This window comes from Burkholderia sp. MBR-1 (genome assembly GCF_013822785.1).
Taxonomy (GTDB): Bacteria; Pseudomonadota; Gammaproteobacteria; order Burkholderiales; family Burkholderiaceae; genus Burkholderia; species Burkholderia vietnamiensis.
Window position 1 is genome coordinate 3121966 of record NZ_CP053609.1, and the last position, 56419, is coordinate 3178384.

Below are 56419 nucleotides of genomic sequence, written 5' to 3' on the forward strand. Positions count from 1 at the left end.
CAGGCGAGCAGCTGCCACTGGTTCACGAGGTCGACGTAGCGGCGCAGCGGCGACGTGCTCCACGCATACTGCGCGACGCCGAGCCCTTCGTGCGGCGCGGCCGTCGTCTGCATCCGCGTGCGCTTCGGGCCCGGCGCGCCGAAGCCGCGCTGCGAGCGGTAGATGCCCGGCACCGTGTGATCGTGCAGGAACGCGCCCCAGGTCGAGTTCGCGAGGATCGCCAGCTCCGACACGATGAGGTCGAGCGGCGAGCCGCGGCGGCGCGGCGTGATCGTCACGTGCTCGCCTTCGACGTAGAAGTTGTAGTCGGTATTGCGCTGCACCTCGCGCTTCAGGCCGTAGCCCGCGCGCGCGACCTGGCGCTTCTCGAACAGCGCCTGCGCGAGCGGCCACAGCACCGCGATGTCGTCCTTGTGCGGGTAATCGCCGGTGCCGGCCGCGAGCGTCTCCTCGTTGACCAGCTCGTCGAGCGTGTTGTGGCGCAGGTTGTTCTTCACGTACACGAGCTCGGCGCGCGTCTCGTTCGCGACGATCTCCTGCGTATCGCGATCGACGATGATGTACAACGACAGCGCCGGGCGGTAGTCGCCCTCCTTCAGCGTGAAGACGTCGACCACGTCGTCCGGCAGCATCGTGATCTTGTCGCCCGGCATGTAGACCGTCGACAGACGCGCGCGCGCGATCGCGTCGACCGCGTCGCCGCGCACGATGCCCAGCGCCGGCGCCGCGATGTGTACGCCGATCCGCACGCGGCCGTCTGCCAGATGCTCGACCGAGAACGCGTCGTCGATTTCGGTCGTCGTGATGTCGTCGATCGAGAACGCGTTGACGTCCGCGCGCGGCAGGTCGTCCGGCAGCGGGCCGACCGCGACGGGCGGAAAGCCCGTGCCGTGCGGGAAGAACTCGGCGAGAAAGCGCGCCTCGTGCAGCGCGCGGGCGGACTCGATGCCGCCGCAGTCGAGCATCAGCCGCGCGGGCGACACGCCGCGCGCCCCGGCCGCCGCCTCGAGCGCCTTGTATTCGATCGAATTCTTGTCCGGTCGCGTCAGCAGCGCGAGCACCTTGCCGGCGAACGCTTGCGGCAGCTTGCCTTCCTTCAGCTCCTCTTCGTACTGCGCCTGCACCAGCGCCTGCTGGCGCTTGCGCTCGAGCGACGCGAGCGCCATCTTCAGCTGCTCTTCCGGCGCGCGCTGATATTGGCCGCGGCCCTTGCGGCGGAAGTACACGGGCGAGCCGTGCAGCCGCAGCACCAGCGCCGCGCGCTCGACCGGGCCGTAGCCCGCGCCGAAGTATTCGGCGGCCAGCGTCGTATAGGCGAATTCCTCCGCCGGCGCGCATTCCCACAGGAAGTCGAGGTCGATCTGCTGCGCAGCCGTGTCGGCTTCCTGCATCAGCTCGCTCGCGGCCGGCTTCTCGAACTCGATCAGCACGTCCTTTGCGCGCACCTTCGCGCGCCGCCCGCCGGGCAACTCGACCTGAAACGCGTCGCCCTGGCGCGACAGCACGCTGCCCGCCTTGAAACTGCCCGATTCCTCGAAGAAAACGTTCACTCAGTACTCTCGTTCAGACTGCCGGGCGCCGCATCGGCGGCGCCGGATGATGATGGAAATTCGATCGGCATGACGCCGGATTCAAGACGTTTTTTGATCGCAAAAGGCGAGAACGTCGTCGACGTAGTCGGCAAATTCGCTGATCCCGTGATCGCTGCCTTCGATCACGCGGGTTTTTGCGCCCGGGTAATGGGCGAGCATTTCGCGGTAGTCGAGCACGTCGTCGCCGGTCGCCGCGAACAGATAGTAGCGTTCGGGCCGCGAAATCGCCGGCACGCGCAGCGCGTCGAGCTCCTGCAGATGGCGGCGCTCGACGACGATCGACCCGCCGCCGTGCCACAACGGCTGCTCGCCGAGATACTGTTCGAGATCGCGTTGCGGGACGATCGCCGGGTTCAGCAGCACCGCCTTCCAGCCGTGCCGTTCGGCGAGCCAGGTCGCGTAGTAGCCGCCGAGCGAGCTGCCGATCACCGTCACGTCCTGCGCGCCGGCCACCGCGGCCTCGGCGACGGCGATCGCCTCGAGCGGCGACACCGCCAGCGACGGACAGCGCCACTCCGCCGTGCGGCCCAGCGCCGCCATGCGCGCGGCCAGCAGCCGCGACTTCTGCGACTCCGGCGACGAGCGGAAGCCGTGCAGGTACAGGATCACGCGCGGCTCCCGAGCGCGTCGAGCAGCTGCTGGTGCACGCCGCCGAAGCCGCCGTTGCTCATCACCAGCACGTGGTCGCCCGGGCGGGCGGCGGCGGCGACGGCCTTCACCAACAGATGCAGGTCGTCGAACGCGTGCGCCTTCGCACCGAGCGGCGCCAGTGCGTCGCCGAGGTTCCAGCCGAGCGCGTCGCGCCCGCTCGGCGCGCCGTAGCCGAACACGAGGTCGGCATCGGCGAGGCTGGCCGGCAGCTGCGCCTTCATCACGCCGAGCTTCATCGTGTTCGAACGCGGCTCCAGCACCGCGAGGATGCGGGAATGTTCTCGGCCGATGCGCGCACGAAGGCCGGCGATCGTGGTTTCGATCGCGGTCGGATGGTGCGCGAAGTCGTCGTAGACGGTCACGCCGTCGACGCTGCCGCGCACTTCCATGCGCCGCTTCACGTTACGGAACGATGCGAGCGAGGCGGCCGCCTGCGCCGGCGGCACGCCGACATGGCGCGCGGCCGCGATCGCGGCCAGCGCGTTCATCCGGTTGTGGTCGCCCTGCACCTGCCACGCGACTTCGCCGACGCGCTGGGCCTGTGAATACACCGCGAAGCGCTCGTCCACCGGCACGCCGTCCTCGGCCGGCAGCGCCTGCCAGCCGCCGTCGACGCCGAAACGCTCGACTTCGCTCCAGCAGCCGCGCGCCAGCACGCGCTCCAGCGCGTCGGAACGGCCGTTCGTGACGATCCGGCCGACCCGCGGCACCGTGCGCACTAGGTGGTGGAATTGCGTTTCGATCGCGGCGAGATCCGGGAAGATGTCGGCGTGATCGTATTCGAGATTGTTCAGCACGGCCGTGCGCGGCCGGTAGTGGACGAACTTCGAGCGCTTGTCGAAGAACGCCGTATCGTATTCGTCGGCTTCGATCACGAAGAAGCTCGAATCGGTCAGCCGCGCCGACACGCCGAAGTTCAGCGGCACGCCGCCGATCAGGAAGCCCGGATTCAGGCCGGCGTCTTCCAGCAGCCACGCGAGCATCGACGAGGTGGTCGTCTTGCCGTGCGTGCCCGCGACCGCGAGCACCCATTTGCCGGCCAGCACGTGTTCGCCGAGCCATTGCGGGCCGGACACGTAAGGCAGGCCGCGATCGAGGATCGCCTCCATCAGCGGGTTGCCGCGCGTGACGACGTTGCCGATCACGAACAGGTCGGGTTTCAGGTCGATCTGCTCGGCGCCGTAGCCTTCGATCAGCGTGATGCCCTGCGCCTCGAGCTGCGTGCTCATCGGCGGATAGACGCCCGCGTCGCAACCCGTCACCGTGTGGCCCGCCTCGCGCGCGAGCACGGCGAGACCGCCCATGAAGGTGCCGCAGATGCCAAGAATGTGGATGTGCATAGATGAATGCTTTCGCGCCGCCGGGCGCCGTCGATTCGGAAAGGGACGTGTGCGGCATGCCGGACGCGCCGTCCGGGCCAGCGCTTTCGCCGCGCCACAAAGATCGTCATTGTAACTGACGGCCCGGGCCGAACGACGGCGCGCGAGGCCGTCCGGCGCGGCGGGCGGCACGCAGCCGCACCGCGGTCTGCCGCGGCGGCGATCGAGTATGATTGCCGGATCATGTCTCGCAAACCTCTTGTCGATCCGCGGCGTGCCCGCGAGGAAATCGCCCAGTCCGCCGCCCGCCTGATCGCGGAGGACGGCCTCGATTACGCCAGCGCGAAGCGCAAGGCCGCCCGCCAGCTGTTCGGCGATACGCGCGTTGCGGGCGAATGGCTGCCCGATAACGACCTGATCGAAGAAGAACTGCGCGAATACATCGCGTTGTTCCAGAGCGATACGCAGCCCGACGAGCTCCGCCGGCTGCGCGAAGCGGCGCTCGACTGGATGCGCCGGCTCGCCGAATTCAATCCGTACGTGACGGGCGCGGTGCTGAACGGCACCGCGAACGCGCATTCGGACATCCATTTGCAGATATTCACCGACAACCCGAAGGACGTCGCCATCTACCTGCTGAACCAGAACGTTCAGTACGACGTGTCCGAGACCCGGCATTTCGCCGGTCGCGCCGACGTCGAGACGCTCAGCTTCCTGTGGCGCCCGCGGCGCGACATGGACGCCATCGGCGTGCACGTCGCGCTCTATGCGAGCGACGACCTGCGCGGCGCGGTCAAGGCCGACGCACGCGGGCGCGTCGCGCGGGCCGACGCCGCCGCGTTGCGCGCGCTGCTCGAAGCCGGCGACGCGCCTTCCGAACCGGAATGATTCCACGATGATGATGAAACGCATGTTGGCGGTGGCGCTCGTCGCGGCCGCGGCGATCGGCGGCGGGCTCGCCGCCGGCCATTGGTTCCGCGGCGGCAGCGCCGACGACGGTGTGGCGGCCGCCACATCGGGCTCATCGGCCGCGCCGGCTCCGTCCGGCAGCCCGGTCGAGCAGCTGTGGGCCGCGGCGCTCACCGATGTGGACGGCAAGCCGGCGACGCTCGCGTCGTTCAAGGGCCAGAAGGTCGTGGTGAATTTCTGGGCATCGTGGTGCGGCCCGTGCGTCCAGGAGATGCCGGAACTCGTCGCGCTGTCGCATCAATATAAGGAGAAGGGCATCCGCTTCATCGGAATCGGCGTCGACTCCGACCAGAACGTGAAGAACTTCCTGCAGAAGGTGAAGGTCGACTATCCGGTATTCGTCAGCGGATATGCGGGTGCCGATCTGGCGCGTAATTTCGGCAATACGGCCGGTGCGCTGCCGTTCACGGTGGTCATCGACCAAACGGGCAAGATCCGCGAAACAAAATTGGGGCAAATCCAGCCCGCCGAGCTCAAAAAGACCCTCGACGCGTTGTGACATGCGCGAATGGGCGCCCGCACGTTCGCGGTGTTTTGCAGGTCGATCGCCGCAGTTTCACCGGAATTCGCGAATACTTCGCTTAGCTCCCGGTAATTCTTGCAGGCCCGGCGCCGTTGGCCGTTCGGCAAAACTAGACAAATTTCTCTAAATAGCGCTAAAGTTCGCGCAATTCCGCAGAAATAGAAGCGACCATGACACGATTGCTGGTGCTGCACGGCCCCAACCTGAACCTTCTCGGCACCCGGGAACCGGAGGTGTACGGCCGCGTCACGCTCGCGCAGATCGATCAGGCGCTTGCCGCGCGGGCGCAGGCTGCCGGCGCCGAACTGTCGTCGTTCCAGAGCAACCACGAAGGCGCGCTCGTCGACCGCATCCAGGCCGCGCGGGAGGAACAGACCGATTTCATCCTGATCAATCCGGCCGCGTACACGCATACGAGCGTCGCGATCCGGGACGCGATCGCCGGCGTTGGCATCCCGTTCGTCGAAATTCATTTGTCGAACGTGCACCGCCGCGAAGCGTTCAGGCACCACTCCTACTTTTCCGACCAGGCCGAAGGCGTGATCTGCGGGCTCGGCTGGAAAGGTTATCTGTACGCGCTCGAATACGCGCTCGACAAGCTGCAAGGCGCGTCGCGCGGCTGATTTCGCGATCTAGATTCAGCGCCGGTCTGACCGGCGCTTTCACGTATTGAAAGGGGAACTCCCGATGGATCTTCGTAAGCTGAAAACTCTGATCGACCTCGTCTCCGAATCCGGCATCTCCGAGCTGGAAGTGACGGAAGGCGAAGGCAAGGTGCGTATCGTCAAGAACGCGCCGCCGGTCTATGTCCAGCCGACGGGCGGATTTGCCCCGCAGGTCAGCGCCCCGGCCCCGTCGGTCGCGCTGCCGGCCGAAGGTGCGGCAGCCGCACCGGCCGCAGGCGCCGCGGCGCCCGCCGTGCCGCAAGGCCACGTCGTGACGTCGCCGATGGTCGGTACGTTCTATCGCGCGCCGTCGCCGGGCGCGGATCCGTTCGCGCAGGTCGGCGACACGGTCAAGGAAGGCCAGACGCTGTGCATCATCGAAGCGATGAAGCTGCTGAACGAGATCGAGTCGGACAAGGCCGGCGTGATCAAGGAAATCCTCGTCGAGAACGGCCAGGCCGTCGAATACGGCCAGCCGCTTTTCGTGATCGGCTAAGCCCGCCGCGCGGCCGTCCGGCCGCGCGCCGCCGATGCTCTCCAGGCGCCGCTCGCGCGCCCCTCGAAGAGACGAATACTCGCTATGTTTGAAAAAATCCTCATTGCCAACCGCGGTGAAATCGCGCTGCGCATTCAGCGCGCGTGCCGCGAACTCGGCGTCAAGACGGTGGTCGTCTACTCGGAAGCCGACAAGGAAGCCAAGTACGTGCGCCTCGCGGACGAAGCCGTCTGTATCGGCCCGGCCCCGTCGAACCTCAGCTACCTGAACATGCCGGCGCTGATCAGCGCCGCGGAAGTCACCGACGCCGAAGCGATCCACCCCGGCTACGGCTTCCTGTCGGAAAACGCCGATTTCGCCGAACGCGTCGAGCAGTCGGGCTTCACGTTCATCGGCCCGCGCCCGGACACGATCCGCCTGATGGGCGACAAGGTCACGGCAAAGCAGACGATGATCAAGACCGGCGTGCCGTGCGTGCCGGGCTCGGAAGGCGCGTTGCCGGACGATCCGAAGGAGATCGTGAAGATTGCGCGCGCAATCGGCTATCCGGTCATCATCAAGGCGGCCGGCGGCGGCGGCGGACGCGGCATGCGCGTCGTGCACACCGAGGCCGCGCTCGTGAACGCGGTCAACATGACCCGCGAGGAGGCCGGCCGTGCGTTCGGCAACCCGCAGGTGTACATGGAGAAGTTCCTCGAGAACCCGCGCCACATCGAGATCCAGGTGCTGTCGGATGCGCACAAGAACGCGATCTGGCTCGGCGAGCGCGATTGCTCGATGCAGCGCCGTCACCAGAAGGTGATCGAGGAAGCGCCGGCGCCGGGCATTCCGCGCCGCCTGATCGACCGCATCGGCGACCGCTGCGCGGACGCTTGCAAGAAGATGGGCTATCTCGGCGCCGGCACGTTCGAATTCCTGTACGAAAACAACGAGTTCTACTTCATCGAGATGAACACGCGCGTGCAGGTCGAGCATCCGGTATCGGAGCTGATCACCGGCGTCGACATCGTGCAGGAACAGATCCGCATCGCGGCCGGCGAGAAGATGGCGCTGCGCCAGCGCGACGTGCAGTTCCGCGGACATGCGATCGAATGCCGGATCAACGCTGAAGATCCGTTCAAGTTCACGCCGTCGCCGGGCCGCATCACGTCGTGGCATACGCCGGGCGGGCCGGGCGTGCGCGTCGACTCGCATGCGTACAACGGCTATTTCGTGCCGCCGAACTACGACTCGATGATCGGCAAGCTGATCACCTACGGCGCGACGCGCGACCAGGCGATCCGCCGGATGCGGATCGCGCTGTCGGAAATGGTCGTCGAAGGCATCCAGACCAACATCCCGCTGCACCGCGAGTTGATGATCGATTCGAAGTTCGTCGAAGGCGGCACCAGCATCCACTACCTCGAACACCGGCTCGCGCAGAAGCAGCAGGTCGCACCGGAAGAAGCGTAAGCATGAGCTATCGCGAACTCGTCGTCGAACTGGCCCGCGAGCATGCGGAGGCGCTGTCCGACGCACTGCTCGACCTCGGCGCGCTGTCGGTGTCCGTCGAGGACGCCGACGCCGACACGCCCGACGAGCAGCCGCTCTTCGGCGAGCCCGGCCTGGTTCCGGAGCGCACCGCGTGGCAGCACTCGCGCGTGGTCGCGCTGCTGTCGCCCGATCTCGAACCGGCCGTGCTGCTCGCGGCGGCCGCGAACGAGATCGGCATTGCCGATACGCCGAAGTTCGACGTGCGTGAAGTCGAGGAGCAGGACTGGGTGCGGCTCACGCAGTCGCAGTTCGAGCCGATCCCGATCGGCGAACGGATCTGGGTCGTGCCGTCGTGGCACGATGCGCCCGATCCCGATGCGCTGATCCTCGAGCTCGATCCGGGCCTCGCGTTCGGCACCGGCAGCCACCCGACTACGCGCCTGTGCATGGAATGGCTCGAGCAGACGGTGAAGCCCGGCCAGTCGGTGCTCGACTACGGTTGCGGCTCGGGCATCCTCGCGATCCTCGCACGCAAGTGCGGCGCGGACCCGGTGATCGGCATCGACATCGATCCGCAGGCGGTCGAATCGGCGCGGCAGAACAGCGAACGCAACCATGCGGACGTCACGTACGGGCTACCCGACGCGTGCCCGGACGGGGAATTCGACATCGTCGTCGCGAACATTCTGTCGAATCCGTTGAAGCTGATGGCGTCGATGCTGGCGTCGAAGGTGAAGCCGGGCGGCCGCATCGCGCTGTCGGGCGTGCTCGCGCGCCAGGCGGACGAAGTCGCGGCGGTGTACGCGCGCTACGTCGACATCTCGGTATGGCGCGAGCACGAAGGTTGGGTTTGCCTCGCCGGAACGCGGCGGGAAAGCCATTAGAATAGCGCTGTCCTTCACTCTGGCCAGCAGGCCGCCCGGCTCGACATGCTTCTTGCGACGCGCTGCCCTCATTGCGAAACCGTCTTCCGGCTGCAGCAGGACCAGCTGACGCTGCATGACGGGCTGGTGCGCTGCGGACACTGCCGGCAGGTGTTCGACGCGACGCGCTCGCTCGTTCCCGAGCCGACGGTGAGGGAAGCGGCGGGTGGAACGGCTTCGGTTGGAACGAGTCCGGTTGAAGCGGCTCCGGGTGAAGCAACACCGATCGAAGCAACGCCGGTTGAGGCAGCGCCGGCCGAATCAGCGCAGGTTGAAGCAACACCGGTCGAATCAGCTCCGATTGAAGCAGCGCCGGCCGAAGCAGCACCGGTCGAAGCGGCGCCGATTGAAGCAGCGCCAGTCGAATCAGCGCAGGTTGAAGCGGCACCGATTGAAGCGGTGCCCGTCGAATCAGCTCCGGTTGGAGCAACGCCGGTCGATACGGCCCCGCTCGAAGCACCGCAGTCCGCATCAACGCCAGCCGCGTCGGCACCGGTCGACTCAGCACCGCCCGAACCAACGCCCACCGCACCAGCGCTGGACGAAGCAACACCGGCCGACGCCGTCAGCGACACGCCCTCCCCGACCTCACCGGCGCGGCTCTTCACCGCCGACCTGCCGGCGCACGCGGCGACGGATGGCAACTTCAGGCCTGCGGGCTGGGACATGTGGGCGCCGTGGCTCGACGCCGGCGTCGATCCGTCGCTGCTGCACAACGCGCACACCATTCGCGCCGAACCGCTCGTGCCGGTGACGCGGCAAGAAACCACGGACGCCGGCACCGTTCGCCAGACCGGCACGCCCGCGCCGATTTCGACGGATGCTGCCGAACGCCGCGTCGTCGAAGCGGCCGCATGGCCGGCCGAACCGGCTGCGGCACCGCACGACACCGACGCGTCTACCCTGCCAGCCGCAGAAACCGACCCACGCGAACCGCGCTTCATCGCACCTGCGCAATTGATCGAGCAAGCGGGCGCCGATCCCGTCGACCCGACCGCGCCCGCAAACGCAAACGCGGACGCGCACACGCACACGCACTTTCCGGAACCCGACGACGTTCCCCGCGAACCGCGGTTCGCCTTTACGCCGGCGCCGCCCGACGCAGCGCCCGACGCCAGCCACGCTGCCGAGCGTGGCGTCGCGGCCGCGGGCGAACCTGCAAACGCGCCCGACGACGCCCAATCGGCGGCAAAGCCACCCGCCCAACCGGCCGTCCCGTTCCCCGCCGCACTCACCGAAGACGACCGCCCCCACTTCGAGGTGACGCGCGAGACCCGCGCGCCGCAACGACGCGGCATGCTCGCCGGTTTTTTCGGCGGCGTCGTCGCGGCCACGCTCGGCGTGCTGCTGTTCGCGCAGCTGGCGTGGTGGCAGCGCGAATCCGTGATGATCTACTGGCCGGTCACGCAGAGCTGGTACCGTCAGGCGTGCGCGCCGCTCGGCTGCAAGGTCACGCCGCCGCGCGCGATCGACGGGCTGCGGCTCAACGCGACCGACCTGCGCCAGCTCGACGGGCCGCGCGTGCTCGAGCTGAAGGCGCCGCTGACGAACCGCTATCGCGTCGCGCTCGCATACCCGTCGCTCGAGCTGACGCTGCTCGACGACACCAATCACGTCACCGTGCGCCGCGTGCTCGCGCCGCGCGACTACGTCCGCCCGGGCACGCCGATCGACGCAGGGCTGCCGCCCGGCACGACGCAGACGATGGTCGTGCGGCTCGACACGAACGGCGCAAGCGCATCGAATTTCCGCGTCCAGATTTTCTATCCGTGACGCATCGCGCGCGCGCATGCGCGCCGTCTCAACCCGCGCGCCGCACCGGCGCGCTATTTCGGAGCACGAACATGAGCAAAGTTACGCTGGGTGGCAACCCGATCGATATCGCCGGCACGTTCCCGGCCGTCGGCTCGCAAGCCCCCGACTTCAAGCTGGTCGGCAAGGACCTCGCCGATCTGACGCTCGCCAGCTTCGCCGGCAAGCGCAAGGTGCTGAACATCGTGCCGAGCCTCGACACGCCGACCTGCGCGACGTCGACGCGCAAGTTCAACGAAGCCGCGTCGTCGCTCGACAACACGGTCGTGATCGTCGTGTCCGGCGACCTGCCGTTCGCGGCCACGCGCTTCTGCACGACCGAAGGCCTCGCGAACGTCGTGACGGCGTCCACCTTCCGCGGCGGCCGCGCGTTCGCGAACGCGTACGGCGTCGACGTCACGAGCGGCCCGCTGAACGGCCTGACGGCCCGCGCGGTCGTCGTGCTCGACGCGCAGGACAAGGTGATCCACGCGCAACTCGTCGACGAAATCAAGGACGAGCCGAACTACGACGCAGCACTCGCCGCACTGAAGTAATCCGCAGCCGCCCGGCCGCTTTCCCTTTGTCCTCTACAGGAACCCACGCCTTGACTACGCTGATTTGCGGCTCGCTCGCCTACGACAACATCATGACCTTCGAAGGTCGGTTCCGCGAGCACATCCTGCCCGACCAGGTTCACCTGCTGAACGTGAGCTTCCTCGTGCCGACGATGCGTCGCGAATTCGGCGGTTGCGCGGGGAACATCGCGTACGCGCTGCACCTGCTCGGCGGCGACGCACGCATCATGGCGACGGTCGGCGCCAACGACGCGGACCGCTATCTCGAGCGTCTCGACAGCCTCGGCCTGTCCAAAGCCAACGTGCGGGTCGTGCCCGACGCGCACACCGCGCAGGCCATGATCACGACCGATCTCGAGAACAATCAGATCACCGCATTCCACCCCGGCGCGATGATGGAATCGCATCTGAACCGTGCGGACGACGTGCCCGGCGTGAAGCTCGGCATCGTCGCGCCCGACGGCTTCGACGGGATGGTCCAGCACGCCGAACAATTCGCCAAGGCCGACATCCCGTTCATCTTCGATCCGGGTCAGGGCCTGCCGCTGTTCGACGGTGCGACGCTGCGCCGCATCATTGAACTCGCGACCTTCGTCGCGGTCAACGACTACGAGGGCAAGCTCGTCAGTGACAAGACGGGGTGGTCCGAGAGGGAAATCGCCAGCCGGGTTCAAGCATTGATCGTCACGCGGGGCGAACACGGCGCTACCATTCTTCACAAGAACGGCGAAGAACAGATTCCGGTCGTGCAGGCAGAGCGGATCGTCGATCCGACCGGTTGCGGCGACGCCTTCCGTGGCGGCCTGCTGTACGGCATCGAGAACGGTCTGGACTGGGCAACCACCGGCCGCCTCGCGAGCCTGATGGGCTCGATCAAGATCGCCCATCAGGGCCCCCAGACTTACGCACTGACGCGCGCCGATGTCGACGCGCGCTTCGAGGCCGCCTTCGGTTACAGTCTCAAATAAATACTGTTGGAGAGCAAAGATGTTGACGAAGAAAACCCTCACGCTCGCGGCGATGCTGACGGCCACCCTGACTCTCGCGGGCTGCTTCACCGCGCCCGGTTCGGCCGACGTCTATAGCGTCGGCCAGGCGCAGCGCGAACAGACGGTTCGCATGGGCACGGTCGAAAGCGTGCGTGCGGTGCGCATCCAGTCGGACGGCGGCGGCAGCGCGATCGGCACGCTCGGCGGCGGCGCACTCGGCGCGGTCGCGGGCAGCGCGATCGGCGGCGGCAAGGGCTCGATCCTGACGGCGATCGCAGGCGGCCTGGTCGGCGCGGTGGCGGGCAACGCGGTCGGAGAAAACCTCAGTACCGCGAACGGCGTCGAAATCACCGTTCGCCTCGACAACGGCGACCTGCGCTCGATCACGCAAGCAGCCAGCGGCGAAGTCTTCCGCGCAGGCGAGCGCGTACGACTGCTGTCGAGCGGCGGCGTCACGCGCGTCACGCACTAACGAGCATCCTCAGCACGCGGCGCAAGCCGCGGTCGAACGCATGTGCGAAGTCGCACATGCGTTTTTTTTCGTCCACGCTCCGCGCATCACGTCCATGCCCGGCCGCGTACGGGCGAAAAAAATCCCGCCATCCAGGCCAGATGGCGGGACCGATTGAGTAGCGCTACTCAACCCGCGGACACCACATGAGTGTCCGGGTGATGCTGGTCAGCCGCGATTACGGACGGCTGCCCGTCGGGAACGGCCATGCCGCTGCCGGGTTGAGCGCCGTCTTCACGCCCGATGCCGGCGCAACCGATGCGGTCGACGCGGTGGTTGCCGGTGCGGCCTTCTTCACGACGGCCTTCTTCGGAGCAGCGGCCTTCTTCGCCGGAGCAGCAGCCTTCGGTGCTGCGGCAGCCTTCGGCGCAGCGGCCTTAGGTGCAGCAGCCTTCGGTGCGGCAGCCTTCTTCGCAGGCGCAGCCTTCTTGGCCGGCGCTGCCTTCTTCGCAGCAGCCTTCTTCGCCGGTGCGGCCTTCTTCGCTGCAGCCTTCTTGGCCGGTGCTGCCTTCTTTGCAGCAGCCTTCTTCGCCGGTGCCGCCTTCTTCGCAGCAACCTTCTTCACTGCGACCTTCTTGGCTGCAACCTTCTTCGCAGCGGCCTTCTTCGCCGGTGCTGCCTTCTTCGCAGCAACCTTCTTCACTGCGACCTTCTTGGCTGCAACCTTCTTCGCAGCGGCCTTCTTCGCCGGTGCTGCCTTCTTCGCAGCAGCCTTCTTCGCCGGCGCTGCCTTCTTCGCTGCAACCTTCTTCACCGCGACCTTCTTCGCAGCGACCTTCTTCACTGCAGCGGCCTTCTTTGCCGGCGCAGCTGCCTTCTTCGCAACGGTCTTCTTAGCAGCAGCCTTCTTGGCAGCCGGTTTCTTCTTGGCAGTAGCCATGTTGTTCTCCTTCAGGTTCAGATGAGAGTCAGTTCAAACTACACCCTTCGTCAAAACCCGCTTCCCGCGGACGCTGTTCAGGACGTGCGCTTCGAAGCGGGCTATTCATCGGCGTACGCGGATACTGCGCGCTTACGCTAATGAATACGGTATGGCGCGCGTGACCCCATGGCCTCGCGCGCCAAATCAAGTCGGTAGCCGGCGCACCCCGCGCCGCTACCCCTAATCGCTTGATCAAGCTGACGGCCACACGGCCGTCCGCTTTTTCCGGAGGGAAGTTTGCCCATCCCACTGAAGGGTTCGCAAAGTGCCGATGATGTCGTTGGGCCGTTAAGGCACCGGGCATGCTTTGCATCAGGCGTTCTTGCTCCTAAACCTTGGGCCGGGGCCGAGAGGCCGCCGGCTACTCCATCATGTGACGGGTTCGCTGCTGCGGGTTATTCCCAGGACAGCGCGCCGCCCGTCTGATACTCGATCACTCGCGTCTCGAAGAAGTTGCGTTCCTTCTTCAGGTCGATCATTTCGCTCATCCACGGGAACGGGTTTTCTTCGTTCGGGTACAGCGGATCGAGGCCGATCTGCTGGCAACGGCGGTTGCTGATGAAGCGCAGATAGCTCTTGAACATCGACGCGTTCAGACCCAGCACGCCGCGCGGCATCGTGTCCTCGGCGTAGCGGTATTCGAGTTCGACTGCATGCTTGAACAGCTCGCGGATCTCCGCGCGGAATTCGGCGGTCCACAGATGCGGGTTCTCGAGCTTGATCTGGTTGATCAGGTCGATGCCGAAGTTGCAGTGCATCGACTCGTCGCGCAGGATGTACTGATATTGCTCCGCAGCACCCGTCATCTTGTTCTGGCGGCCGAGCGCGAGGATCTGCGTGAAGCCGACATAGAAGAACAGGCCTTCCATGATGCACGCGAACACGATCAGCGACTTCAGCAGCTTCTGATCCGCTTCGAGCGTGCCGGTCTTGAAGGCCGGGTCGGTCAGCGTATGGATGAACGGAATCAGGAACTCGTCCTTCGCGCGGATCGACGCGACCTCGTGGTACGCGTTGAAGATCTCGCCTTCATCGAGGCCGAGCGATTCGACGATGTATTGATACGCGTGCGTGTGGATCGCCTCTTCGAACGCCTGGCGCAGCAGGAACTGCCGGCACTCGGGCGCCGTGATGTGGCGGTACGTGCCGAGCACGATGTTGTTCGCAGCGAGCGAATCGGCGGTCACGAAGAAGCCGAGGTTGCGCTTGACGATGCGGCGCTCGTCCTCGGTCAGACCGTTCGGATCCTTCCACAGTGCGATGTCGCGGGACATGTTGATTTCCTGCGGCATCCAGTGGTTCGCGCAACCGGCCAGATACTTTTCCCACGCCCACTTGTACTTGAACGGCACCAGCTGATTGACGTCAGTCTGGCCGTTGATGATGCGCTTGTCCGCAACGTTGACCCGCGCTTCCGAACCGCCGGCGGGAACAGCCGGTGCTTGCGGCGGCACCGCAAGATCGCCTTCGAAAATGTCACGGACCTGATGGGCGGCAGGCGTTGCAGCCTGCAGTCCGACGGCCATCCCTGCGGAGGTGCGCATCGCGTTTTGCTGCGCTCCGCTCGCGGGGGTTACGGCAGTCTTCTCGTCATCCCAGTTGAGCATAAATTGTCACCATCAATTTAGAACGGTTTGTACCATCTTTTCCTGAGCGATAAAAGGGTTCGCTCACGAAAAATCCTTTTTTCGATTCGCGTTGCGACCTCGATACAACACTTTGAGCAACGCATCGTCGTTCATGCAGAGTGCGACGCGTATCGCGCATGTATCGCGAGGTGCGCTCGACGCATCGAACGCTGATCGAAACGCGACGTCGTCGGGGATGTTTCGATCGCTTGTCGCTGCCTGCAACGCATGTGCCGCGTTGCAGATTCCTTATCATTTTTTTAGTAGAGAGCGACGCACACTTCAACCTCGATCGGCTGTCGTGCGCGTCGCCCGAACTGCTTCAACTCATGCGCGCCGCGTTACTGGCAAGCTTCGCATTCGTCGAAGCCGGGGTCGCCCGGACGCATCGTGCACACCGGGCCGTCTGCTTCGACCGGCGCGAGCGCTGCTGCGTTGAGCCCACCCGACGACACGTCGCCGCCCGCCGCACCGAAGCCGCCCGCTGCGCCTTGCGCGCCGCCGCTGCTCGAGCCGCCGCTCGTCGGCACCGCGTTGAGCGCGCCGTGCGCGACCGTCGACTTCTCGACGTGCGTGGCTGCCATCGTGCGCAGGTAGTAGGTCGTCTTCAGACCACGCAGCCATGCGAGCTTGTAGACCTCGTCGAGCTTCTTGCCCGACGCGCCGCCCATGTAGATGTTCAGCGACTGCGCCTGGTCGATCCACTTCTGGCGACGCGATGCCGCTTCGACGAGCCACGTCGGATCCACTTCGAAGGCGGTCGCGTAGATCGCGCGCAGGTCGGCCGGGATGCGGTCGATGCGCGACAGCATGCCGTCGAAGTACTTCAGGTCGGCGACCATCACTTCGTCCCACAGGCCGCGCTCCTTCAGGTCGCGCACGAGGTACTCGTTCACCACCGTGAATTCGCCCGACAGGTTCGACTTCACGTAGAGGTTCTGGAAGGTCGGCTCGATGCAAGCCGACACGCCGATGATGTTCGAGATCGTCGCCGTCGGCGCGATCGCGACGCAGTTCGAGTTGCGCATGCCGTGCGCCGCGATACGCGAACGCAGCGTCGACCAGTCGAGCGACTCCGACGTGTCGACTTCGACGTAGCCGCCGCGCGCTTCGGCGAGCAGCTTCAGCGTGTCCTGCGGGAGGATGCCGCGATCCCACAGCGAGCCGCGGTAGCTCGAGTAGCGGCCGCGCTCCTCGGCCAGCTCGGTCGACGCGTAGTACGCGTAGTAGCAGACCGCTTCCATCGAACGATCGGCGAACTCGACGGCCGCTTCCGACGCGTACGGCGTGCGCAGCAGATGCAGGCAGTCCTGGAAGCCCATGATGCCCATGCCGACCGGACGGTGCTTCAGGTTCGAGTTACGCGCCTTCGGCACCGCGTAGTAGTTGATGTCGATCACGTTGTCGAGCATGCGCATCGCGACGCTGATCGTGCGCTTGAGCTTGTCGTGGTCGAGCGCGTAGCTGCCGTCGGCCTGCTTCACCAGGTGGGCGACGAGGTTCACCGAGCCGAGGTTGCACACCGCGATTTCGGTGTCGCTCGTGTTCAGCGTGATTTCCGTGCACAGGTTCGACGAGTGGACGACGCCGACGTGCTGCTGCGGCGAGCGCACGTTGCAGGGATCCTTGAACGTGATCCACGGGTGGCCCGTCTCGAACAGCATGCCGAGCATCTTGCGCCACAGCTGCTGCGCCGGAATCTTCTTGAACAGCTTGATCTCGCCGCGCGCGACCTTGTCTTCGTAAGCCGTGTAAGCCTTCTCGAAATCGGCGCCGAACTTGTCGTGCAGGTCCGGGCAGGTCGACGGCGAGAACAGCGTCCAGTCACTGCCTTCCATCACGCGCTTCATGAACAGGTCGGGAATCCAGTTCGCCGTGTTCATGTCGTGGGTGCGGCGACGGTCGTCACCGGTGTTCTTGCGCAGCTCGAGGAATTCCTCGATGTCGAGGTGCCACGATTCGAGGTACGCGCACACCGCGCCCTTGCGCTTGCCGCCCTGGTTGACCGCGACGGCCGTGTCGTTGACGACCTTCAGGAACGGCACCACGCCTTGCGACTTGCCGTTCGTGCCCTTGATATGCGAGCCGAGCGCACGCACGCGGGTCCAGTCGTTGCCGAGGCCGCCGGCGAACTTCGACAGCAGCGCGTTTTCCTTCAGCGCTTCGTAGATGCCGTCGAGGTCGTCCGCGACCGTCGTCAGGTAGCACGACGACAGCTGCGAACGGTGCGTGCCCGAGTTGAACAGCGTCGGCGTCGAGCTCATGAAGTCGAAGCTCGACAGCACGTTGTAAAACTCGATCGCGCGCGTTTCGCGGTCGATCTCGTTCAGCGACAGGCCCATCGCGACGCGCATGAAGAATGCCTGCGGCATTTCGATGCGGGTGCCGTCGACGTGCAGGAAGTAGCGGTCGTACAGCGTCTGCAGGCCGAGGTAGCCGAACTGCAGGTCGCGATTCGCGTCCAGCGCTTCGCCGAGACGCTTCAGGTCGAACTGCAGCAGCTTGTCGTCGAGCAAGCCGGCGTCGACGCCGCGCTTCAGGAACTGCGGGAAGTACTCCGCGTAGCGCGCCGACATGTCGGCCTGGACGACTTCCTCGCCGAGGATCTCGCGACGGATCGTGTGCAGCAGGATGCGGGCCGTGACCTGGCTGTACGCCGGATCCTTCTCGATCATCGTGCGCGCAGCGAGGATCGCCGAGTCGTAGACCTGGCTCATCGGCACGCCGTCGTACAGGTTCTTCACCGTCTCGGCGACGATCGGATCAGCGTTTACCGCAGTGCCGAGGCCGTCGCAGGCCGACACGATCAGCGCGCGCAGCGCGTTCATGTCGAGCGGACGCGTGACGCCGTTGTCGACGACGTTGATGCCGGTGTTCGACTCGGCGCCCGCTGCCGCCGCTTCCTCGCCCGCGTGCTGGCGCTCGAGGTGACGCTTCTCGCGATACAGCACGTACGCACGCGCGACGTTGTGCTCGCCGCCGCGCATCAGCGCGAGCTCGACCTGATCCTGGATGTCTTCGATATGGAACGTGCCGCCGTTCGGACGGCTGCGCACCAGCGCACGCACGACGTTGTGCGTGAGCTGCTCGACGAGTTCGCGCACGCGCGCCGATGCCGCGCCCTGCCCGCCATTGACGGCCAGGAAAGCCTTGGTCACCGCGATCGCGATCTTCGAAGGCTCGAACGACACCACGCTGCCATTGCGGCGGATCACCTTGTAGTCGGCGAACGTGGCCTGCGGCGCGAGCGCCTGCGCGCCCTGTTCGGTCCCGCCGAGCGGACGGCTCGAGGCGCTCTCGTACTGGGACGTCGCGTTGTCGGTGGTTTGCATGTGCAAAGCTCCTGGTGTGGGATGGTGCGGAGAGAACCGCGGATTAGAACGAACGCTGCGCAATGCGGTGCGCGAGCGGTAAGAGGCGAGCGATGCGTCGGGAAAGCCGGTTCGGCCGATGCGCGACAACCGAGCCGGTCGTGTGCTTCGTCATGTGTACTCCGCCCCGTCGAAGTTCGCTGCGCTTGATCGCGACGCCCGGACCGCCCGGCCTGGCACGCCGCCCTGAGAACCCTGCCCGCCGGCTTGGCCAGCCGGCCGGTGCCGCTCGGGTTTTCCCTGCGGCACACACTATATCTAGTACAGAACTACTCAACAGGCACCAAGTATAGTGGACATTCGAACGACGTCCAAACGGATAATTTGCGCCTGAGGTCTTGACATCACACCCGCGCCGCGCAGGCGCAGACGTGACAAGGCATTGGTCCGGAAAAAAAATTTCGCCGGTTCAAAAACCCTGCGCTCAGTGCTGACGGAAAGGAAAGTATTCGGCGGGAAAGCCGGCATCGCCTGCGAAGCGTTGCCAATCGAAATGCGGGCCGGGGTCGGTTTTGCGGCCGGGCGCGATGTCGGCATGCCCGGCCACCGCAGCGATTGGATAACGCGCGGCCAGCGTGCGCGCGAGCGCGCCGAGCGTCGCATACTGCGCGGCGTCGAACGGCACGTCGTCCGCGCCTTCGAGCTCGATGCCGATCGAAAAGTCGTTGCAGCGCGGGCGGCCGAAGAACTCGGACGCGCCCGCGTGCCACGCGCGCTCGTCGCACGACACGAACTGGACGAGCTCGCCGTCGCGGCGGATCAGGAAGTGCGCCGACACGCGCACGCCGCGCAGGTGACTCTGGTAATAGGGGTGCGCATCGCAATCGAGCCGGTTCAGGAACAGCGCCTCGATTGCGTCGCCGCCGAATTCGCCGGGCGGCAGGCTGATGTTGTGAACGACGAGCAGCGTCGGCACCGCACCCGCCGGCCGCGCCTCGAAGTTCGGCGAGCGCGCATGGCGCGCTTCGCGCACCCAGCCGTCCGCGTCGACCGACAACCGTACTGCGTCGCTCATCGTGCGCCGCTCATCGTGCATCGGTGTCGCTCGCGCGGGCGCGATGGCGCTGCGCATGCTCGGCGCTGCAGAAGTATTCGCCGCCCCCCGCGACCGCATCGCCCTTCGGCGCATGCACGCCGCACTCGGCGCAGCGCACCATCGGCTCGGGCAGCGAGCGCGTGTCGGCGCCCGGGCCTGCCTGGCCGCCGCCGTAGCCGGCGCCGCGGCCGGTGCGCGCGTGCGCGTGATCCTGGGCCTGGCGCAGCTTGCGCGCGAGCCACGAGCCCGCGAAGAAAAGAAGGATCAGGAGGAGAATCTGTCGCATCGGTAACCTGCGTTCAAACCACGGAACGGTGCAGCAGCACCTCGAAAACGAACCGGCTGCCGACATACGCGAGCAGCAGCGCGCCAAACGACACGAGCACCCAGCGCGCGGCGCCGCGCCCGCGCCATCCGGACGTCTTGTGCGCGACCAGCAGGCCGCCGAACATCAGCCACGACAGCACCGCGAACACGGTCTTGTGGTCGAGCCGCATCGCCCGCGCGTCGATCTGCTCGCTGAACAGAATGCCCGACGCGAGCGTCAGCGTGAGCAGCACGAAGCCGGCGCCGATCAGGCGGAACAGCAGCTTCTCGAGCGTGAGCAGCGGCGGCAGCGTTTCGAGCCAGCTCGCGATCCAGCCGGTCGAGCCGTCGCGCCCGCCGTTGCGCAGCGATTGCAGGCGCCGCTCGACCATCAGCATCAGGATCGCGTGCAGCGCGGCGATCGCGAACAGCCCGTACGCGATGTTGGCGATCAGGAAGTGCAGCTTGAACAGCGGCGCTGCGGCATAAGGCAGCACCCGCACGCCGCCGAACACGAGCGGCAGCAGCGACGCGCCGCAGGCGAGCGGCAGCACCAGCAGGCGCAGGCTGTCGAGCGGGAAGAAGAAGCTCTCGATCCAGTAGATGCCGGCGCCGAGCCAGAACATCGCGGACAGCGCGAACGCGAAGCCGAAGACCATCGCGTCGTGCGGGAAGATCGTCATGTGCAGCAGCACGCCGTGCGCGACGAGCGCGGCAAGCAGCAGCGCGCGGCCGGCGGCGCTCATCCCCGAGGCGGCGGACGCCGGAACCGGCACGGCCGGCACGCTCGCGACGAGCGGCGCGGCGACCTGACGGTGCGTGCGCCAGCCTGCGACGGCCAGGCCGCCGTACAGGAACGCGGTGAGGGCATACAGTACAATATCCATGTTCGAAGTTTACACTAGGCCCCCTCCTCGCGACGGTCCGTTCATCCGGTTTCCGTCGCGCCTTCGGGCCCCCACTGTCCAACGCTCCCCATGCTCGACAATCTCACTCAACGGATGGCGCGCGTCGTCAAGACGCTGCGCGGCGAAGCCCGGCTTACCGAGGCGAACACCCAGGAGATGCTCCGCGAGGTGCGTCTCGCGCTGCTGGAGGCCGACGTCGCGCTGCCCGTCGTCCGCGAATTCATCGCCAAGGTCAAGGAAAAGGCGCTCGGCGAGGAAGTGATCAGCAGCCTGTCGCCGGGGCAGGCGCTCGTCGGCGTGGTCCAGAAGGAACTCACCGCCGTGATCGGCGGCGACTACGAAGGCAAGGCCGCCGAGCTGAACCTCGCCGTCACGCCGCCCGCCGTGATCCTGATGGCCGGCCTGCAAGGCGCCGGCAAGACCACGACCGTCGGCAAGCTCGCGAAGCTGCTGCGCGAGAAGTACAAGAAGAAGGTGCTGACCGTCTCGTGCGACGTCTATCGCCCGGCCGCGATCATGCAGTTGAAAACGGTGAGCGAACAGGTCGGCGCCGATTTCTTCCCGTCGACGCCGGACCAGAAGCCCGTCGACATCGCGCTTGCCGCCGTCGACTGGGCGAAGCGCCACTACCATGACGTGCTGATCGTCGACACGGCCGGCCGTCTCGGTATCGACGAAGCGATGATGCAGGAGATCGCCGCGCTGCACGGCGTGCTGAAGCCGGCCGAAACGCTGTTCGTCGTCGACGCGATGCTCGGCCAGGACGCCGTCAACACCGCGAAGGCGTTCAACGACACGCTGCCGCTCACGGGCGTCGTGCTCACCAAGCTCGACGGCGATTCGCGCGGCGGCGCCGCGCTGTCGGTGCGTCACGTGACCGGCAAGCCGATCAAGTTCGTCGGCGTCGCCGAAAAGCTCGACGGTCTCGAAGTGTTCCACCCGGACCGGATGGCGAACCGGATCCTCGGCATGGGCGACATCCTCGCGCTGGTCGAGGAGGCGCAGCGCGGCGTCGACGTGCAGGCCGCGCAGAAGCTCGCCGACAAGGTGAAGAAAGGCGGCGACTTCGACCTGAACGATTTCCGCGCGCAGATCTCGCAGATGAAGAACATGGGCGGCCTGTCGTCGCTGATGGACAAGCTGCCCGCGCAGTTCCAGCAGGCGGCGGCCGGTGCCGACATGGGCCAGGCCGAGAAGTCGATCCGCCGGATGGAAGGCATCATCAACTCGATGACGCCCGCCGAGCGCGCGAAACCCGAGATCATCAAGGCGACGCGCAAGCGCCGCATTGCGGCCGGTGCCGGCGTGCCGGTGCAGGAAGTCAACCGGATGCTGAACCAGTACGATCAGATGCGCACGATGATGAAGAAGCTGAAGGGCGGCAACATGCACAAGATGATGCGCGGCCTGAAGGGCATGATGCCCGGCATGCGCTGATCGCGCCCGTGGGCCGGCGCGCGGGTTTTTGCCGTAGCGCGCGCCGCCCGTTCTGCTTCATCCTTATTTGTATACCGACTCCGTCCCGCCAGAAGCCATGAACCGCGAAGAAGCCCTCCACATTTTCGACCACTCCGAAGAGATCGTCTCCGCTGACGCCGTCAACGCGTCGATCTCCAGCATGGCCGACGCGATCCGCGCCGAGATCGGCGATGCGTTCCCGCTCGTCCTGTCGGTGATGGGCGGCGCCGCCGTGTTTACCGGGATGCTGCTGCCGCACCTCGATTTCCCGCTGGAGTTCGACTACATCCACCTGACCCGCTACCGCAACACGACGCAGGGCAGCCCGGAGATGCACTGGCGCGTCGCGCCGCGCGAATCGGTGAAGGACCGCATCGTGCTCGTGCTCGACGACATCCTCGACGAAGGCGAGACGATGGCCGCGATCCGCGATCGCATCCTCGAGATGGGCGCGAAGCGCTTCATGTCGGCCGTGCTGTGCGAGAAGACGCTCGCGAAGGCCAAGCCGCTGCACCCGGACTTCTGCGGCTTCGCCGTGCCCGACCGCTACGTGTTCGGCTGCGGGATGGACGCAAAGGGCTATTGGCGCAACCTGCCGACGATCCGCGCGCTGACCGCGAACGTCTGATCGCCCCGTCGTAAAGAAAAAGCGGCGCACCGGGAACCCGGTGCGCCGCTTTTTTTCGTCGGCACGCGCCGCCGGCGTTACAGCTGATGCACGAAGGCGCGCACGCCGGCCAGCAGCATCTCGACCGAAATCGCGACGAGCACGAGCCCCATCAGCCGCTCGAACGCCGCGACGGTCCGCTCGCCGAGCCACTGCTGGATGCGCTCGGCGAGCACCAGCGTGACCGCACAGACGAGCATCGTGACCGTCAGCGCGCCGACCCATTCGAACATCTTGCCGGGCGCCTGCGACGTGAGCAGCATCACAGTCGCGAGCGCGGACGGCCCGGCGAGCGCCGGAATCGCGAGCGGCACGATGAACGGCTCGCCGCCCGCGCGCGGATCGCTGCCGAGCGCGCCGTCCGGATGCGGGAAGATCATCCGCAGCGCGATCAGGAACAGCACGATCCCGCCGCCCAGCCGCAGCGACAGGTCGGTGAGGCTCATCATCCGCAGGAAGCGGTCGCCGACCACCATGAAGAACAGCAGGATCACGAACGCGATTCCCACTTCGCGCAGGATCAGCTTCACGCGCCGCTCGCGCGGCACGTCGCGCATCGCCGTGATGAACAGCGGGATGTTGCCGAGCGGATCCGTGATCAGCACGAGCAGCACGGTGGCCGACAGGAAGGTGTATTCCACCGCGCGCTCCCGCCGTCGCGCTTAGTGCGCGAGCGCGGCGCGGATCTTCTCCGTCACCGTCGCAGCAGCCGCATCGGCCGGCAGCAGCGTGGCTTCGGCGTCGCGGCGGCCCTGGTACTCGACCTTGCCGTCCTTCAGCCCGCGTTCGCCGATCACCAGGCGATGCGGCACGCCGATCAGTTCCCAGTCGGCGAACATCACGCCCGGGCGCTCGCCGCGATCGTCGAGGATCACGTCGACGCCAGCCGCCGTCAGTTCCGCGTACAGCTTGTCGGCGGCCTCGCGCACCATCTCGCTGCGGTCATAGCCCATCGGGCACAGCACGAGCTCGAACGGGGCGATCGACTCGGGCCAGATGATGCCCTTGTCGTCGAAGTTCTGCTCGATCGCCGCGCCCAGGATGCGCGTGACGCCGACGCCGTAGCAGCCCATCAGCATCGGCTGCGGCTTGCCCGACTCGTCGAGGAACGTCGCGCCCATCGCTTCCGAGTACTTGGTGCCGAGCTGGAACACGTGGCCGACCTCGATGCCGCGGCAGATGTCGATCACGCCCTTGCCGTCCGGCGACGGATCGCCCTTCTTCACGTTGCGCACGTCGGCGACGTCCGGCTCCGGCAGATCGCGGCCCCAGTTCACGCCCGCGATGTGATAGTCGACCTCGTTCGCGCCGACCACGAAGTCGCTCATGTTCGCGACCGTGCGATCGGCAATCACCTTCACCGGCTTCTTCGTGCCGACCGGGCCGAGATAGCCCGGCGGCGTACCGAACCACTCGACGATTTCCTGCTCGGTCGCGAAGCGGTGGTTCTTCAGGCCCGGCAGCTTCGACACCTTGATCTCGTTCAGATCGTGGTCGCCGCGCAGCATCACGAGCCAGATGGTCGGCTCGGCGCCTTCGTTGTCGGTCGCGAGCACGATCGACTTGATCGTGCGCTCGAGCGGGATCGCCAGCAGCTCGGCCACCGCTTCGCACTTCGCCTTGCCGGGCGTCGCGACCTTCTCCATCGCCTGGGCCGGCGCCGCACGTTCGGCGATCAGCGGCAGCGCTTCAGCGGCTTCGATGTTCGCCGCGAATTCGGAGGTCGGGCAGTATGCGATCGCGTCCTCGCCGGTATCGGCGATCACGTGGAACTCGTGCGAGAAGTTGCCGCCGATCGAGCCGCTGTCGGCCGCGACCGCACGGAACTCGAGGCCGAGGCGCGTGAAGATGCGCACGTACGCGTCGTACATCTTGCGGTACGACTCGTTAAGGCCGGCCGCGTCCTTGTCGAACGAATACGCGTCCTTCATGAGGAATTCGCGGCCGCGCATCACGCCGAAGCGCGGGCGGATCTCGTCGCGGAACTTCGTCTGGATCTGATAGAAGTTCACCGGCATCTGCCGGTAGCTCTTGATCTGGTTGCGCGCGATGTCGGTGATCACTTCCTCGTGCGTCGGCCCGATCACGAAGTCGTTGTCCTTGCGATCCTTGAAGCGCAGCAGCTCGGGGCCGTACTGCTCCCAGCGCCCCGATTCCTGCCACAGCTCCGCCGGCTGCACGGCCGGCATCAGCAGCTCGAGGGCGCCGGCCCGGTTCATTTCCTCACGCACGATCGCCTCGACCTTGCGAATCGAACGCAGGCCGATCGGCAGGTAGTTATAGATGCCACCGGCGACACGACGAATCATGCCGGCGCGCACCATCAGCTTGTGGCTGACGATCTCTGCGTCGGCCGGTGCCTCTTTGAGGGTGCCGATAAAGAAACGGGAAGCTTTCATGCGGACGGTTCCAAATACGGCGCCCAGGCGGGGCGCCCGAAAAAGTTTCAAGGTGAAAAAGCTGCGCGCGGCGAACGACGGTGGCGCAGACGACTTAGCAGACAAATCAGGGACACTTCGGCCGGCAAACCCCGCGCGGATTCGCTCCGTCACGGTGCGCAGCGCCCGTTATCTGTTTATAATCAAAGCAATTTTAAAGGATTCGAAGGTGGTTGTATGCTGGATCGTGAAGGCTTTCGCCCGAACGTCGGCATCATCCTCTTGAACGCGCGCAACGAGGTGTTTTGGGGCAAGCGGCTCCGCGAGCATTCCTGGCAGTTTCCTCAAGGTGGGATCAAGTACGGCGAGACCCCCATGCAGGCGATGTACCGGGAACTGCACGAGGAGACGGGCCTGCATCCGGAACACGTCAAGATAATCGGCCGCACCCGCGACTGGTTGCGTTACGAGGTGCCTGACAAGTTCATCAAACGCGAAGTACGCGGCCATTACCGCGGCCAGAAGCAGATCTGGTTCCTGCTGCGGATGGTCGGACGCGATTGCGATATTTGCTTGCGCGCGACCGATCACCCGGAGTTCGATGCATGGCGCTGGAACGAGTACTGGGTGCCGCTCGATGCGGTGATCGAGTTCAAGCGGGATGTCTATCAGTTGGCGCTGACGGAGTTGTCGCGCTTCCTGCGCCGCCCGGCGCAGCGAGCCGAGAAGCCGCGCGGGCCGCGCCCGTTGCGCTATCCGCGCATCGGCGGCGCGCCGGCCCAGCAGACGCTGACGATTGTCGACACATCGGTGGTCTGTTCCGAGATCGAAGTGGAGGCGCGCACGCTCGACGAGATGCCGCCCCGCGTGATCATCGGCAAATGACGAGTTGGACTGCATGACCGGGCGCGACCTTGGTGTCGCGCCCTTTTTTTACGAGGAATGCATATTGAAAGCGATTGCTCTCGCGCTCGCGTCGATCGTCGCGGCGGCCGCGCTGGCCGGCTGCGCCCACTCGAACGCGCCGACCAACAAGGACGACAGCGCGTTCGTGTATCTGCTGGACCGTCAGGGCGAATGGAAGGAAAACGCGGTCGACACGCTGCCGCCGCTTCCGCAAGCCGCCGATCTGCTGCCGTTCAACGTGTCGCAGAACACGCCGCTGAAGTTCTTCGTCGATGCCAAGTCGCTCGCGGTCGGCACCGACGGCGTCGTGCGCTATGCGGTGGTCATCACGAGTCCGGCCGGCGCGCGTAACGTGAACTACGAAGGCATCCGTTGCGACACCTACGAATGGCGTCAGTATGCGGGGCTGAATTCGGATCACGACGGCTGGGACCGCACGGTCGAGAACGACTGGCGCCGCATCGAGAACGGCGAGCTGAACTCGTACCACTCGGCGCTGTACCAGGATTATTTCTGCGCGAACAAGATGCCGCAGGGCACGACCCGCCAGATCCTCGAGAACATCAAGTTCCACCGCACCGCGATGAGCCAGTTGCGCTGAGCGCAGGACACGGGCCGCTCAGGCGGCTTGCGGCGTCGTACAGAAGCCCGCGTCCGCGCGGGCTTTTTCATGCACGGCTGCGGCCGGTCGTGCGCCGGACGATCAGACCAGCACGAGGTTGTCGCGGTGAATCAGCTCGGGTTCGAGCATGTAGCCGAGCACCGTCTCGATCTCGCCGCTCGGCTTGCGGTGAATCAGCTTCGTTTCCGCGCTGCTGTAGTTCGTGAGGCCGCGCGCCACTTCACGCCCGTCCGGGCCGACGCACGCGATCACCTCGCCGCGTGCAAACGCGCCCTGCACGTCGATCACGCCGATCGGCAGCAGGCTCTTGCCGCCGTCCCTCAGCTTCTCGACTGCGCCCGCATCGATCACGACGTGCCCGCGCACCTGCAGATGATCGGCCATCCATTGCTTGCGCGCGGCCATCCGCGCGGTCCGTGCGATCAGCTGCGTGCCGATCGCCTCACCCGCGGCCAGCCGCACCAGCACGTCGGCCTCGCGGCCGCTCGCGATCACGGTGTTCGCGCCACTGTGCGCGGCGCGCTTCGCTGCGAGGATCTTCGTCAGCATCCCGCCGCGGCCGAGGCTCGACCCCGCGCCGCCCGCCATCGACTCGAGCTCCGGCGCGCCTGCGCTCGCTTCCGCGACGAGCGTTGCGTTCGGATCCTTGCGCGGATCGGCGGTGAACAACCCCGTCTGGTCGGTCAGGATGATCAGTGCATCGCCTTCGATCAGGTTCGCGACGAGCGCGCCGAGCGTGTCGTTGTCGCCGAACTTGATTTCGTCGGTGACCACCGTGTCGTTCTCGTTGATGATCGGCACGACGCCGAGGCGCAGCAGCGTGAGCAACGTCGAGCGCGCGTTCAGATAGCGCTCGCGATCGGCCAGGTCGGCATGCGTGAGCAGGATCTGCGCGGTGCGAATGTGATGCTCGGTGAAGCGGCTTTCGTAGACTTGCGCGAGCCCCATCTGCCCGACCGCCGCGGCGGCCTGCAATTCGTCGATTTCGCGCGGACGCTTGTTCCAGCCGAGACGCTGCATCCCCTCGGCGATCGCGCCCGAGCTGACCAGCACCACTTCCTTGCCCTGCGCGCGCAGCGCAGCGATCTGCGCCGCCCAGCGGCCGATTGCCGCATGATCGAGGCCCTTGCCGTCGTTGGTCACGAGGCTTGAACCCACCTTCACCACCAATCGCTTCGAATCCGCGATGATCGAACGCATCGTGCGCTGTCTCCTGTCTGATGCATGCCCCGGCCGGGCGCGATGAATTTCCGGCACCGGGCGCAGCGCCCGGTGCGTGACGGGCTCGCTCAGGCATCGCCGCCTGAGGTTGCGCCGCCGTCGCTCGGCGGCGCATCGCGGAAGCGCACGTCCGCGGCCAGATCTTCCTCTTCCGCCGCGCGATGCGCGTCCGAATGCTCGGCAAGGTAATCGTAGATCGCATAGCACAGGGCTTCGCAGCCCTGGCCGGTCAGGGCCGAAATCTGGAACACCGGGCCGTCCCAGCCAAAACGCTCGAGGAAGTCGGCAACGCGCGCGTCGCGCTCGTCTTCCGGCACCATGTCGAGCTTGTTCAGCACGAGCCAGCGCGGCTTTTCGTAGAGCGCCTCGTCATACTTGCGCAGTTCGCCGACGATCGCCTTCGCTTCCGCGACCGGATCGACGCTTTCGTCGAACGGAGCGAGGTCGACGAGATGCAGCAGCACGCCGGTGCGCTGCAGGTGCCGCAGGAACTGGTGGCCGAGGCCCGCGCCTTCGGCCGCGCCTTCGATCAGCCCAGGAATATCGGCGATCACGAAGCTCTTGCTCGGGCCGACGCGCACGACGCCCAGGTTCGGCGCGAGCGTGGTGAACGGGTAGTCGGCGATCTTCGGCTTCGCGTTCGACACCGATGAAATGAAGGTCGACTTGCCGGCGTTCGGCATGCCGAGCAGCCCGACGTCGGCGAGCACCTTCAGTTCGAGCCGCAGCATGCGCCGCTCGCCGGGCTTGCCGTCGGTCTTCTGGCGCGGCGCCCGGTTGGTGCTCGACTTGAAATGCAGGTTGCCGAGGCCGCCGGAGCCGCCCTTCGCGAGCATCACCTGCTGATCGTGTTCGGTCAGGTCGGCAATCAGCTCGCCGGTGTCCATGTCGGTCACGACCGTGCCGACCGGCATGCGCAGCGTGATGTCGTCGCCGCCCTTGCCGTAACAATCGGAGCCGCGACCGTTTTCGCCGTTGCGCGCCATGTGCTTCTTCGCGTAACGGTAGTCGATCAGCGTGTTGATGTTGCGGTCGGCGATCGCGTAGACGTTACCGCCCCGGCCGCCGTCGCCGCCGTCCGGCCCGCCGAACGGAACGAACTTCTCGCGGCGCATCGACGCGCTGCCATCGCCTCCGTCGCCGGCGATGACTTCGATTCGTGCTTCGTCAATGAACTTCATTCGTCACTCCGACCAGTATTTCCGCTATTGTGCCGCGCGCCGGCACGCTTGAACAATCTGCCGTTCGGCCGATTGCCCGCCGTTCGCGACAGCCGCCGGCGCGCACCTGCGCGCGGCGGCCAAATAAAAAAAGGCCCCGCGAAGACTGCGGGGCCTTTCGGCTACGAAGCCCGTGGTGCCTTGACTTAGGCAGCCGCCGGGACAACGATGACCAAGTGCTTCTTGTCCGCGCCCTTGGTCGCGAACTTGACGTGACCGTCGACCAGCGCGAACAGGGTGTGATCCTTGCCCATGCCGACGTTCTCGCCAGCGTGCATGCGCGTACCGCGCTGACGCACGATGATGCCGCCGGCGTTGATCGCCTGGCCGCCGTACACTTTCACGCCGAGACGTTTCGACTCGGAGTCGCGGCCGTTCCGGGAAGAGCCGCCTGCCTTTTTGTGTGCCATCTGATTGCTCCTTTACCGAGGCGCTTACGCGTTGATCGCGTCGATGCGCAGCTCAGTGTAGTTCTGGCGGTGGCCGCCGTGCTTTTGGTAGTGCTTCCGGCGACGCATCTTGAAGATGGTGACCTTGGCATGACGACCGTGCGACACGACGGTGGCCTTGACGGAAGCCCCACTGACCAGCGGCGTACCGAACTTAATCGATTCGCCTTCGCCCACTGCGAGAACCTGGTCGAGCGTGATTTCAGCGTCAATGTCAGCCGGTATCTGTTCTACTTTGAGTTTTTCGCCAACGGCAACCTTGTACTGCTTGCCGCCGGTTTTTATGACCGCGTACATTGAGAACCTCACTCTGGATCCAATTTTTCCGCACACCACGCGCGGAAAACACGTGATTATACATGGGGTTAGCGGCCGAGTCAAAGCCGATCCACGATTGCCGCGCGCAAGCCCTGGCCGGATGGCCAAAATCGCGGGCCGCTCACGTCGGACAGACCGGCATATGGCGGATTCGACTTATAATCCGCCGCATCACCCATTTCGATCATCATGTCGTCGTCCACCGCCTCCCCCACCCTCAGCGCCGCCCACCTGCTCGCTCCGATCGCCAGCGACATGGAGCAGGTCAATCGCGTTATCCGGCAAAGCCTCGCGTCCGACGTGCTGCTGATCAACCAGATCGCCGAGTACATCATCGGTGCGGGCGGCAAGCGGCTGCGTCCGGCGCTGCTGTTGCTCGTGGCCGGCGCGCTCGGCGAGACCTCGCACCAGCGGCACGTGCTGGCCGCCGTAGTCGAGTTCATCCATACGGCCACGCTGCTGCACGACGACGTCGTCGACGAATCCGAACTGCGACGCGGCCGGCAGACGGCCAACGCGCTGTTCGGCAACGCGGCCAGCGTGCTGGTCGGCGACTATCTGTACTCGCGCTCGTTCGAGATGATGGTCGGCGTCGGCAAGATGCGCGTGATGGAAATTCTGTCGGAAGCGACGACGATCATCTCGGAAGGCGAAGTGCTGCAGTTGCTGAACATGCACGACGCGGACGTCGACGAGTCGCGCTACATGCAGGTGATCCGCTACAAGACCGCGAAGCTCTTCGAGGCATCGGCCCGGTTGGGCGCGGTGCTGTCGGGCGCCGACGCGCCGACCGAAGCCGCCGCGGCCGAATACGGCCGCCGCATCGGCACCGCATTCCAGATCATGGACGACTGGCTCGACTATGCGGGCACCGCCGAAGCGATGGGCAAGAATGCCGGCGACGATCTGCGCGAAGGCAAGCCGACGCTGCCGCTCATCTATCTGATCGAACGCGGCACGCCCGAGCAAGCGGCGCTTGCGCGCGAGGCGATCGAGCAAGGCGGCACGGATCGCTTCGACACGATCTTCGAGGCGATCACGCGTTCGGGCGCACTCGACCATACGCTCGAATGCGCACGCCAGGAAGCGCAGGCTGCCGCCGCCGCGATCGCCACGTTTCCCGACTCCATCTACAAGGAGAGCCTGCTCGGGCTGTGCTCGTACTCGACGTCGCGGCAGTCGTAAAACACGCCGCGCACGGGACGCAATACCCTGCCCCGAAAAAATTTCTTCGCCAGGGTATTCCCTTTTAGAAAAAACATCGTTATAGTTACGTTCTTGCCTGAGACGACGCAGCGATCTTCACCAAGAAAGCGAAGTCGGACCAGCAGAAATTCGGGGTGTAGCTTAGCCTGGTAGAGCGCTACGTTCGGGACGTAGAGGCCGGAGGTTCGAATCCTCTCACCCCGACCAGAATTTGGTTAAAGTCAGCGACTGGAAAGTATCGCCGTCGTTGCAGCACTACAGCAGCATACATAGTGCAAACCTTTGATAAAGCCTTGCGAATCCATTCGGTTCGTGAGGCTTTTTTCATTGATCCGCCGCCATCGTATCGATACCGTCAACGACGCGCCCAGACACCGTCCGCGCGATCTGCTCATCCGAACGTCGTAACCCGGACCATACAATCGGCGGCAATCGCCGAACGCCACGCGCAGCCCACCGCTCAATCACTCGCATTGACCAGCATCCCGCTTGCCATCCGGCGCCCGCACCGACCGGTATTAAGTTTGGCTCGCACAATGCCGATAATCATCGACATAGCGACTGAACGGACTTGATGCGCGAGACGATCTTCGTCTCGCCGCCCCCGTTCGACGCCCAGCCGGACAGTCGATCGAAGAGCGCAACGCTCGATACGGGAAGGTCAAGTGGATATCAGTAGCTGGAAGAATCAGGCAAAACAGGCGCTCGCCGGAAACGTTGGTGCGCACGCTGTCATTGCGCAGCTGGGCAACGAGCAGATCGACGGTTCAGATCATGAAGCGAATCTCCTTCTCGGCATTCTTTATGGCCAGACGGGGCAGCTAGACCTTGCTGTCGAGCATCTTCGGCAATCGCTCATCCAGGACCAGCGGAATCCGGATGCAATCTTCTTTCTCGGTTGCTTCGATGCGTTGCGGTATCCCGGCCTCCACAAGAGTTGGGCGATTCGGCGAGACCATGCAAAAAACGCACTTCGTCTCGTCGAGAATACGCCGCAGGCCGCGGCCTGGCCGCAACTGAAAGTCTGCCTGGAGATCCTGGCGACAGCGGCAAGCTATGTCGGGCCGCCGGAGGATGCGGAGTTCGCCTATCGCTGGCTCATCAAGATCGATCCGGCGAATGCCGATCACTACGCAAAGCTCTCGCAACTCCGCGCTGACGACGATCTTGAAGAAGCCGTCGCGCTTATCGACCACGCACGAACGCTCAACCCCGCCATCGTCAACAAGACCGATGTCGAGCTTTCCCGCAAAGTGCTTTCGGACGGCACCCGGCGAAAGAGCATTGCACGAGCGAAGTATCCCAGCACGCGTGAAATGAGGGGCGACCTTTCGGCCGTAATCCGGACGAGCTTGCTGGATGGCTTGCCGAAGCAACGCTTCATCGACAAGGAAACCCGCTTTTTTACTCTGGGCTCGTGCTTTGCGAGAGAGATCGCCGTACGTCTCATCGAACGGGGCTATCAGGCCGATTTCTTCGAAGTCGTCGAACACATCAATTCGAGCTTCGCAAACCGCAAGATGGTGGACTGGGCGTTGGGCCAATGCACCGGCCAGAGCAAGGAGCGCCTCGACGAGCTCTTTGCGTCCCTCAACATCACCCCGGAGAATCTCCGGGCGCGTCTGGCCGCCGCGAAGGTGTTCGTCTACACGCTGGGCGTTGCGCCCGCCTTCTTCGACCGGCAATCCGGCGAATTCGTGATGCCTTCCAGTTCGGCACTGGGCTCGCGAGCATTCGCAGAGATGTACGACTTCCGGACTACCACCGTCGGCCAAAATCTGGACAATCTCGACTACATCGTCGCGAATATCAAGGCGTTGAACCCCGACGTCAAGGTCGTGCTTACGGTCAGCCCCGTACCGTTGAAAACCACGTTCGAGTTCAAATCCGCGATACAGGCCGATTGCATTTCCAAATCGACGCTCCGTGTCGTCGCCCACGAATTCGTTACGAGCAATCCCGATGTCATCTATTGGCCGAGCTTCGAAATCGTGCGCTGGCTCGGCGGCCATGTGGGACCGTTTTACGGCAACGACGACGATGCAGCACTGCATGTGGGCGACCATGTCGTCAAGGCCATCACCGATTCATTCATCGAGCACTTTTCGTAACGACCGCATGACGTCGGGCCGCTGGAGATGCGCGCACTGAATGCGCGCTACCCGGAAGCAAAGGCTGACCTCCGGCTCGGGCGACAAGTGGTCCGGCCTTCCGAACCGCGCTTCGCAGTGAAAATGGGCTGAATCGTCGGTTTACGGCTTGTACGCGGGACGACTCCGACGACCGCGGCTGCAGCGCAATCGAATGCCCGCGGCCCGACCGCGATTTGACCGGACGTGCACCGCGTACGTCTTCCGACTCCTTTTTCGCCGTTCACACGAACCGGCGTGCCGCGCGCGACACATCCCCGCCGTCGGCCTCTGCTATATTCCCTCCATCCCTGTCTTCACTGCCCTTTCCGACGCGTGGACCAAATTCCCTTATGGGCGCAAATCGGCGCCGTCTTCCTGCTTCTCCTCTGTTCCAGCTTCTTTTCCATTTCCGAGACCGCGATGATGGCGCTCAACCGCCATCGGCTGAAGCATCTCGCCAGCCAGGGCGCGCTCGGCGCGAAAACCACGCAAGGCCTGCTGACGCGCACCGATCTGCTGCTCAGCGTGATCCTGATCGGCAACAACCTGTTCAACACGATCATCCCGGTGCTCACGACGTCGCTCGCGCTGCACACGTTCGGCCGTAACAACCTCGCGCTGTCGATCGCGACCGGGATCGTCGCGTTCCTGATCATCGTGTTCGCGGAAATCGCGCCGAAAATCGTCGGCGCGACCTTTCCCGAGCGCATCGCGCTGCCGGCGAGCCTCGTGATCGCGCCGTTGATGCGCGTGTTCAAGCCGGTCGTGTGGTTCGTCAACGCGCTCGCCAACGGCGTGCTGTGGGTGCTGCGCATCAACACGAAGAGCGGCCGCGACCAGCGCATGTCGGCCGACGAACTGCGCGCGATCGTGCTCGAATCGAGCAGCTTCATGCCGACCAAGCACCGCAGCATCCTGCTGAACCTGTTCGACCTCGAGAACATCACGGTGGACGACGTGATGGTGCCGCGGCGGCAGATCGAGTCGCTGAACTTCTACGCGCCGTTCGACGAAGTCCTGCATCAGATCGAGACCTGCTATCACAATCGTCTCGTCGTGTATGAAGGCGACATCGACAAGGTGCTCGGCGTGCTGCACGTGCGCAAGACGCTGACGGCGCTGCACAACCAGGACTTCGACCGCGAAATGCTGCGCACGCTGCTCGCCGAGCCTTACTACGTGCCGTCCGGCACGCCGGTCGTCCAGCAGCTCCAGTACTTCCAGGAAAGCCGGCAACGCACCGCGCTGGTCGTCAACGAGTACGGCGAACTCGAAGGGCTCGTGACGCCCGAGGACATCATCGAGGAGCTGATCGGCGAATTCACGACGTCGATGCCGCGCGGCGAACGCGCGGGCGGCTGGAACGACAGCGGCGAATGCATCGTCGCCGCCAGCATGCCGCTGCGCGAGCTGAACCGCTGGCTGCATCTGCAACTGCCGACCGACGGGCCGAAGACGCTCAACGGGCTGATTCTCGAGATCCTCGAGGAGATTCCGGAAGGCGACGTGTGCGTGAAAATCGGCGGCGTGATGCTCGAGGTGATGCGCAGCGACGATCAGGCCGTGCGCACCGTCAAACTGTTCAAGCCGCGCGTCGCGCGCGCCAGGGCGGTGCGCTAGCCGAACGGCCTACTGTCGGCGCCGCTCGCGATACGCGACCATTTCCCGGTCACGATCAACAGGCGGCCCAGCGCCGGCTCACATGCAATCGCCCCCTCCCGCGGCGCCGCTGCACATGCAGCGGCCGCCGCTCTCCTCCGCCGCGTCGTCGGCCGCGCCGCCGCGCTCGCTCGATGCCGCGCAGCTCGACGACTCCCCCGCGGTACGGCTGCTCACCGATACGCTGCATGCCGCGCGCGTACGCGACGCGTCCGACATCCACGTCGAACCGTTCGAAACGGGCTGGCGCATCCGGCTGCGCATCGACGGCGTGCTGCACGAGCACCTGCGCCCGCCGGTTCATCTGCGCGACGCGGTCGTCACGCGGATCAAGGTGCTCGCCCGGATGGACATCGCCGAGCGGCGGCTTCCGCAAGACGGCCGGCTGCGCATTGCGATCGACGCCGGCAAGCGCGGCGACTACCGGGTCAGCTCGTTGCCCACGCTGTTCGGCGAGAAGCTCGTGCTGCGCCGCCTCGAGACGCTGCCGCCCGACCTCACGCTCGCGCGCCTCGGTTTCGACGCGCGTCAGGCCGCGGCGATGGAGGCCGCGATACGTGCGCCGCACGGCCTCGTGCTCGTGACCGGGCCGACCGGCAGCGGCAAGACGCTGTCGCTCTATTGCGCGCTGCAGATGCTCGATCGGGACGCGCACAACGTCTGCACGGTCGAGGATCCGGCCGAGATCCAGCTCGACGGCATCAACCAGGTCGGCGTCGCGGAAAAGGCCGGCCTCACCTTCGCCACCGCACTGCGTGCGCTGCTGCGACAGGATCCGGACGTCATCATGGTCGGCGAGATTCGCGATGCGGAGACGGCCGACGTCGCGCTGAAGGCCGCGCAGACGGGCCACCTCGTGCTGTCGACCCTGCATACGAACGACGCCCCGGCAGCGGTCGCACGGCTGCTCGACATCGGCGTCGCGCCGTACAACCTTGCGGCCGCGTTGCGCCTCGTGACCGCGCAGCGCCTCGTCCGGCGCCTGTGCACCGCGTGCCGCGTGCGTTCCGATGCACCGGCAAGCGTGCTACGCGAAGCCGGTTGCGATGCCGCCGCGCTGGCGTCCGGCTGGCGGCCGTTCGTCGCGCGCGGTTGTGCCGCCTGCCACGGCATCGGCTATCGAGGGCGGATCGGTCTGCATCAGACGATGCCGGTGTCGGCCGAGATGGCGGAGCGCATCGTCGCGCGCGCAAGCGTCGGTGCGCTGGCGCAATGCGCCGCGGCCGAAGGCGTGCGCAACCTGCGCGACGCGGCGCTCGCGCACGTTCGCGACGGCACGACGAGTATCGCGGAAGCGCTTGCCGCGACGCCGGACGCATGACCGCGATGCGCGCGCCCCGTCAGGAAACCCGGTTCGCATGGCGCGGCCGTCGTCGCGACGGCAGCGCGTGCCGCGGCCACGTCATCGCGTTCGACGCGGCCGCCGCGCGTGCCGCGCTCGCGCGGGACGGTATCGCGGTGCTCGCGCTCGACGCGCGCGGCGCCGCGCGGCCGCCCGCCGCCGGCACACGCGACGTGACGCGCTTCACGCGTCAGCTCGCGAGCTTGCTGCAAGCCGGGCTGCCGCTCGCACCGTCGCTCGAGATGCTCGCGCGCACCCGCACGCGTGACGGGATGCCGCGCATCGCTGCGGGTCTCGCGCTCGAGATCGTCGGCGGGCAGCGTCTGGCCGTCGCCCTCGGGCGCTATCCGGCGCAGTTCGGCACGCTGTATCGGCAACTGATCGAAGTCGGCGAGGCGTCGGGCGCGCTCGGCACCGTGCTCACCCGCGTCGCCGAGCACCGCGAGCGCGCCGACGCACAGTGGCGCAAGGCACGCGCCGCCCTCACGTACCCGGTCGCCGTCATCGCGTTCGCGCTCGCGATCTCGGCGGCGTTGATGGTGTGGGTCGTCCCGACCTTCCGGCAGATCTTCGACGGCTTCGGCGCCGCCTTGCCCGCACCGACCCGCGCCCTGCTCGCCGTTTCGTCCGCGACCTCGGCCTGGGGCGGCACGTTCGTCGCCGTTGCGACCGCGCTGGCGCTCGCTGCGCGCCACGCGTTGCGGCGCTCGCCACAACTGCGCTACACGGTCGCGCAGCGGATGTTGAACGCGCCAGTCGTCGGCAGTGCGCTCGCGCGGTTCGCGGCCGCGCGCTGGTGTCGCTCGCTCGCGACGCTGCTCGGCGCCGGCGTGCCGCTCGCCGACGCATTCGCGACGCTCGAACGCGCGTCCGGCCATCCGGTGTTCGAGCGCGCCACCGAGCAGATCGCGGCCCGCGTGCTGCGCGGCGTACGGCTCGCCGATGCGATGCACGCGGCCGGGTGCTTTCCGGACGACGTCGTGCAGCCCATCGCCGTCGCCGAGGAAACCGGCGCGCTCGACACGATGCTGGCCGATATCGCGTCGCTCTGCGAGCGTCAGCTCGACGCGCGCCTCGATGCGCTCGCGGCGCTCGGCGAACCGTTGATCGTGATCGTGCTTGGCGCACTCGTCGGCGCGCTCGTGATCGCGATGTATCTGCCCATCCTTCAGCTCGGCAACGTGGTGTAGCATCGCATCCGATTCCGTCGCCTACCGAACCCTGACCCGATGACGCGCGCGCCCATGTTCCCCGTTCCCGATTCGCCCGCCGGCACGTTGCTCGCGCTGGCGCTGCTGCCGCCCGCGGTGCAGTATGCGTTCGCCGTCGTGATCGGTCTGTGCGTCGGCAGCTTCATCAACGTCGTCGCGCACCGGGTTCCGGTGATGATGCAGCGCGCGTGGCGCGCCGAAATCGCCGAAGCGACCGGCAACGCAGACGCGGCGCCCGACGACGGCTATCCGCAGCGCTACGATCTGTGGCGCCCGCGCAGCGCATGCCCGCACTGCGGCCACGTATTGCGCGCATGGGAGAATGTACCGCTCCTCAGCTACGTGATGTTGCGCGGGCGCTGTCGTCAGTGCGGTCACGCCATCGGTATCCGCTATCCGCTCGTCGAACTCGCCGGCGCCCTGCTCGCCGCCGGTTCGCTCGCCGCATTCGGCCCGACCGGCGCAGCAATCGCCGCGTTCGGCCTATGCGCCGCGCTGCTCGCGATGAGCGCGATCGACATCCGGACCGGCTACCTGCCCGACTCGATGACGCTGCCGCTGCTGTGGGCAGGCCTCGCGTTGAACCTCGCGGGCATGTTCACGTCGCTGCAGTCGGCCGTGATCGGCGCGATGTCCGGATACCTGTTCCTGTGGTCGATCTACTGGCTGTTCAGATGGCTGCGCGGCATCGAAGGCATCGGCTTCGGCGATCTGAAGCTGCTCGCCGCGCTCGGTGCATGGATGGGCTGGGCCGCGCTGCCGCAGGTCGTGCTGTTCGCCGCGGTGACCGGCGCGATCGTCGGGCTGGTCGCGACGTGGCGCGGCCGCATGCGCTTCGAGGAGCCGATTCCGTTCGGTCCGTTCCTCGCGGCCGGCGGCGTCGCAACGCTGTTTTTCGGTACCCCTTTCTATTCGGCGCTCGGCGGCTGACATGGTGCGACGCCCGTGTCCGCCTCGTTCGCGTTCGCTACGTCGCACGCAGCCGTCGCGCTCGATCGCGGCGGCGCGGCGGAGGCTCGTATGTATGCAATAGGACTCACCGGCGGGATCGGCAGCGGCAAGACGACCGTCGCCGACCTGTTCGCCGCACGCGGCGCATCGCTGGTCGATACCGACCTGATCGCGCACCGCATCACCGCGCCGGCCGGTCTCGCGATGCCGGCGATCGAGCAGACGTTCGGGCCCGCGTTCGTCGCGGCCGACGGCTCGCTCGACCGCGCACGGATGCGCGCACTCATCTTCAGCGACGAAGACGCGCGCAGGCGGCTCGAAGCGATCACGCATCCGCTGATTCGCGCGGAGACGGAACGCGAGGCCCGCGACGCGCAGGGCCCGTACGTGATTTTCGTCGTGCCGCTGCTGGTCGAGTCGCGCAATTGGAAGGCGCGCTGCGATCGCGTGCTCGTCGTCGACTGCCCGGTCGACACCCAGATCGCGCGCGTGATGCAGCGCAATGGCTTCACGCGCGAGCAGGTCGAGGCGATCATCGCGCGACAAGCGACGCGCGAAGCGCGCCTGGCCGCTGCCGACGACGTGATCGTCAACGACGCGACGACGCCCGACGCGCTGGCCGCACAGGTCGATGCATTGCACCAACGCTACCTCGCATTCGCGGCTGCAAAACACTGAACGCGGCGCTCGCGCGCGATGGTGCACGAAATTGGCGCGTTGCTAGGGTAGAGAGGGGGCATTAGAATGTCCTGCATTGTTTCTATCCCTACCCGAGAGGCGAGCGCGCTTGATTCTTTACGAGTATCCGTTCAACGAGCGAATCCGCACGCTGCTGCGCCTCGAGGACCTGTTCGAGCGCTTCGCGTTCTTTTTGGCTCAGGAGGACCCGCGCGAACATCACGTCGCGTTGACGACGCTGTTCGAGATCGCCGAGGTCACCGGCCGCGCGGACCTGAAATCGGATCTGATGAAGGAGCTCGAACGTCAGCGCCAGACGCTCGCGCCGTTCCGCGGCAATCCGGGCATCGAACAGAATGCGCTCGAAGCCGTGCTCGGCGAAATCGAGCAGACGCTCGCCAATCTTGCGCAGATGCAGGGCAAGACGGGGCAGCATCTGGTCGACAACGAGTGGCTCGCGAGCATCCGCAGCCGCGCGGTCATTCCGGGCGGCACCTGCAAGTTCGACCTGCCGTCGTACTACGCGTGGCAACAATGGCCGGCCGAACAGCGGCGCCAGGACATCGCGAAATGGGTGGCGCCGCTGCTGCCGCTGCGCGACGCCGCGGCGATCGTGCTGCGGCTTGCGCGCGAATCGGGCCAGGCGTCGAAGGTGATGGCGATGCAGGGCAGCTATCAGCAAATGCTGTCCGGGCGCACCTATCAGCTGATGCAGGTGCGCGTGCCGCCGGAGCTGCACGTGATCCCCGAAGCGAGCGCCAACAAATACATGCTGTGGGTGCGATTCACCATGCAGGACGGCGATGTGCGTCCGCGCGCAGTCGACATCGACGTACCGTTCCATCTGACACTCTGCAACCTGTAACGGCCGCGTGCCGGTTTTACGCTTTCGTATGGTTACCGTTGTGAAATGCCCGTCGTGCGGCGCCGAAGTGCGCTGGACACACGAAAACAAGTTCCGACCGTTCTGTTCGGCCCGCTGCAAGCAGCTCGACCTCGGCGCATGGGCTGCGGAAAAGTATCGGATCGGCGGTTCGTCCGACGAAGGTCCGTCGTCCGAGGAAGACGGCGGCGACACGCGCCGCGACGTCTGACTCCGAACGGCCGGCCAACCCTGGCCGATATGGCCCGCCTTTTCAGTCGGCGGGCCGCGACGGCGTCATTGCGACGCCGCTTCCTTCTCAAGCAATTCGAGCACCGGCAGCGCGGCGGGCAACAGCGGCGCGACGTCGACCGGCAGCGGCTGCCACGCGAACGCCTGCCCTTCCTTGCCGTGCAGCTCGCCCGTCCAGCCCGTCACCTTGCAGAAATAGAGCCGCACGTACGCATGCGGATAATCGTGCTCGAGCGTGTGCCAGCGCTCGCTCGCCGTGACGACGATGCCGAGCTCCTCGTGCAGCTCGCGCGCGAGCGCCCCCTCGACGCTCTCGCCGGCCTCGAGCTTGCCGCCCGGGAACTCCCAGTAGCCTTCATAGGGCTTGCCCTGCAGCCGCTGCGCGAGCAGATAGCGGCAGCCGCCGGGCGTCCCGTCGGACTGCACCATCACGCCGACCGCGACTTCCGTCACCTTGCGGCCGTCGGGCGCGCGCCCGGCGTCCGTTGCATGCGCCGTGCTCATGCTCGCTCCTTGCGGCCCGACCAGTCGCGCGCGAACTGCCACGCGACGCGCCCCGAACGCGAACCGCGCTCGAGCGCCCACACGAGCGCGTCGCCGCGCGCCGTGTCGATCTCGGTGTCCGCGCAACCGAAATGGCGCAGCCAGTGCGCGACGATGTCGAGGTAGTCGTCCTGCTTGAACGGGTAGAAGCTGACCCACAGGCCGAAGCGCTCAGAAAGCGAGATCTTCTCCTCGACCACTTCGCCCGGGTGGATCTCGCCGTCCGGCAGGTGCTTGTACGACTCGTTGTCGCTCATGTACTCCGGCAGCAGATGGCGGCGGTTGGAGGTCGCGTAGATCAGCACGTTGTCCGACTGCGCGGCGATCGAGCCGTCGAGCGCGACCTTCAGCGCCTTGTACCCCGATTCGCCGTCCTCGAACGACAAGTCGTCGCAGAACACGATGAAGCGCTCCGGGCGCGGCGAGATCAGCTCGACGATGTCGCCGAGATCGTGCAGATCGTCCTTGTCGACTTCGATCAGGCGCAGCCCGTCGTTCGCGTACGCGTTCAGGCACGCCTTGATCAGCGACGACTTGCCGGTGCCGCGCGCGCCGGTCAGCAGCACGTTGTTGGCCGGCTTGCGCTGCACGAACTGACGCGTATTTTGCTCGATCAGCCCTTTTTGCCGGTCGATGTTGTGAAGATCGTCGAGCGTGATCGTCGACGCCGCCGGCACCGGCTGCAGATAGCCGCGCCCCTGGCGCTTGCGCCAGCGGAACGCGGTGGCCGCATTCCAGTCGACGTCCGCCGGCGCGGGCGGCAGCAGCCCCTCGAGGCGGCCGAGCAGCGCTTCCGCACGCGTCAGAAACTGTTCGAGCTTGTCCATGTCGTTCGAGCGCCCGCGATCAGGAGCGGTAGTCCGCGTTGATGCTCACGTAGTCGTGCGACAAATCGCACGTCCACACCGTCGCCTGCGCATCGCCGCGGCCAAGCAGCACGCGGATCGTGATTTCGCTCTGCTTCATCACGCGCTGACCGTCTTCTTCCTGGTAGGCCGGGTTGCGGCCGCCGGCCTTGGCGACCAGCACGTCGTCGAGATAGAGGTCGATCTTGCCGACGTCGAGATCGGCGACGCCCGCATAGCCGATCGCAGCCAGGATCCGGCCCAGATTGGGGTCGGACGCATAGAAGGCCGTCTTCACCAGCGGCGAATGGCCGATCGCGTAGGCGATCTGGCGGCACTCGGAGACGCTCTTGCCGCCCTCGACCTGCACGGTCATGAATTTCGTCGCACCTTCGCCGTCGCGCACGATCAGCTGCGACAGCTGCTGCGCGACCTGCGTGACCGCGTCCCGCAGCGCCGCATAGGCCGGCGTATCGGTCGACGTGATCGCGGGCAGCGTGCTCTTGCCCGACGCGATCAGGATGAACGAGTCATTCGTCGACGTATCGCCGTCGATCGTGATGCAGTTGAACGAGCGGTCGGCGACTTCCTTCACGAGCGTGTCGAGCACCGGCTGTGCGACGTTCGCGTCGAAAGCGAGGAAGCCGAGCATCGTCGCCATGTTCGGCTTGATCATCCCGGCGCCCTTGCTGATGCCGGTCAGCGTGACCGTGTGGCCGTCGATCGTCACCTGACGCGACGCGGCCTTCGGCAGCGTGTCGGTCGTCATGATCGCCTGCGCGGCGTCGTACCAGTTCGCCGCGTTGCGGTTCGCGAGCGCGGCCGGCAGCCCTGCCTTCAGGCGGTCGATCGGCAGCGGCTCAAGAATCACGCCGGTCGAGAACGGCAGCACCTGCGCGGCGTCGAGGCCCGCGAGGCGCGCGAGCTCCGCGCAGGTTTCGCGGGTGTTCGCGAGGCCCGGCTCGCCGGTGCCCGCGTTCGCATTGCCGGTATTCACGACCAGCGCGCGGATGCCCGCGCCGCCCGCACGAACCTTCGCCAGATGCTCGCGGCACACGATCACCGGCGCGGCGCAGAAGCGGTTCTCGGTGAATACGCCGGCAACCGTCGCGCCTTCGTCGACGGAAATGACCAGCACGTCCTTGCGATTCGGCTTGCGGATGTTCGCTTCCGCCCAGCCGAGCGTGACGCCGGCGACGGGATGCAATTGGGCGGGATCGATCGACGGAAAATTGACAGCCATGGGGCACACCTGCCGGATGGAAAATGCCGGCACGCGCCGGCATCGATTGGAAGAACCGGCGGCCGCGGGAACGGGCCGCCGCAACTCACATCACTGACTCGAAGCTGCGAACGATGCGGCACGCGCATGCGCGCCGCCGCCGATCATGACAGCTTCCCGTGACATTGCTTGTACTTCTTGCCGCTGCCGCACGGGCACGGGTCGTTGCGGCCGACCTTCGGCATCTCGCCGCCGGCGCCGCCGTGGGTCATCGCGCTGCCGACCATGTCGGCCGTGGCGGCCGCCGCAACCGCGACGTTCGCCACCGGCGCGCCCGATTCGGCGTAGTCGGCGTGCTGGAACTCGACGTTCTCGAGATGGCCGCCCTGCTCCTCGATCTGCTCGGCGGCTTCCTCGAGCTGCTCCGGCGACTGGATCTGCACGTTCATCACGATGCGCGTGACTTCCTGCTTGATCGCGTCGAGCATCGCGGCGAACAGCTCGAACGCTTCGCGCTTGTATTCCTGCTTCGGGTTCTTCTGCGCATAGCCGCGCAGATGGATGCCCTGGCGCAGGTGATCGAGCGCGGCCAGATGCTCGCGCCACAGGCGGTCGACCGTCTGCAGCATGACCGAACGCTCGAACGCGCTGAACGACTCGCGGCCGACCATCGCGACCTTCGCTTCGTACTGCTCGTCCGCGGCGCTCGTCACGGCCTCGAGAATCTCCTCGGCCGTGATCGACGACGACTCGTTCACCATTTCCTGGATCGCGAGATCGAGCTGCCAGTCGTTGCGCAGCACTTCCTCGAGCTCCGGCACGTCCCACTGTTCCTCGATGCTGCCTGCCGGCACGAACTGGTGCACGACTTCGGTGATCACGCCATGACGCATCGCCGAAATGGTTTCGGTGATGTCGTGCGCTTCGAGCAATTCGTTGCGCTGCTGATAGATCACCTTGCGCTGGTCGTTCGACACGTCGTCGTATTCGAGCAGCTGCTTGCGGATGTCGAAGTTGCGCGCTTCGACCTTGCGCTGCGCGGATTCGATCGAGCGCGTGACGATGCCGGCCTCGATCGCCTCGCCTTCCGGCATCTTCAGGCGATCCATGATCGAGCGCACGCGGTCGCCCGCGAAGATGCGCAGCAGCGGATCGTCGAGCGACAGGTAGAAGCGCGACGAGCCCGGATCGCCCTGGCGGCCCGCACGGCCGCGCAGCTGGTTGTCGATCCGGCGCGATTCGTGGCGCTCGGTGCCGATGATGTGCAGGCCGCCCGCGGCCTTCACCTGCTCGTGCAGCGTTTCCCACTCGTCGTGCAGCTGCTTGATGCGGCGCGCCTTTTCGTCCGGCGGGATCGAATCGTCGGCCTCGAGGAACGCCGCCTGCTTCTCGGCGTTGCCGCCGAGCACGATGTCGGTGCCGCGGCCGGCCATGTTGGTCGCGATCGTGATGCGCTTCGGACGGCCGGCTTCGGCGACGATCGCCGCTTCGCGCTCGTGCTGCTTCGCGTTCAGCACTTCATGCGGCAGCCCGGCCTGCGTCAGCAGGTGCGACAGCAACTCCGAATTCTCGATCGACGTCGTGCCGACCAGCACCGGCTGGCCGCGCTCGTAGCATTCGCGAATGTCGCGGATCACCGCGTCGTAACGCTCCTTGGCCGTCTTGTAGATCTGGTCCTGCTTGTCGATCCGCTTCGGCGGACGGTTGGTCGGGATCACGACCGTCTCGAGGCCGTAGATCTCGTTGAATTCGTATGCTTCGGTGTCGGCGGTGCCGGTCATGCCCGCGAGCTTCGCGTACATCCGGAAGTAGTTCTGGAACGTGATCGACGCGAGCGTCTGGTTCTCGCTCTGGATCTTCACGTGCTCCTTCGCCTCGACCGCCTGGTGCAGGCCGTCGGACCAGCGGCGGCCGGCCATCAGGCGGCCGGTGAATTCGTCGACGATCACCACTTCGCCGTTCTGCACGACGTAATGCTGATCCTTGTGGAACAGCGTGTGGGCGCGCAGCGCCGCGTACACGTGGTGCATCAGCGTGATGTTCTGCGGCGCGTACAGGCTCTCGCCTTCACCGATCAGGCCCCACTCCGCGAGCAGGCGCTCGGCCTTCTCGTGGCCCGATTCGGTCAGGAACACCTGGCGCGACTTCTCGTCGAGCGTGTAGTCGCCCGGCCTCTCGACGCCCGTGCCGTCGGCCTTCTCCTCGCCGATCTGGCGCTCGAGCAGCGGCGGCAGCGCGTTCATCCGCACGTACAGTTCGGTGTGGTCTTCCGCCTGGCCCGAGATGATCAGCGGGGTACGCGCCTCGTCGATCAGGATCGAGTCGACTTCGTCGACGACTGCAAAGTTCAGCGCCCGCTGCACGCGCGCATCGGTCTCGTAGACCATGTTGTCGCGCAGGTAGTCGAAGCCGAACTCGTTGTTCGTGCCGTACGTGATGTCGGCCGCGTAGGCCTGCTGCTTCTGGTCGTGCTCCATGCCGGACAGGTTGATGCCGACCGACAGACCGAGGAAGTTGTAGAGGCGCGCCATCCATTCGGCGTCGCGCTGCGCGAGGTAATCGTTGACGGTCACCACGTGCACGCCGCGGCCTGCCAGCGCGTTCAGGTACACCGGCAGCGTCGCGACGAGCGTCTTGCCTTCGCCAGTGCGCATTTCGGCGATCTTGCCGTAGTGGAGCACCATGCCGCCGATCAGCTGCACGTCGAAGTGGCGCATCTTGAGCACGCGGCGGCTCGCCTCGCGGCACACCGCGAACGCCTCGGGCAGCAGCTTGTCGAGCGACTCGCCGGCCGCGATCCGCTGACGGAACTCGTCCGTCTTGCCGCGCAACTGGTCGTCCGTCAGCTTTTCGATCTGCGGTTCGAGCGCATTGATCGCCGCGACGGTCTTTTGGTATTGCTTGACGAGCCGTTGGTTGCGGCTGCCAAAAATTTTCTGGAGAAAACCGGTTGTCATCGGATCGGATCCTGCGTCGCAGCACCGGCGCCCGGCACGCGTTGCGCGCCCTCGACGCCCGAGCCTCGGCGGCTTAGCGAATTAGTGGAATCAAACGAGGAATTTTAGCACGCGGGAAAGCACGCGCCGGTGTCGGCGCGGCACGCGCGCCGCGCGCGGCAACGGTTCCGGCGAGCCGCCGCGCGCGGCCGAAAGCCGCCCGTGCATGCGCCGGCGCGGGTACAATCGGCGTCAACCTCCGCGCGCGTGCGCGCCCGAAGAATGCCTCGATGAACCGATTTTCCAAGCGTTTCGGCCCGCTCTCCACGTATCGCCCGCAGCCCGTGTCCGAAGTGCTCAACCGCACCGACGCGTTCGCGGCGCTGCGTGCCGGCGTCGAACAGGTCGCGTCGCTGCAGCGCGACCTCACCGCGCTGCTGCCCGACTATCTCGCCAGTCATGTCGAACCGGGCTCGATCAAGGACGGTACGCTGACCCTTTTTGCCGCGCACAATGCGCTCGCCGCGCGGCTGCGTCAGGTCGAGCGCCGGCTGCTCGCCGATCTGCAAAAGCGCGGCTGGCCGGTGGACGCGCTGCGGGTGCGCGTGCGGCCGAAGGATGCGCCGGAACCGCCGCACGTGAAGCAGGCGCGGATGACGTCGGTCGGCGTGGCGGCGCTGCGCGAGCTCGCCGACCATCTCGAACCGTCGCCGCTGCAGGCGGCGCTCGCGCGGATGGCCGCGCGCCACGGCCCGAAATCGCCGCGTTGAAGCGCGCCGCCGCGGCACGCGCGATAAAAAAGCGACCCGAAGGTCGCTTTTTTATCGCGCGTGCCTGCCGCCGATCACGCGAAGGCCGTCTGCGTATCGAACGCGAACCCCTTCGGTGCGGATTGCGGATCGTCGAACGTGACGATCTCGTAGGCGTCTTCGTGCGCGAGCAGTTCGCGCAGCAGCGCGTTGTTCAGCCCGTGGCCCGACTTGTAAGCCGTGTACGATGCCAGCAGCGGATGGCCGACCACGTACAGGTCGCCGATCGCGTCGAGCATCTTGTGCTTCACGAACTCGTCGTCGTAGCGCAAGCCGTCGTTGTTGAGGATCCGGTATTCGTCGAGCACGATCGCGTTGTCCATGCTGCCGCCGCGTGCGAGGCCCAGCTCGCGCATCATCTCGACCTCGTGCGCGAAACCGAACGTGCGCGCACGCGCGATCTCGCGCACGTACGACGTATTCGCGAAATCGACCTCGAGTTCCTGGCCGGTCTTGTCCACGGCCGGGTGACGGAAGTCGATCGTGAACTTCAGCTTGAAGCCGAAAAACGGGTCGAGGCGCGCGAACTTGTCACCATCGCGGATTTCGACCGGCTTCGTCACCTTGATGAAGCGCTTCGGCGCGTTCTGCTCCTCGATGCCCGCCGACTGGATCAGGAACACGAAGGACGCGGCGCTGCCGTCCATGATCGGAATTTCCTCGGCCGTCACGTCGACATAGAGATTGTCGATGCCCAGGCCCGCACACGCGGACATCAGGTGCTCGACGGTCGACACGCGCGCACCGTCCTTCTGCAGCACCGACGCGAGCCGCGTATCGCCGATCGACATCGCGGAGGCCGGGATGTCGACGGGCGTCGGCAAATCGACGCGCGAGAACACGATCCCCGTGCCCGGCGCGGCCGGGCGGAGCGTCAGTTCGACCTTGCGGCCCGAGTGCAGACCGATACCCACGGTCTTCACGATCGATTTGATGGTGCGCTGCTTCAGCATGGTGTTCTTCTGCTTGATTGAGAATATCAATCAGGAGTTATATTCGATAGGTGAGATTATAGCGTAATTCCCTATTCGACGCTGGTTGAAACTGCGTATCAATCTGTTTCGACTGTTTACCCGCGCGAATACGGGACGGGCCGATGCCCGGAACGGAGGCGTTTCCGGTCATCGGCCCGTGTTACAACTGGCCTGGCGGTGCTGCTCGGCGTTGCCTCACGGCAACGGTGCACGCCCGATCAGGGCCTTAGTGTCGCGAGCACACTCGCTGCATCGCTCACTTCGAATTTGCCCGGTGCTTCGACGGCCAGCGTCTTGACCACACCGTCGTCGACCACCATCGCGTAGCGCAGGGAACGGATTCCCATGCCACGCGCGGACAAATCCTGCGTCAGCCCCAGCGCATGAGTGAAAGCAGCGCTGCCGTCCGCGATCATGCGCACCTTGCCCGCGGTGTGCAGATCACGTCCCCATGCGCCCATCACGAATGCGTCGTTGACGGACACGCACCAGAGCTCGTCGATGCCGGCCGCGCCCAACTGCTCGGCATGCTCGGCGTAGCCCGGCACATGCTGCGCCGAACAGGTCGGCGTGAAAGCACCCGGCAATCCGAAGATCACCACGCGTTTTCCCGCCACCTGCTCGCGCACGCTGACGGCGTTCGGCCCCAGCGTGCAGCCTTCGCGCGCGTCGTCGACGTATTCGAACAATTGCGCGTCGGGCAGCGCTTCGCCCACTTGAATCATGGCTGGTCCCTCATAGCGATACGGTTTTGCGGCGTGTTGCGGACAGCGCGGCCCATCCCGCTTCGCTCACGCGAAGAGGGCACGTCTCCCGGCCCGGCGTCGCTTCGACGCGGCCTGTCGTGGTCCGTGGCATCCGTCACGCCGGCGTTACCGCGGCAGCTCGCCGCGGCTTCGCCTCAGTGTGCCGTCAGTCGGCCTGCTTGCGCAGGAAAGCCGGGATGTCGTAGGTGTCGACACCCTTTTCCTGCAGCGCCTGCACGTGCGATGCCGCGGTTTCGCGCGAATTGCGCCACACCGCCGGCGTATCGAGCGCGCCGTAGTCGGCCGTGCTGACGTGCTGCGGCTGCGCATAGCCGTGCGACACCGCGCTGACCGGCTGGTTATCGGTGCCGGTGCGCAGCAGCGTCATCGGCGCCGATTGCTGCTTCTTCGCCGCACGGCCGAGGCCCGTTGCGACGACCGTCACGCGCAGCGCATCGCCCATCGCGTCGTCGTACACCGCACCGAAGATCACCGTCGCGTCTTCCGCCGCGTAGCTCTTGATCGTGTTCATCACTTCGCGCGTTTCCGACAGGCGCAGCGAGCGGCTCGACGTGATGTTGACCAGCACGCCGCGCGCGCCCGACAGATCGACGCCTTCGAGCAGCGGGCTCGCCACGGCCTGTTCCGCCGCGAGGCGCGCGCGATCGACGCCGGCGACCGTCGCCGTGCCCATCATCGCCTTGCCCTGCTCGCCCATCACCGTCTTCACGTCTTCGAAGTCGACGTTCACGAGGCCGTCGACGTTGATGATTTCGGCGATGCCTGCGACCGCGTTGTTCAACACGTCGTCCGCGCACTGGAAGCACTTGTCCATCTCGGCGTCATCGCCCATCACGTCGAACAGCTTGTCGTTCAGGACGACGATCAGCGAGTCGACGTGATCCTCCAGTTGCTGCGAGCCTGCTTCTGCGACGCGCATGCGCTTGCCGCCTTCGAATTCGAACGGCTTGCTGACGACGCCGACCGTCAGGATGCCCATCTCCTTCGCGATCTGCGCGACGACCGGCGCCGCGCCCGTGCCCGTGCCACCGCCCATGCCGGCCGTGATGAACACCATGTGCGCGCCGCGCAGTGCGTCGGCGATGCGCTCGCGCGCCTCTTCGGCCGCCGCCTTGCCCATCTCCGGCTTCGCGCCGGCGCCGAGGCCGGTGTTGCCGAGCTGGATCACGGACGGTGCGCGTGCACGCGACAGCGCCTGTGCGTCGGTGTTCATCACGATGAAGTCGACGCCCTGCACGCCCCGGTTGATCATGTGCTGAACGGCATTGCCGCCAGCGCCGCCAACGCCGACCACCTTGATGATGGTGCCGTTGGTTTCGGTTTCCAGCATTTCGAATTCCATTGTTGCCTCCGTCAAGAAAATAAGACTACGCGGCCGTTATTCGGCAGGAGATCGGGCAACCCCCTGTCGCGCGCCGGCCGCCGGCACCGGCGCGAATTTCGATTCGGTTGGTCAGAAGTTGCTCAGGAACCACTCCTTCATCCGCGAGAAGATCTGCCCCGCGTTGCCGGACTGCACGGCGACCTTGCGGCCGCGCATGCGCTGCGCACTGCCTTCGACCAGCAGGCCCATCGCCGTCGAGTAGCGCGGGTTGCGCACCACGTCGGCGAGGCCGCCTGCGTATTCCGGCGCGCCGATGCGCACCGGTTTCAGGAAAATGTCTTCGCCGAGCTCGACCATGCCGGGCATCATCGACGCGCCGCCGGTAATGACCACGCCGGAGCTCAGCAGTTCTTCGTAGCCCGACTCGCGCACGACCTGCTGCACGAGCGAGAACAGTTCTTCGACGCGCGGCTCGATCACCGCCGCGAGCGCCTGGCGCGACAGCGTGCGCGGCCCGCGTTCGCCGAGGCCCGGCACTTCGACCATCTCGTCCGGATCGGCGAGCGCCTGCTTCGCGATCCCGTAGCCGACCTTGATGTCTTCCGCGTCCGGCGTCGGCGTGCGCAGCGCCATCGCGATGTCGCTCGTGATCTGGTCGCCGGCGATCGGAATCACCGCGGTATGGCGGATCGCACCTTCCGCGAAGATCGCGATGTCGGTCGTGCCGCCGCCGATGTCGACCAGCACCACGCCGAGATCCTTCTCGTCCTCGGTGAGCACGGCGAGCGACGACGCGAGCGGCTGCAGGATCAGGTCGTTCACTTCGAGCCCGCAGCGGCGCACGCACTTGACGATGTTCTGCGCGGCGCTGACCGCGCCCGTCACGATGTGCACCTTCACTTCGAGGCGGATGCCGCTCATCCCGATCGGCTCGCGCACGTCTTCCTGGCCGTCGATGATGAATTCCTGCGTGAGGATGTGCAGCACCTGCTGGTCGGTCGGGATGTTGATCGCCTTCGCGGTCTCGATCACGCGCGCGACGTCCGTCTGCGTGACTTCCTTGTCCTTGATCGCGACCATCCCGCTCGAGTTGAAGCTGCGGATGTGGCTGCCCGCGATCCCCGTGAACACGTTGGTGATCTTGCAGTCGGCCATCAGCTCGGCTTCCTCGAGCGCGCGCTGGATCGACTGCACGGTGGCCTCGATGTTGACCACCACGCCCTTCTTCAGACCTTTCGATTCGCTCTGGCCGAGGCCGATCACCTCGTAATGGCCCTCGCCCTTCAGCTCGGCGACGATGGCCACCACCTTCGACGTGCCGATGTCGAGGGAAACCAGCAGATCCTTGTAGTCTTTGCTCATAAAGTGCTCTTGCGTGTGATCTCTCGTTACTGCTTGCGCTTGTCGGTATCGGTCAGGAACCGCATGCCTGCCGCACGTATCGCGAACCCGTTCGGATAACGCAGGTCCGCGTACTCGATGTCGTTGCCCCAGCGCTGCGTGACGGCCGGCCACGCGGCGACGAGGCGCTGGCTGCGGTCGTGCAGGGTTTCGCTGGTGCGCTCCTTGCCCAGCTCGACCTGCATGCCGTTCGACAGCTTCACCGTCCACGCGTAACGCGCCGACAGCGTCACTTCTTCAGGCGCCGCCTTCAGCGGCGCAAACCAGTTCATGAAGTCGCGATAGCGCGCGACGACTTCCCTTGCACTGCCCTCCGGACCGTCGAACGCGGGCAGCTCCTGATCCAGCTCGCCCTGGTTCGCGGTGAACAGCTCGCCGTCGACGCTGACGAGCTGCGCGCTGCCCCACGTTCCGAGCGGTTTGTACTCCTCGAGCGTGACAGCCAGCGCATTCGGCCACACGCGGCGCACGCTCGCGTGGCGCACCCACGGCATCTGCTCGAACGCGGCGCGCGCCGTGTCGAGATCGACCGTGAAGAAGTTGCCCTTCAGCCGGCCGACCACCCCCGCGCGCACCGTCGGCGAGTTGATGTGTTCGGTGTCGCCGTCGATCCGGATCTCGCGCAGCGCGAACGTCGGACGCTGGATCAGCCAGTAGCAGCCGGCCGCCGCCAACACGAGCAGCAGCAGCGCGTACAGCGCGCTGGCGGCAAGGTTGAGTTGGCGAACGTTGTTCCACATACGTCGTTCCGTTCCTGCGTCAATCGTTGAGCGTAAGCGACAGCACCTTCACGACCAGCTCCGAATAGCTGATGCCGATCGAGCGTGCGGCCTTCGGCGGCAGCGAATGATCGGTCATCCCGGGCGCCGTGTTCACTTCGAGGAAGTACGCGTTGCCGGCCGCGTCCAGCATGAAGTCCGCGCGGCCCCAGTCGGTGCAGCCGAGCACGTCGAACGCGCGCCGCGCGATGCGCTTCAGCTCCGCTTCCTGCGCCGCCGGCAAACCGCACGGGATCAGGTACTGCGTATCGTCGGCGACGTACTTCGCGTGATAGTCGTAGAACTCGCCGGCCGGCACGATCTTGATCAGCGGCAGGTCGAGATCGCCGGCGATGCACGCGGTGTACTCGCCGCCGCCCTCGATGCTCTTCTCCACGATCACGATCTTGTCGTGCGTCGCGGCTTCCGACAGTGCGGCGGGCAACGCGTCGGCCGTCTTCACCTTCAGCACGGCGACGCTCGAGCCTTCGCTCGCCGGCTTCACGAACAGCGGCAGGCCCAGCTTCGCGACGATCTCGGTCGCGCGCGCCGCGTAGTCGTCGCCGCGCAGCACCGTTTCGAACGGCGGCGTCGGCACGCCCGTCTGCTGCCACACGAGCTTGGTGCGGAACTTGTCGAGACCGAGCGCCGAGCCGAGCACGCCGCTGCCCGTGTAGCGGATCCCGTAGAAATCGAGCGCGCCCTGGATCTGGCCGTTCTCGCCGTAGCCGCCGTGCAGCGCGTTGAACGCGCGCACGAAGCCTTCGTCCTTCAGCGCCGACAGCGGCCGCTCGGCCGGGTCGAACAGATGCGCGTCGATGCCTGCGTCGCGCAGGCCCTGCAGCACGAGGCGGCCCGAGGTGAGCGACACCTCGCGTTCGGCCGACTCGCCGCCGAACAACACCGCCACCTTGCCGAAACGTTTCGGATCGATCCCGCTCATGTCATCCCTTCTGTTGCGTGTTCTGCACGATCTTCGCCGGCACGCCGCCGATCGAACCCGCGCCCATCGTGATCACCACGTCGCCGTTGCGCGCGACCTTGGCCAGTGCGTCCGGCACGTCGTCGACCGTCGCGACGAACACCGGGTCCACCTTCCCTACCGTGCGCAGCGCACGCGACAGCGCGTCGCCGTTGGCCGTCGCGATCGCCGCCTCGCCCGCCGCATAGACTTCCGTCAGCACCAGCGCATCGACCGTCGACAGCACGTTGACGAAATCGTCGAAGCAGTCGCGCGTGCGCGTGTAGCGGTGCGGCTGGAACGCCAGCACGAGGCGGCGGCCCGGGAACGCGCCGCGCGCGGCCGCGATCGTCGCCGCCATCTCGACCGGGTGGTGGCCGTAGTCGTCGATCAGCGTGTACTGGCCGCCGTCCGCGCTCGGCACCTCGCCGTAGCGCTGGAAGCGCCGGCCGACGCCGTTGAATTCCGCCAGCGCGAGCTGGATCGCGTCGTCCGACACGCCGAGATCGGTCGCGATCGCGATCGCCGCGAGCGCGTTCTGCACGTTGTGCAGGCCCGGCAGATTCAGCACCACCGCGAGCGGCGAGCGGCCTTCGCGGATCACCGTGAAGTGCATGCGGCCGTCGCGCGCGTCGATGTTCTCCGCGCGCACCTGCGCGTCGGCCGACAGCCCGTAGCGCACGACCGGCTTCGAGATGAACGGGATGATCTGGCGCACGTTCGGATCGTCGACGCACACGACGGCGCTGCCGTAGAACGGCAGGCGCTGCGTGAATTCGATGAACGCCTGCTTGAGCCGCGCGAAATCGTGGCCGTAGGTGTCCATATGATCGGCGTCGATGTTCGTGATGACTTCGATCACCGGATACAGGTTCAGGAACGACGCGTCCGACTCGTCGGCCTCCGCGACGATGAAGTCGCCGGTGCCGAGCCGCGCGTTCGCGCCGGCGCTGATCAGCCGCCCGCCGATCACGAAGGTCGGATCGAGGCCGCCGGCCGCGAGCACGCTCGCGACGAGGCTCGTCGTGGTGGTCTTGCCGTGCGTGCCGGCGATCGCGATGCCCTGCTTCAGGCGCATCAGCTCCGCGAGCATCACCGCACGCTGCACGATCGGCACGCGCTGGTGGCGCGCGGCCAGCACTTCGGGGTTGTCCGAGCGCACGGCCGTCGACACGACGACCGCGTTCGCACCTTCGATGTTCGCCGCGTCGTGCCCGATCGCGATGCGCGCGCCGAGCGCCGCGAGGCGATCGGTCACCGCATTGCGCGACAGGTCCGAGCCGCTCACCTCGTAGCCGAGATTGACGAGCACTTCGGCGATGCCGCTCATGCCCGCGCCGCCGATCCCGACGAAATGAATATGTTTGACGATGTGTTTCATTGCAATTGTTCCAGGTTCGCGCCGGCCACCTTCGCGCAGACGCGCGCGACTTCATCGGTGGCCTCGGGCTTTGCCAGCGAGCGCGAACGCTCGGCCATCGCCGCGAGCGACGCCCGCGACTGGCCACGCAGCCAGTCGGCGAGCAGTTGCGCCGAGAGGTCGCGCTGTTGCACCAGCACCGCCGCGCCCGCATCGGCGAGAAACGCGGCGTTGGTCGTCTGGTGATCGTCGACCGCGTACGGGAACGGCACGAACAGCGCGGCCACGCCCACCGCCGCGATCTCCGACACCGTCATCGCGCCGGAGCGGCAGATCACGAGATCGGCCGCCGCGTACGCGCTCGCCATGTCGTCGATGAACGGCACGAGCCGCACGTCGTCGCCGCCCGCAAAGCCGGCCGCTTCGTAATTCGCCTTCAGCGCATCGATGTGCTTCGCGCCCGCCTGATGGACGATGCGCGGACGCTCGCCCGGCGCGAGCAGCGCCAGCGCGCGCGGCACGACTTCGTTCAGCGCGGCGGCACCGAGACTGCCGCCGACCACGAGCACGTGCAACGGGCCGCTGCGCGATGCATAGCGTGCTTTGGGTGCTTCCGTGCGCGCAAGTTCCGCGCGGATCGGGTTGCCGGTCCATTCGGCGTGCGGCAGTGCGTCGGGGAATGCGACCAGCACCCGCTTCGCGAACTTGGCGAGCACCTTGTTCGCGAGGCCGGCGATCGAATTCTGTTCGTGCAGCACGAGCGGCCGGCCCGACAGCGCGGTCATCACGCCCGCCGGAAAGGTGATGTAGCCGCCCATCCCGAGCACGACGTCCGGCCGCACGCGGCGCAGCGCGCCGAGGCTTTGCCAGCACGCGCGCAGCAGGTTGAACGGCAGCGTCAGCTTGGTCTTCAGCCCCTTGCCGCGCAGCCCGCCGAAGCGCACGTATTCCATCGGAATGCCGTGCTTCGGCACGAGCGTCGCTTCCATCCCGGCCGGATTGCCGAGCCATACGACGCGCCAGCCCGCCGCTTCCATCCGGTGCGCGACCGCGAGCCCCGGGAACACGTGGCCCCCGGTGCCGCCTGCCATCACCATCAGCGTGCGTCGCGACGCGGTCATACCTTTCCTCCGCGCATTGGCAAGCATGAACGAACGTTTTGGCTACGGCCGCTACGCTTAACTTCGCGCGCTTCGCGCACGAAGTTAGCCTTCGCCGAAATCGCGTACTGACGCAGGGAGGTCATACCTTCCCTCCCCGCATCAGTACGCGATTTTCATAATCGACCCGCAGCAGCACCGCCAGCGAGACACAGTTCAGCAGAATGCCCGAGCCGCCGTAGCTGACGAGCGGCAGCGTGAGGCCCTTGGTCGGCAGCAGGCCGAGGTTCACGCCCATGTTGATGAAGGTCTGCGCGCCGAACCAGATGCCGATGCCCTTGGCCATCAGGCCCGCGAACGTGCGGTCGAGCGCAAGCGCCTGACGGCCGATCTCGAACGCGCGGCGCACGATCCAGTAGAACAGCAGGATCACCACCAGCACGCCGACGAAGCCGAGCTCCTCGCCGATCACCGCGAGGATGAAGTCGGTATGCGCTTCGGGCAGGTAGTTGAGCTTCTCGACGCTGCCGCCGAGGCCGACGCCGAACCACTCGCCGCGGCCGAACGCGATCAGCGAGTGCGTGAGTTGGTAGGCCTTGCCCTGCGCGTAGCGCTCGTCCCACGGATCGAGATACGCGAAGATCCGCTCGCGACGCCACGGCGACAGCCACACGAGCATCGTGAACGTGCCGATCGCGGTCGCGACCAGCCCGCCGAACAGCTTGCCGTTCACGCCGCCGAGGAACAGCACGCCCATCGCGATCGCCGCGACCACCATGAACGCGCCCATGTCCGGCTCGAGCAGCAGCAGCGCGCCGACCAGGCCAACCGCGAACGCCATCGGCAAGAAGCCCTTCGCGAAGCTCTGCATGTACTCCTGCTTGCGCACCGTGTAGTTCGCCGCATAGATCGTCACCGCGAGCTTCATGATTTCCGACGGCTGCATGTTCGTGATGCCGAGCGGAATCCAGCGGCGCGCGCCGTTCACGCCCTTGCCGACGTGCGGGATCAGCACGATCACGAGACCCACCAGCGCCATCAGGAAAAGATGCGGCGCGTATTTGTCCCAGGTCGATACGGGCACGCGGAACGCGACCACCGCCGCGACGAACGCGACGACGAGCGACACGCAATGGCGCATCAGGAACGCGTAATCGTGATACGACGCGTATTTCGGCGAGTCGGGCATCGCGATCGATGCCGAATAGACCATCACGACGCCGAGCCCGAGCAGCG

General features: G+C 66.2%; 54 protein-coding genes and 1 tRNA gene (2 of these 55 running past the window's edge). 25 read left to right on the top strand and 30 right to left on the bottom strand.

The window, feature by feature from the left end; translation table 11 throughout:
* From MBR110_RS14425 to mpl, 3 genes are all read right to left on the bottom strand, one after another.
* On the bottom strand, positions 1–1550 hold the 5' portion of the coding sequence (locus MBR110_RS14425; RefSeq protein ID WP_059735994.1) for an RNB domain-containing ribonuclease. It extends 559 nt beyond the left edge of the window; 1550 of the gene's 2109 nt are visible here — the first part of the coding sequence; the start codon lies at positions 1548–1550; the stop codon falls past the left edge of the window.
* An 81-nt stretch (positions 1551–1631) separates the two neighbouring features.
* Positions 1632–2201, bottom strand: a complete 570-nt coding sequence (locus tag MBR110_RS14430) for a YqiA/YcfP family alpha/beta fold hydrolase (RefSeq protein WP_059463871.1) — start codon at positions 2199–2201, stop codon at positions 1632–1634.
* Entirely contained in the window at positions 2198–3583 is a 1386-nt protein-coding gene (mpl, locus tag MBR110_RS14435; protein ID WP_045578542.1) for a UDP-N-acetylmuramate:L-alanyl-gamma-D-glutamyl-meso-diaminopimelate ligase, read from the bottom strand. The genes MBR110_RS14430 and mpl overlap by 4 nt, the downstream gene beginning before the upstream one ends.
* 222 nt (positions 3584–3805) lie before the next feature.
* Here mpl and MBR110_RS14440 point away from each other — a divergent pair, with 222 nt between their 5' ends.
* From MBR110_RS14440 to MBR110_RS14485, 10 genes are all read left to right on the top strand, one after another.
* Complete coding sequence (locus tag MBR110_RS14440; RefSeq protein WP_014722418.1) at positions 3806–4450, top strand: UDP-N-acetylmuramate--alanine ligase; 645 nt, start codon at positions 3806–3808, stop codon at positions 4448–4450.
* Positions 4451–4457: 7 nt separating this feature from the next.
* Positions 4458–5030, top strand: coding sequence for a TlpA family protein disulfide reductase (locus MBR110_RS14445; RefSeq protein ID WP_034194177.1), 573 nt, complete (start codon positions 4458–4460; stop codon positions 5028–5030).
* Between the two features lie 194 nt (positions 5031–5224).
* A complete protein-coding gene (aroQ, locus tag MBR110_RS14450; protein WP_034194178.1) occupies positions 5225–5677 on the top strand; it encodes a type II 3-dehydroquinate dehydratase in 453 nt (150 codons plus the stop codon).
* A 64-nt stretch (positions 5678–5741) separates the two neighbouring features.
* Positions 5742–6215 carry an acetyl-CoA carboxylase biotin carboxyl carrier protein gene (gene accB / locus MBR110_RS14455; protein ID WP_011883219.1) on the top strand — a complete coding sequence of 158 codons (474 nt, stop codon included), beginning with the start codon at positions 5742–5744 and terminating at the stop codon, positions 6213–6215.
* Between the two features lie 84 nt (positions 6216–6299).
* A complete protein-coding gene (gene accC, locus MBR110_RS14460) occupies positions 6300–7667 on the top strand; it encodes an acetyl-CoA carboxylase biotin carboxylase subunit (RefSeq protein WP_011883218.1) in 1368 nt (455 codons plus the stop codon).
* A gap of 2 nt (positions 7668–7669) precedes the next feature.
* Positions 7670–8572, top strand: coding sequence for a 50S ribosomal protein L11 methyltransferase (gene prmA, locus MBR110_RS14465; protein ID WP_011883217.1), 903 nt, complete (start codon positions 7670–7672; stop codon positions 8570–8572).
* Positions 8573–8617: 45 nt separating this feature from the next.
* A complete protein-coding gene (locus MBR110_RS14470) occupies positions 8618–10384 on the top strand; it encodes a DUF3426 domain-containing protein (protein WP_181709105.1) in 1767 nt (588 codons plus the stop codon).
* Between the two features lie 71 nt (positions 10385–10455).
* The gene (gene tpx / locus MBR110_RS14475; RefSeq protein ID WP_011883215.1) at positions 10456–10959 is read left to right on the top strand and encodes a thiol peroxidase; all 504 of its coding nucleotides are present in this window, start codon (positions 10456–10458) and stop codon (positions 10957–10959) included.
* 50 nt (positions 10960–11009) lie between these two features.
* Positions 11010–11948, top strand: coding sequence for a carbohydrate kinase family protein (locus MBR110_RS14480; RefSeq protein WP_181709106.1), 939 nt, complete (start codon positions 11010–11012; stop codon positions 11946–11948).
* 19 nt (positions 11949–11967) lie between these two features.
* On the top strand, positions 11968–12441 hold the full coding sequence (locus tag MBR110_RS14485) for a glycine zipper 2TM domain-containing protein (RefSeq protein WP_011883213.1): 474 nt from the start codon (positions 11968–11970) through the stop codon (positions 12439–12441).
* 217 nt (positions 12442–12658) lie between these two features.
* Here the strand turns inward: MBR110_RS14485 and MBR110_RS14490 are convergent, their stop codons facing one another.
* From MBR110_RS14490 to MBR110_RS14520, 7 genes are all read right to left on the bottom strand, one after another.
* The gene (locus tag MBR110_RS14490; RefSeq protein ID WP_011883212.1) at positions 12659–13360 is read right to left on the bottom strand and encodes a histone H1-like DNA-binding protein; all 702 of its coding nucleotides are present in this window, start codon (positions 13358–13360) and stop codon (positions 12659–12661) included.
* A 28-nt stretch (positions 13361–13388) separates the two neighbouring features.
* The gene (locus tag MBR110_RS14495; protein ID WP_011883211.1) at positions 13389–13715 is read right to left on the bottom strand and encodes a hypothetical protein; all 327 of its coding nucleotides are present in this window, start codon (positions 13713–13715) and stop codon (positions 13389–13391) included.
* A gap of 82 nt (positions 13716–13797) precedes the next feature.
* Complete coding sequence (locus MBR110_RS14500; protein WP_011883210.1) at positions 13798–15009, bottom strand: ribonucleotide-diphosphate reductase subunit beta; 1212 nt, start codon at positions 15007–15009, stop codon at positions 13798–13800.
* Positions 15010–15371: 362 nt separating this feature from the next.
* The gene (locus MBR110_RS14505; RefSeq protein ID WP_011883209.1) at positions 15372–18362 is read right to left on the bottom strand and encodes a ribonucleoside-diphosphate reductase subunit alpha; all 2991 of its coding nucleotides are present in this window, start codon (positions 18360–18362) and stop codon (positions 15372–15374) included.
* Positions 18363–18825: 463 nt separating this feature from the next.
* Positions 18826–19416, bottom strand: a complete 591-nt coding sequence (gene ampD / locus MBR110_RS14510; RefSeq protein WP_034194192.1) for a 1,6-anhydro-N-acetylmuramyl-L-alanine amidase AmpD — start codon at positions 19414–19416, stop codon at positions 18826–18828.
* Between the two features lie 10 nt (positions 19417–19426).
* Positions 19427–19723: a PP0621 family protein gene (locus MBR110_RS14515; protein WP_011883207.1), complete on the bottom strand. Its 297-nt coding sequence runs from the start codon at positions 19721–19723 to the stop codon at positions 19427–19429.
* Between the two features lie 13 nt (positions 19724–19736).
* On the bottom strand, positions 19737–20630 hold the full coding sequence (locus MBR110_RS14520; RefSeq protein WP_176044267.1) for a cytochrome C assembly family protein: 894 nt from the start codon (positions 20628–20630) through the stop codon (positions 19737–19739).
* A gap of 90 nt (positions 20631–20720) precedes the next feature.
* On the opposite strand from MBR110_RS14520, the gene ffh reads away from it, so the two are divergent.
* Both ffh and MBR110_RS14530 read left to right on the top strand, forming a co-directional pair.
* Complete coding sequence (gene ffh / locus MBR110_RS14525; RefSeq protein WP_011883205.1) at positions 20721–22088, top strand: signal recognition particle protein; 1368 nt, start codon at positions 20721–20723, stop codon at positions 22086–22088.
* A 97-nt stretch (positions 22089–22185) separates the two neighbouring features.
* Positions 22186–22737: a hypoxanthine-guanine phosphoribosyltransferase gene (locus tag MBR110_RS14530; protein WP_011883204.1), complete on the top strand. Its 552-nt coding sequence runs from the start codon at positions 22186–22188 to the stop codon at positions 22735–22737.
* A 77-nt stretch (positions 22738–22814) separates the two neighbouring features.
* Here MBR110_RS14530 and MBR110_RS14535 read toward each other — a convergent pair whose 3' ends face one another.
* Both MBR110_RS14535 and MBR110_RS14540 read right to left on the bottom strand, forming a co-directional pair.
* A complete protein-coding gene (locus MBR110_RS14535; RefSeq protein ID WP_011883203.1) occupies positions 22815–23417 on the bottom strand; it encodes a MarC family protein in 603 nt (200 codons plus the stop codon).
* A gap of 21 nt (positions 23418–23438) precedes the next feature.
* The gene (locus MBR110_RS14540; RefSeq protein WP_011883202.1) at positions 23439–25175 is read right to left on the bottom strand and encodes a proline--tRNA ligase; all 1737 of its coding nucleotides are present in this window, start codon (positions 25173–25175) and stop codon (positions 23439–23441) included.
* A gap of 216 nt (positions 25176–25391) precedes the next feature.
* Here MBR110_RS14540 and MBR110_RS14545 point away from each other — a divergent pair, with 216 nt between their 5' ends.
* Together MBR110_RS14545 and MBR110_RS14550 are read left to right on the top strand one after the other, a co-directional pair.
* Positions 25392–26039 (top strand): RNA pyrophosphohydrolase, encoded by a 648-nt coding sequence (locus MBR110_RS14545; protein ID WP_011883201.1) that lies wholly within the window; start codon positions 25392–25394, stop codon positions 26037–26039.
* A 13-nt stretch (positions 26040–26052) separates the two neighbouring features.
* On the top strand, positions 26053–26661 hold the full coding sequence (locus MBR110_RS14550; RefSeq protein WP_011883200.1) for a CNP1-like family protein: 609 nt from the start codon (positions 26053–26055) through the stop codon (positions 26659–26661).
* A 102-nt stretch (positions 26662–26763) separates the two neighbouring features.
* On the opposite strand, the gene proB is transcribed toward MBR110_RS14550, so the two are convergent.
* The 5 genes from proB to MBR110_RS32115 all read right to left on the bottom strand — a co-directional run bounded on the left by proB (position 26764) and on the right by MBR110_RS32115 (position 30081).
* On the bottom strand, positions 26764–27882 hold the full coding sequence (gene proB, locus MBR110_RS14555; protein WP_011883199.1) for a glutamate 5-kinase: 1119 nt from the start codon (positions 27880–27882) through the stop codon (positions 26764–26766).
* Positions 27883–27971: 89 nt separating this feature from the next.
* Complete coding sequence (gene cgtA, locus MBR110_RS14560; protein WP_011883198.1) at positions 27972–29084, bottom strand: Obg family GTPase CgtA; 1113 nt, start codon at positions 29082–29084, stop codon at positions 27972–27974.
* 185 nt (positions 29085–29269) lie between these two features.
* Positions 29270–29533 (bottom strand): 50S ribosomal protein L27, encoded by a 264-nt coding sequence (rpmA, locus tag MBR110_RS14565; protein ID WP_006476999.1) that lies wholly within the window; start codon positions 29531–29533, stop codon positions 29270–29272.
* Between the two features lie 24 nt (positions 29534–29557).
* Positions 29558–29869 carry a 50S ribosomal protein L21 gene (gene rplU, locus MBR110_RS14570; protein ID WP_006025184.1) on the bottom strand — a complete coding sequence of 104 codons (312 nt, stop codon included), beginning with the start codon at positions 29867–29869 and terminating at the stop codon, positions 29558–29560.
* Between the two features lie 80 nt (positions 29870–29949).
* On the bottom strand, positions 29950–30081 hold the full coding sequence (locus MBR110_RS32115) for a hypothetical protein (protein ID WP_257786154.1): 132 nt from the start codon (positions 30079–30081) through the stop codon (positions 29950–29952).
* On the opposite strand from MBR110_RS32115, the gene MBR110_RS14575 reads away from it, so the two are divergent.
* The 10 genes from MBR110_RS14575 (at position 30080) to MBR110_RS14620 (ending at position 40163) form a co-directional block, all read left to right on the top strand.
* Positions 30080–31075 carry a polyprenyl synthetase family protein gene (locus MBR110_RS14575; protein ID WP_011883197.1) on the top strand — a complete coding sequence of 332 codons (996 nt, stop codon included), beginning with the start codon at positions 30080–30082 and terminating at the stop codon, positions 31073–31075. The two genes, MBR110_RS32115 and MBR110_RS14575, sit on opposite strands and share 2 nt — an antisense overlap.
* A gap of 151 nt (positions 31076–31226) precedes the next feature.
* A tRNA-Pro gene (locus tag MBR110_RS14580) sits at positions 31227–31303 on the top strand.
* 458 nt (positions 31304–31761) lie between these two features.
* Complete coding sequence (locus tag MBR110_RS14585) at positions 31762–33207, top strand: GSCFA domain-containing protein (RefSeq protein ID WP_060081787.1); 1446 nt, start codon at positions 31762–31764, stop codon at positions 33205–33207.
* Positions 33208–33561: 354 nt separating this feature from the next.
* Positions 33562–34848 carry an HlyC/CorC family transporter gene (locus tag MBR110_RS14590; RefSeq protein WP_181709107.1) on the top strand — a complete coding sequence of 429 codons (1287 nt, stop codon included), beginning with the start codon at positions 33562–33564 and terminating at the stop codon, positions 34846–34848.
* A gap of 82 nt (positions 34849–34930) precedes the next feature.
* Complete coding sequence (locus MBR110_RS14595; protein WP_043290764.1) at positions 34931–36208, top strand: GspE/PulE family protein; 1278 nt, start codon at positions 34931–34933, stop codon at positions 36206–36208.
* Positions 36205–37419, top strand: coding sequence for a type II secretion system F family protein (locus MBR110_RS14600; protein WP_059735986.1), 1215 nt, complete (start codon positions 36205–36207; stop codon positions 37417–37419). Before MBR110_RS14595 ends, MBR110_RS14600 begins: the two co-directional genes overlap by 4 nt.
* Positions 37420–37458: 39 nt before the next feature.
* Positions 37459–38370: a prepilin peptidase gene (locus MBR110_RS14605; protein ID WP_011883192.1), complete on the top strand. Its 912-nt coding sequence runs from the start codon at positions 37459–37461 to the stop codon at positions 38368–38370.
* Between the two features lie 90 nt (positions 38371–38460).
* Entirely contained in the window at positions 38461–39069 is a 609-nt protein-coding gene (gene coaE / locus MBR110_RS14610; RefSeq protein ID WP_034194193.1) for a dephospho-CoA kinase, read from the top strand.
* A gap of 109 nt (positions 39070–39178) precedes the next feature.
* Positions 39179–39934, top strand: coding sequence for a cell division protein ZapD (gene zapD, locus MBR110_RS14615; RefSeq protein ID WP_011883190.1), 756 nt, complete (start codon positions 39179–39181; stop codon positions 39932–39934).
* A 28-nt stretch (positions 39935–39962) separates the two neighbouring features.
* On the top strand, positions 39963–40163 hold the full coding sequence (locus MBR110_RS14620) for a DNA gyrase inhibitor YacG (RefSeq protein ID WP_011883189.1): 201 nt from the start codon (positions 39963–39965) through the stop codon (positions 40161–40163).
* A gap of 65 nt (positions 40164–40228) precedes the next feature.
* Here the strand turns inward: MBR110_RS14620 and MBR110_RS14625 are convergent, their stop codons facing one another.
* The 4 genes from MBR110_RS14625 to secA form a co-directional block, all read right to left on the bottom strand.
* On the bottom strand, positions 40229–40687 hold the full coding sequence (locus tag MBR110_RS14625) for an NUDIX domain-containing protein (protein WP_181709108.1): 459 nt from the start codon (positions 40685–40687) through the stop codon (positions 40229–40231).
* A complete protein-coding gene (locus MBR110_RS14630) occupies positions 40684–41553 on the bottom strand; it encodes an ATP-binding protein (protein WP_059461840.1) in 870 nt (289 codons plus the stop codon). Before MBR110_RS14630 ends, MBR110_RS14625 begins: the two co-directional genes overlap by 4 nt.
* 19 nt (positions 41554–41572) lie before the next feature.
* Entirely contained in the window at positions 41573–42814 is a 1242-nt protein-coding gene (gene argJ, locus MBR110_RS14635; protein WP_046422566.1) for a bifunctional glutamate N-acetyltransferase/amino-acid acetyltransferase ArgJ, read from the bottom strand.
* A gap of 143 nt (positions 42815–42957) precedes the next feature.
* Complete coding sequence (gene secA, locus MBR110_RS14640; protein WP_059895415.1) at positions 42958–45750, bottom strand: preprotein translocase subunit SecA; 2793 nt, start codon at positions 45748–45750, stop codon at positions 42958–42960.
* A 269-nt stretch (positions 45751–46019) separates the two neighbouring features.
* Between secA and MBR110_RS14645 the strand changes: the two genes are divergently transcribed.
* A complete protein-coding gene (locus tag MBR110_RS14645; protein WP_059455068.1) occupies positions 46020–46499 on the top strand; it encodes a DUF721 domain-containing protein in 480 nt (159 codons plus the stop codon).
* A gap of 74 nt (positions 46500–46573) precedes the next feature.
* Here the strand turns inward: MBR110_RS14645 and lpxC are convergent, their stop codons facing one another.
* The 9 genes from lpxC to ftsW all read right to left on the bottom strand — a co-directional run.
* Positions 46574–47491 carry a UDP-3-O-acyl-N-acetylglucosamine deacetylase gene (gene lpxC, locus MBR110_RS14650; RefSeq protein ID WP_011883183.1) on the bottom strand — a complete coding sequence of 306 codons (918 nt, stop codon included), beginning with the start codon at positions 47489–47491 and terminating at the stop codon, positions 46574–46576.
* Positions 47492–47730: 239 nt separating this feature from the next.
* Positions 47731–48237, bottom strand: coding sequence for a peroxiredoxin (locus MBR110_RS14655; RefSeq protein WP_181709109.1), 507 nt, complete (start codon positions 48235–48237; stop codon positions 47731–47733).
* Between the two features lie 187 nt (positions 48238–48424).
* Complete coding sequence (gene ftsZ, locus MBR110_RS14660) at positions 48425–49621, bottom strand: cell division protein FtsZ (RefSeq protein WP_011883181.1); 1197 nt, start codon at positions 49619–49621, stop codon at positions 48425–48427.
* A gap of 111 nt (positions 49622–49732) precedes the next feature.
* Complete coding sequence (gene ftsA / locus MBR110_RS14665; RefSeq protein ID WP_006752447.1) at positions 49733–50965, bottom strand: cell division protein FtsA; 1233 nt, start codon at positions 50963–50965, stop codon at positions 49733–49735.
* A gap of 26 nt (positions 50966–50991) precedes the next feature.
* Complete coding sequence (locus MBR110_RS14670; protein ID WP_011883180.1) at positions 50992–51744, bottom strand: cell division protein FtsQ/DivIB; 753 nt, start codon at positions 51742–51744, stop codon at positions 50992–50994.
* 19 nt (positions 51745–51763) lie between these two features.
* Complete coding sequence (locus MBR110_RS14675) at positions 51764–52705, bottom strand: D-alanine--D-alanine ligase (protein ID WP_011883179.1); 942 nt, start codon at positions 52703–52705, stop codon at positions 51764–51766.
* 1 nt (position 52706) lies between these two features.
* Positions 52707–54104, bottom strand: a complete 1398-nt coding sequence (murC, locus tag MBR110_RS14680) for a UDP-N-acetylmuramate--L-alanine ligase (protein WP_011883178.1) — start codon at positions 54102–54104, stop codon at positions 52707–52709.
* Positions 54101–55204, bottom strand: coding sequence for an undecaprenyldiphospho-muramoylpentapeptide beta-N-acetylglucosaminyltransferase (murG, locus tag MBR110_RS14685; RefSeq protein ID WP_011883177.1), 1104 nt, complete (start codon positions 55202–55204; stop codon positions 54101–54103). The genes murC and murG overlap by 4 nt, the downstream gene beginning before the upstream one ends.
* Positions 55205–55325: 121 nt before the next feature.
* Positions 55326–56419: the 3' portion of a putative lipid II flippase FtsW gene (gene ftsW / locus MBR110_RS14690; RefSeq protein WP_011883176.1), read on the bottom strand. The gene runs 190 nt beyond the window's last position; 1094 of the gene's 1284 nt are visible here — the last part of the coding sequence; its start codon lies off the right edge, out of view — the gene reads right to left on this strand; its stop codon occupies positions 55326–55328.

Bases quoted from the DNA above. Each gene is read 5' to 3' on its own strand.
- MBR110_RS32115 (WP_257786154.1), bottom strand. From the start codon at position 30,081: ATGATGATCGAAATGGGTGATGCGGCGGATTATAAGTCGAATCCGCCA.
- MBR110_RS14670 (WP_011883180.1), bottom strand. From the start codon at position 51,744: ATGTGGAACAACGTTCGCCAACTCAACCTTGCCGCCAGCGCGCTGTAC.
- MBR110_RS14530 (WP_011883204.1), top strand. From the start codon at position 22,186: ATGAACCGCGAAGAAGCCCTCCACATTTTCGACCACTCCGAAGAGATC.
- mpl (WP_045578542.1), bottom strand. From the start codon at position 3,583: ATGCACATCCACATTCTTGGCATCTGCGGCACCTTCATGGGCGGTCTC.
- MBR110_RS14595 (WP_043290764.1), top strand. From the start codon at position 34,931: ATGCAATCGCCCCCTCCCGCGGCGCCGCTGCACATGCAGCGGCCGCCG.
- MBR110_RS14545 (WP_011883201.1), top strand. From the start codon at position 25,392: ATGCTGGATCGTGAAGGCTTTCGCCCGAACGTCGGCATCATCCTCTTG.
- MBR110_RS14620 (WP_011883189.1), top strand. From the start codon at position 39,963: ATGGTTACCGTTGTGAAATGCCCGTCGTGCGGCGCCGAAGTGCGCTGG.
- ftsA (WP_006752447.1), bottom strand. From the start codon at position 50,965: ATGAGCAAAGACTACAAGGATCTGCTGGTTTCCCTCGACATCGGCACG.
- MBR110_RS14515 (WP_011883207.1), bottom strand. From the start codon at position 19,723: ATGCGACAGATTCTCCTCCTGATCCTTCTTTTCTTCGCGGGCTCGTGG.
- rpmA (WP_006476999.1), bottom strand. From the start codon at position 29,533: ATGGCACACAAAAAGGCAGGCGGCTCTTCCCGGAACGGCCGCGACTCC.
- MBR110_RS14625 (WP_181709108.1), bottom strand. From the start codon at position 40,687: ATGAGCACGGCGCATGCAACGGACGCCGGGCGCGCGCCCGACGGCCGC.
- proB (WP_011883199.1), bottom strand. From the start codon at position 27,882: ATGCGTTCGATCATCGCGGATTCGAAGCGATTGGTGGTGAAGGTGGGT.
- MBR110_RS14630 (WP_059461840.1), bottom strand. From the start codon at position 41,553: ATGGACAAGCTCGAACAGTTTCTGACGCGTGCGGAAGCGCTGCTCGGC.
- aroQ (WP_034194178.1), top strand. From the start codon at position 5,225: ATGACACGATTGCTGGTGCTGCACGGCCCCAACCTGAACCTTCTCGGC.
- MBR110_RS14500 (WP_011883210.1), bottom strand. From the start codon at position 15,009: ATGCTCAACTGGGATGACGAGAAGACTGCCGTAACCCCCGCGAGCGGA.
- murG (WP_011883177.1), bottom strand. From the start codon at position 55,204: ATGACCGCGTCGCGACGCACGCTGATGGTGATGGCAGGCGGCACCGGG.
- lpxC (WP_011883183.1), bottom strand. From the start codon at position 47,491: ATGCTGAAGCAGCGCACCATCAAATCGATCGTGAAGACCGTGGGTATC.
- MBR110_RS14520 (WP_176044267.1), bottom strand. From the start codon at position 20,630: ATGGATATTGTACTGTATGCCCTCACCGCGTTCCTGTACGGCGGCCTG.
- rplU (WP_006025184.1), bottom strand. From the start codon at position 29,869: ATGTACGCGGTCATAAAAACCGGCGGCAAGCAGTACAAGGTTGCCGTT.
- MBR110_RS14550 (WP_011883200.1), top strand. From the start codon at position 26,053: ATGACCGGGCGCGACCTTGGTGTCGCGCCCTTTTTTTACGAGGAATGC.
- MBR110_RS14600 (WP_059735986.1), top strand. From the start codon at position 36,205: ATGACCGCGATGCGCGCGCCCCGTCAGGAAACCCGGTTCGCATGGCGC.
- MBR110_RS14645 (WP_059455068.1), top strand. From the start codon at position 46,020: ATGAACCGATTTTCCAAGCGTTTCGGCCCGCTCTCCACGTATCGCCCG.
- MBR110_RS14485 (WP_011883213.1), top strand. From the start codon at position 11,968: ATGTTGACGAAGAAAACCCTCACGCTCGCGGCGATGCTGACGGCCACC.
- MBR110_RS14655 (WP_181709109.1), bottom strand. From the start codon at position 48,237: ATGATTCAAGTGGGCGAAGCGCTGCCCGACGCGCAATTGTTCGAATAC.
- tpx (WP_011883215.1), top strand. From the start codon at position 10,456: ATGAGCAAAGTTACGCTGGGTGGCAACCCGATCGATATCGCCGGCACG.
- ftsZ (WP_011883181.1), bottom strand. From the start codon at position 49,621: ATGGAATTCGAAATGCTGGAAACCGAAACCAACGGCACCATCATCAAG.
- ffh (WP_011883205.1), top strand. From the start codon at position 20,721: ATGCTCGACAATCTCACTCAACGGATGGCGCGCGTCGTCAAGACGCTG.
- MBR110_RS14575 (WP_011883197.1), top strand. From the start codon at position 30,080: ATGTCGTCGTCCACCGCCTCCCCCACCCTCAGCGCCGCCCACCTGCTC.
- prmA (WP_011883217.1), top strand. From the start codon at position 7,670: ATGAGCTATCGCGAACTCGTCGTCGAACTGGCCCGCGAGCATGCGGAG.
- accB (WP_011883219.1), top strand. From the start codon at position 5,742: ATGGATCTTCGTAAGCTGAAAACTCTGATCGACCTCGTCTCCGAATCC.
- secA (WP_059895415.1), bottom strand. From the start codon at position 45,750: ATGACAACCGGTTTTCTCCAGAAAATTTTTGGCAGCCGCAACCAACGG.
- MBR110_RS14540 (WP_011883202.1), bottom strand. From the start codon at position 25,175: ATGAAAGCTTCCCGTTTCTTTATCGGCACCCTCAAAGAGGCACCGGCC.
- argJ (WP_046422566.1), bottom strand. From the start codon at position 42,814: ATGGCTGTCAATTTTCCGTCGATCGATCCCGCCCAATTGCATCCCGTC.
- MBR110_RS14490 (WP_011883212.1), bottom strand. From the start codon at position 13,360: ATGGCTACTGCCAAGAAGAAACCGGCTGCCAAGAAGGCTGCTGCTAAG.
- cgtA (WP_011883198.1), bottom strand. From the start codon at position 29,084: ATGAAGTTCATTGACGAAGCACGAATCGAAGTCATCGCCGGCGACGGA.
- MBR110_RS14675 (WP_011883179.1), bottom strand. From the start codon at position 52,705: ATGAGCGGGATCGATCCGAAACGTTTCGGCAAGGTGGCGGTGTTGTTC.
- MBR110_RS14445 (WP_034194177.1), top strand. From the start codon at position 4,458: ATGATGATGAAACGCATGTTGGCGGTGGCGCTCGTCGCGGCCGCGGCG.
- murC (WP_011883178.1), bottom strand. From the start codon at position 54,104: ATGAAACACATCGTCAAACATATTCATTTCGTCGGGATCGGCGGCGCG.
- accC (WP_011883218.1), top strand. From the start codon at position 6,300: ATGTTTGAAAAAATCCTCATTGCCAACCGCGGTGAAATCGCGCTGCGC.
- MBR110_RS14505 (WP_011883209.1), bottom strand. From the start codon at position 18,362: ATGCAAACCACCGACAACGCGACGTCCCAGTACGAGAGCGCCTCGAGC.
- coaE (WP_034194193.1), top strand. From the start codon at position 38,461: ATGTATGCAATAGGACTCACCGGCGGGATCGGCAGCGGCAAGACGACC.
- ampD (WP_034194192.1), bottom strand. From the start codon at position 19,416: ATGAGCGACGCAGTACGGTTGTCGGTCGACGCGGACGGCTGGGTGCGC.
- MBR110_RS14470 (WP_181709105.1), top strand. From the start codon at position 8,618: ATGCTTCTTGCGACGCGCTGCCCTCATTGCGAAACCGTCTTCCGGCTG.
- MBR110_RS14605 (WP_011883192.1), top strand. From the start codon at position 37,459: ATGACGCGCGCGCCCATGTTCCCCGTTCCCGATTCGCCCGCCGGCACG.
- MBR110_RS14495 (WP_011883211.1), bottom strand. From the start codon at position 13,715: ATGCAAAGCATGCCCGGTGCCTTAACGGCCCAACGACATCATCGGCAC.
- MBR110_RS14440 (WP_014722418.1), top strand. From the start codon at position 3,806: ATGTCTCGCAAACCTCTTGTCGATCCGCGGCGTGCCCGCGAGGAAATC.